This is a genomic window from Streptomyces sp. S063, assembly GCF_002832675.1.
Taxonomy (GTDB): domain Bacteria; phylum Actinomycetota; class Actinomycetes; order Streptomycetales; family Streptomycetaceae; genus Streptomyces; species Streptomyces sindenensis.
On sequence record NZ_CP021707.1, the window covers coordinates 3,356,250 to 3,411,671 of the forward strand.

Below are 55,422 nucleotides of genomic sequence, written 5' to 3' on the forward strand. Positions count from 1 at the left end.
CGCTGTTCGCAGGCCTTCACCGTGGCGGCCGTGGGGGCCGCCAGCGGGGTGGAGGTCTCGCTCTGGCTGACCGGCGAGTCCTCGTGGTTCGCGCTGCCGGGCCGGGCCGCCGAGTTCGAACTGCCGCACGCCGCCCCGCTGCCCGACCTTCTGGACTCGATCCTCGCGGGTGGCCGGATCACCCTGTGCACCCAGTGCGCGGCCCGACGCGACATCACGGAGAAGGACGTGCTGGAGGGCGTGCGCATCGCGGGTGCGCAGGTCTTCGTGCAGGAGGCCATGGCGGACGGCACACAGGCGCTCGTCTACTGATCCCCCGCTGCTCCCCCGCCCGGGCGCGGGCGGTCTCAGTGGCGCTTCTTGCCGTCCAGCTCGTCCCACCACGCGTCGGACTCGGGATCGCCGGAGGGGTCGTCCCACCAACGGTCCTCCGGGCCGCGCCGGTTGGCGATCATCGCGGCGATCGGCGGGATGACCATGGCGACGACGCACATGCCGATGGCGACGGGCATGGACCACAGGCGCACCACGGCCCAGGCGGACACGAAGAGCGCGATGCATCCGCCCATCATCAGGAAGTAGTTCCTCCTGCGTCGGGCGTACATGCTTCCAGCGTAGGACTCCGGCCGCCGGACGGCACGAAGGGCCGCACCCCGCGTCAGGTGGCGTCCAACCCCCTGGGGTGCGGCCCTCCGGCCGTTCGTTGTGCCGGGAAAAGCACGACCCGGCGTGCCGTGATCCCTGAGGATCAGACGGCGATGGCGACCTCGGAGAGCCCGCCGGTCTGCGCGACGACCGTGCGGTCGGCGCTGCCGCCCGGAACCAGGGCGCGGAGCGTCCAGGTGCCCTCGGCGGCGTAGAACCGGAACTGTCCAGTCGCCGAGGTCGGGACCTCGGCGGTGAACTCGCCGGTCGAGTCCAGGAGACGCACGTAGCCGGTGACGGGCTCGCCGTCGCGGGTCACGCTGCCCTGGATGGTGGTCTCACCGGGCTTGATCGTCGAAGCGTCGGGGCCACCGGCCTGTGCTCCACACATGGTTCTGTCCTTCGGGTCGTCGCGGTGCTGGTCGGTGGGGTTACTTGTTGGCGCCGAGCTCGATCGGCACGCCGACGAGGGAGCCGTACTCGGTCCAGGAACCGTCGTAGTTCTTGACGTTCTCCTGGCCGAGCAGCTCGTGGAGCACGAACCAGGTGAGCGCGGAGCGCTCGCCGATGCGGCAGTAGGCGATGGTGTCCTTCGACAGGTCGACCTGCTCGGCCTCGTAGAGGGCCTTCAGCTCGTCGTCCGACTTGAAGGTGCCGTCGTCGTTGGCGTTCTTCGACCACGGGATGTTGCGGGCGCTCGGTACGTGGCCGGGGCGCTGCGACTGCTCCTGCGGGAGGTGGGCCGGGGCGAGCAGCTTGCCGCTGAACTCGTCGGGCGAGCGCACGTCGACCAGGTTCTGGTTGCCGATGGCCTTGACGACGTCGTCGCGGTAGGCGCGGATCGACTCGTCCTGCGGCTTGGCCTTGTACTGGGTGGCCGGGCGCGTGGGAACGACGTCGGTCAGGTCGCGGGAGTCCAGTTCCCACTTCTTGCGGCCGCCGTCGAGGAGCTTGACGTTCTCGTGGCCGTACAGCTTGAAGTACCAGTAGGCGTAGGACGCGAACCAGTTGTTGTTGCCGCCGTAGAGGACGACCAGCGTGTCGTTGCCGATGCCCTTCTCGCTGAGCAGCTTCTCGAAGCCGGCCTGGTCGACGAAGTCACGGCGGACCGGGTCCTGGAGGTCCTTGGTCCAGTCGATCCGGATCGCGTTCTTGATGTGGTTCTTCTCGTACGCCGAGGTGTCCTCGTCCACCTCGACGATCGCGACCTGCGGGTCGTCGATGTGGGCCTCGACCCAGTCGGCGTCTACCAGGACGTCGCTGCGGCTCATGCTGTTCTCCTCCGGGGCAGTCTGCGGCGGGGTGGTGCGAGATGCGGAGTTGCTGGGTGCGGGTGTACGCGCGGAGGCACGGAAAGCGGCGCGTACGGGGCACGGGGTCGGCCCTGGTGACGGTCGGGGGTGACGGTCGGAGGGCCGGGGGAAACGGGGCGGCTGCGACGGTGCGAGCGGTCCCGCTCAGAAGGTGCGACAGAGCATGGCGGCGACGCGGCACAGGTCTACTGCCCGCCGCTTCGTGAGATCCGCCTGTCGCTTCATGCGTCCGATCGTAGGGAGGTACGGACGGAGATGTCACCGTCGTGTCGCATGGTGAGACACGATCATCCGTGATGCGAGACGGGAGAGCGGGGATCCGCCCCGGCATCCGCTGCCGTGCTCCCCCGGACCTTCCCCGCATCTGCGGACCGGACACGGTTGTCTCACCATCCGGATCCACGCGGATTCATCCGGAGCGAGCGGTCGGAGCGAGTGGTCGGATCAGGCCGTCAGCCGGTCGCCGGACGGCCGTCAGGCGACCGGCGTCAGCCGTCAGTTGTCAGCCGGTCAGGGAGACGTTCGAGCCGGTCACCGCGATCTCCAGGCCCTTCTCGGTCACCTTGACCTCCTGGAGCTCCAGCCCCCTCGGCAGCCCGTCGATGTCGCCCTCGAAGTCGGTCTTCTTGCGGACCAGCTCCTCCACGCCGGGGATCCCCTCGCCCGGCACCTTGTCGGCGCGCACCTTGATCGTGTGGCCGTCGACACGGGTCACGGTGGAGAGCACGCTGCGCGAGATCGGCCGCCCGAGGACCTCGACCGTGCCGGTGACCTTCGCCTTGCCCTTGCCGCCGTACTCCACGACGACGCCGTCGCTGGCCGCCGCCGTGAGGTCCTCGTAGCTGACGAGCGCGGTGCCGGTGGCGCGGGTGGCGGTCGCGGTCCGGTAACCGGAGCCGAGCTTCACGTCGTGGAGCCGGGCCCGGACCTCGCTGACCCGGATCGTGCGGCCCGCGGCGCTGGTCTTCATGCCGGTGAGGTTGACGTCGACCCGGTCGAGCTTCGATCCGGCGAGCTGGGTGAGAAAGGGAAAGCCCTTGATCGAGATGTCCGTCGTGGCGGGGCCGCCCCCACTGATCGTGACCCGGTCCTCGGCCTCGGACTCGGCGAACCAGACGGCCGCGCGGTCGACGGCGAGGAAGAGGCCGCCGAGCACCACCACCAGGACCAGCAGTATTCGCAGTGCGCGCATGTCTCGATTCCCCACCCTGAGCCGATCGGTCTCCCTGGCGCCCGCGAGCCTACTGCGGCAGGAATGGACACCCTGGATGATCGACGACCGACGGCCCCCCGGTGGTTCCCGAGGGGCCGTCAGCAGCCGTACGAAGCAGCGGTCAGCGGTCAGAGGAGGGCGCGGCCGACCACGTAGACGGCCGGGGCCGCCAGGGTCAGCGGCAGCGCCACCCCGGCGGTCATGTGCACGAACCGCGACGGGTAGTCGTAGCTCGCCACGCGCAGCCCGATGAGCGCGCAGCCGGCCGCCGCGAGACCGAGCAGCGTGCCCTGCGGCCCGAAGTCGGTCGAGTTGCCGAGGACGAGGCCCGTGCCCACCCCGGTGACCAGTGCCATCACGAGGGAGACCGTGCCGGGCAGCGGGAGGGCGCGGACGAGGGTGGCCGCCGCCACGGCCGCCCCGCCGACGACCACCGCGTCCGGGTCCGCCGCGAGGAATCCGCCCGCGAGCACCGCGAGGGCCGCGGAGACGACGGTGGCCATCAGGCCGTACATCCGCTCGTCCGCCCCCGCGTGGCTGCGGAGCTGGAGAACCACGGTGAGCAGCACCCAGACGCCCAGGGTGCCCAGCAGCGCGGCCGGACCGTGCTCCCGGCCCGCCACGAGCAGGGCGACATCGGCGGCCAGCCCCCCGGCGAAGGCGAGCGCGATGCCCTGGCGAGCGGGCCACATGCCGTTGAGCCGGAACCAGCCGGCGGCCGTCACCGCCTGGAGGAGCACCACCGGGACGAGCAGGGCGTACGTCCCGATCGCCGCGCCGCCCGCGAGCAGCAGGCCGAGCGCGGCGGTGAGCGCCGCGGGCTGGATCCCCGGCGCGATGATCGGCGAGCGCCCCTCGGCACGGGCCCGCTGGGCGTCGGTGATGCGGGCGTTGCCCAGCGTCGTGGGCGCGCTGTAGCCGGTGTCGCCGGGGCCCGACTGCGCGGTGGCGGGCGCGGGCGCGGCCACCGGCTCGGGTGCGGGAGCGGGCGCGGCCGGTGCCACGGGTGCGGCGGGCGTGGCCGGCACCTCGGGCGGCAGCGGGTAGGAGCCCGAGGCTCCCTGGGGCGGCAGATACGCGGTGTCGGCGGCCGAGGGCGGGTACGCCTGCTGCTGGTGCTGCCCCTGGTACTGCTGGTGCTGCTGGTACGGAGGGTGCGGCTGAGGCTGAGGCATCCCGTACGCATCGGGCGTCGGCTGCTGGTACCCGTACGGCTCCGAGTGCCGCGGCTGCTGCTGCCCGTACGGCTCCGGCTGCTGCTGCTGCCCGTACGGCTCCGGCTGCTGCTGCTGCCCGTACGGCTCCGGCTGCTGGCTGTACCCAGGGACCTGCCCGTGACCGTGCGCCCGCCCCGGCCCCTCGTCCGGGCGGATCGTCGGCTGGTACTGCGTGTCCCAGGTCGGCGCCTGCCACGTCTGCGTGCCGCCCTGGTCGAAGGCGGCCGGCTCCTGGGTCCCGGCGTGCTGCCCGGCCGTCCCGTCGGGCCAGTGCGGCGGCGCGGGCCGCTGCTGGTGCTCGGGGTCGTACGGATACGGGTACTGCTGATCGCTGCTGCTCATGGCCTGCGGTTCACCCTCCTGCGAACGGCGGGAGCACCTCGACCGTGCCGCCCTCGGCAAGGCGTACGGTCTCATGCTCGCGGGTCCCCACGGGGTCCCCGTCGACGAGGAACGAGCACCGCCGGAGCACCTGGCTCAGCTCGCCGGGGTGCCTCTCGCGCACCGCGTCGAGCGCCTCGGCGAGGGTCGCCGCCGCGTACGGCTCCTCCGCGGTGCCGGCGGCGGCCTTCGCCGCGGCCCAGTAGCGGATCGTCCCCGCTGCCATGGCGCCACTCCTTCGGTCGGTCGGTTCGTCGGACGCCTCGTGCGTCAGCTCTCCATGATGGGTCACGCGGGCGCCGGGCCCGTCGCCCAGTCGGCGATGCGGGCCAGGAGGGCGTCGTCCGCCGCGTTCTCCGCGTGCCCCATACCGCGCTCCAGCCACAGCTCCGCGCCGCCGGGACCGGCCGCCTCCGCCAGCATCCTCGGGTGGTCCAGCGGGAAGTACGGGTCCCGGTCGCCGTGCACGAGCAGCAGCGGGGCGGGGGCGATGAGCGGGACCGAGGCGACCGGGGAGAGCGGGACGGGGTCCCAGTCCTCGGTCGCGATTCGGGTACGGAATCCGTAGCGGCCGACGAGGCGGCCCGAGGGTCGGGTGACCACCCAGTGCAGCCGGCGCATCGGGGCCGTCCCCCGGTAGTACCAACGGGCAGGCGCACTGACGGAGACCACCGCGTCCGAGTGCGCCCCCGTGCGCTGCATGCGCCCCTCGCGCTCCGGCACGCGAACGGCTGTATCCCCCGCCTCGGAATCCGGACCTCCGGCGACGGGGTCCGCCGTATACAGAGCGCCGTGCCGGAGAACCACCGAGCCGCCCATCGAGAACCCGACCGTCACCACCCGGGTGTGCCCGAGCTGCCGCGCCCAGGCCACCGCCGCCGCCAGATCCAGCACCTCGCGGTCGCCCACCGTGGAGCGCCCGCCGGACCGCCCGTGCCCCCGGAACGAGAACGTGATCACGGCCGCACGCTGGGCGAACACCCGCGCGGCACGACGTACGGCGGGGCGGTCGGCCGACCCGGTGAACCCGTGCGCGACGACGATCGCGGAGGTCGTCGCGGGAGTCGTCGCCGGGGCCGCGGCGGGGGTCCCGGCGGCCCCGCCGCCCGGGGCCCGGAGGCCCGCCGTACACGGTTCGTACACCGCCTCGACCGGCACGCCGTCATCCGTCAGCAATGTGGCGAATCGTGGGGGTGGCGTGAGCAAGGGAACAGAGGAACCCCGGAATCGGCCCTCGGACACGGAACTCATGTGGGCTATTCTGCTGCGAAGAGGATCCGGGCAATGCAGCCCCCGGGTCCTTTTGTGCTTTACGGGCGTTGTTACGACGACGTTTCCACAAGCTCAGCGGTCCCCGGGGCGCGGGGCCGCACGCAGGACCCGCTTGACGTACGAAGCAGTGCCGCATACTCCCCCGGGTCCGGCCCGGGAGTGCCCCTCTCGCAGGGAACGAGGAGGACCGACGTAATGGGCGAGCGAACCGTGCAACACGATCGACCGAACCAGGCAGGTGGGCGGCGATGAGTTCACTGCTGCTTCTGACGAACGCACTCCAGCCGTCGACGGAGGTGCTCCCCGCACTCGGTCTTCTGCTCCACAGCGTGCGGGTGGCCCCCGCCGAGGGCCCGGCCCTCGTGGACACCCCGGGCGCCGACGTGATCCTCGTCGACGGCCGGCGCGACCTTCCGCAGGTCCGCTCGCTCTGCCAGCTGCTGCGGTCCACGGGACCCGGCTGCCCGCTGATCCTCGTCGTCACCGAGGGCGGTCTCGCGGCCGTCACCGCCGACTGGGGCGTGGACGACGTCCTGCTGGACACGGCGGGACCGGCGGAGGTCGAGGCGCGGCTGCGGCTCGCCATGGGCCGCCAGCAGATCACCTCGGACGATTCACCGATGGAGATCCGCAACGGTGATCTCTCCGTCGACGAGGCGACGTACAGCGCGAAACTCAAGGGCCGGGTCCTGGACCTGACCTTCAAGGAATTCGAACTGCTGAAGTACCTGGCCCAGCACCCGGGCCGGGTGTTCACCCGCGCCCAGCTCCTCCAGGAGGTCTGGGGGTACGACTACTTCGGCGGTACGCGGACGGTCGACGTCCACGTACGGCGGCTGCGCGCCAAGCTCGGCCCCGAGCACGAGTCGCTGATCGGGACCGTCCGCAACGTCGGCTACCGCTTCGTCGTGCCGGAGAAGGTGGAGCGCGCGGCGGAGGAGGCGAAGGACCGGTCCGCCGCCCGGCAGAAGCCGGACGGGCCCGTCGCCCGTTCGGAGCAGTCCTCTTCGGCCACGGCGGAGCAAGAAGCCCCGGTCCGGGCTGCCAAGGGATAGGTCCATCCGCGTAGACTGCCGCGCGTGGCCAAGGTGACGCGGGACGATGTGGCGAGACTGGCGGGGACGTCGACCGCGGTCGTCAGCTACGTCATCAACAACGGACCCCGGCCGGTCGCCCCGGCCACGCGCGAGCGGGTGCTCGCCGCGATCAAACAGCTGGGCTACCGGCCCGACCGGGTCGCCCAGGCCATGGCCTCGCGCCGCACGGACCTCATAGGCATGATCGTGCCGGACGCCCGGCAGCCGTTCTTCGCGGAGATGGCGCACGCGGTCGAACAGGCCGCCGCCGAGCGCGGGAAAATGGTGCTGGTCGGCAATTCCGACTACCGCGACGAGCGCGAGGTCCACTATCTGCGGGCCTTCCTCGGAATGCGGGTCTCCGGGCTGATCCTGGTCAGCCAGGGCCCCAGCGAGCGTGCCGCCGCCGAGATCGAGGCCTGGGACGCCCGGGTCGTCCTGCTGCACGAGCGCCCCGAGGCGATCGACGACGTCGCCGTGGTCACCGACGACGTGGGCGGCGCCCAGCTCGCCACCCGCCACCTGCTGGAGCACGGCCATCCGTACGTGGCCTGCCTCGGCGGTACGGAGGAGACCCCGGCGGTCGGCGACCCGGTCGCCGACCACGTCGAGGGCTGGCGGCGGGCGATGCACGAGTCGGGCCGCTCCACGGAGGGCCGGCTGTTCCAGGCCCCGTACAACCGTTACGACGCCTATCAGGTGGCCCTCGGTCTGCTGTCCGGGCCCGACCGGCCGCCGGCGATCTTCTGCGCCACGGACGACCAGGCCTTCGGCGTGCTGCGGGCCGCCCGCGAACTGCGCATCGACGTGCCGGGCGAGCTGGCGGTCGCGGGCTTCGACGACGTGAAGGAGGCGGGCCTCACCGATCCGCCGCTGACCACGGTCTACTCCGACCGTCCGGCGATGGCGCGGGCCGCCGTGGACCTGGTGCTGGACGACGCGCTGCGGGTCTCGGGATCGCGGCGGGAGCGGCTGAAGCAGTTCCCGTCGGCGCTGGTGGTCCGGCGCTCGTGCGGCTGCGGAGAGCCCACGCCGTCCGTCTGACCGTCGGTGCCCGCCGAGCCTTTACAGCGGGCATACGCGGTTCTTCCGGGCTTCTCAGGACGTACTCAGGCCGTTCTCATCTTCGCCGACCAGCCTGATGGACATGACGGAGAACCTTCGCCCGAGCGGCGCGCACTCGACGGGCCAGGACCCGGCCTCGTACCCGTACGCCTCCTCCTACGGAACGGCGTACGACAACGCTACGGGCGGATACCCGCCGCCGCCCGCGTACGCCCCGGCCACCGGCAGGCGCAAGGCGAAGCGGCCGGTCGCGCTGCTGGCGGCGGTGGCGATCGCGGCGGGCGTGATCGGCGGCGGCACCGCCACCCTCGTCGGCCGGCTGAACGGTCAGGACTCCGCCGCCACCGGTTCGGGCGGAGCGGTCAACGGCACCACCGTCTCGCAGAGCAGCAAGGGGACCGTGGCGGGCGTCGCGGAGGCCGTGTCGCCCGCGATCGTGGAGATCGGCGCGGCCTCGTCGGCGGGCAGGTCCACCGGTTCGGGCGTGGTGATCACCGAGGACGGCGAGATCGTCACCAACAACCACGTCATCTCGGGCGCGCAGCAGATCCAGGTCACCCTTTCCACCGGCAAGACGTACACCGCCGACGTCGTGGGCACCGACCCCGACAAGGACCTGGCGCTCATCAAGCTCCGGAACGCGAGCGGACTGAAGACGGCGGCGCTGGGCGACTCCTCCAAGGTCAAGGTCGGCGAGCAGGTCGTGGCGATCGGTTCGCCGGAGGGGCTGACCGGCACCGTCACCAGTGGGATCGTCTCCGCGCTCGACCGGGACGTCACGGTCGCCAGGGACGACTCCGGCAGCTCCGGACAGGGGCAGGGCCGGGGCCGGCAGGGCGGCGGTCAGGAGTGGCCGTTCGAGTTCGGCGGGCAGCAGTTCAACGGCGACACGGGCGAGGAGACCACCACGTACAAGGCGCTCCAGACCGACGCCTCGCTCAACCCCGGCAACTCCGGTGGCGCGCTGATCAACATGGACGGGGAGATCATCGGCATCAACTCCGCTATGTACGCACCGAGTTCTTCGGCCGCGGGCAGCGGCTCCTCGGCGGGCAGCGTGGGCCTCGGGTTCGCGATCCCGGTGAACACGCTCAAGGCCGATCTGGACACCCTGCGCGCCGGGAACGGCTCCTGACCGTGCAAGGCTGAGAGCACCCCCGCAGGGCGGACGGACCCAGGTCGACACGAGATGAGGACGAGACAGCGATGAGCCCCGCCGATGACGATCCCCAGCGCATCCTGATCGTCGACGACGAGCCGGCCGTGCGCGAGGCGCTGCGGCGCAGCCTCGCCTTCGAGGGGTACGGGACGCAGGTCGCGGCCGACGGGTACGACGCCCTGGCGATGGCCGAGGCGTACGCACCCGACCTCATCGTCCTGGACATCCAGATGCCCCGGATGGACGGCCTCACCGCCGCCCGGCGCATCCGGGCCACCGGTTCGACCACGCCCATCCTGATGCTCACCGCCCGCGACACCGTCGGGGACCGGGTCACCGGCCTCGACGCGGGGGCGGACGACTACCTGGTCAAGCCGTTCGAGCTGGACGAGCTGTTCGCCCGGATCCGGGCCCTGCTGCGCCGCAGCTCGTACGCGTCGGCAGCGGCGGCGGGCGCGGAGGTCCCCGACGACGACGTGCTGTCCTTCGCGGATCTGCGCATGGACCTGGCGACCCGCGAGGTCACCCGGGGCGAGCGGCGGGTGGAGCTGACCCGTACGGAGTTCACGCTGCTGGAGATGTTCCTCTCCCACCCGCGCCAGGTGCTGACCCGGGAGCAGATCCTCAAGGCCGTCTGGGGCTTCGACTTCGAGCCGAGCTCCAACTCCCTGGACGTGTACGTGATGTACCTGCGCCGCAAGACGGAGGCGGGCGGCGAGCCGCGGCTCGTCCACACGGTGCGCGGGGTGGGGTACGCGCTGCGGACGGGCGGGAGCGGGGAGGCGTGAGCGGGTCGACGCCCGGCGCGGACGGGCGGGGGCAGGACGGCACGGTCGGGTCGACGGCCGCCACGGCCGGGCGGGATCGGCGGGGCGGGGGTCCGCTGCGCCGGTTCCGGGCGCTGCCGTTGCGCTCGCGGCTGGCGCTGCTGGTGGCCACGGCGGTCGCGGTGGCGGTCGCGGCGGTCGCGGTGGCCTGCTGGTTCGTGACCCGGGAGCAGCTGGAGGACCAGCTCGACGACTCGCTGCGCAACGCGAAGATGGACAACGGGCCGATGCGCGATCTGCTGTCCTCGTGCCTGAGCGGCGGCCAGTTGCCCGCCCAGGAGTTCCCCGGCCAGTACACGGTGCAGATCGTCGCGGCGAACGGCGACTACTGCACGGCGCCGAACACGACACCCGTCCCGGCCCAGCCCAGCGACATCGCGGTGGCGGCGGGGCGGGAGGCCGACGCCCTGCACACGACGGAGAACGACGCCGGACAGGAGATGCGGGTCCACACCCGCAAGCTGCCGCCGGTGGTCAGCTCCGGCCAGGCCAACAACGAGCTGGCCGTCTCGGTGGCCCGGCCGCTCAGCGAGATCGACGCGCCCCTGTCCACGCTCGCCTGGGTGCTGGCCCTCGTCGGCGGCATCGGCGTCGTCGGCGCGGGCGCGGCCGGACTGTGGGTGGCGCGGGCGGGGCTGCGCCCGGTGGACGAACTCACCGACGCGGTCGAACACGTGGCACGCACCGAGGACTTGACCGTACGGATCCCGGTCGAGGGCGAGGACGAGATCGCCCGGCTGTCGAACTCCTTCAACTCCCTGGCCGCCCGGCTGGCCTCCTCGCGCGACCGCCAGTCGCAGCTGATCGCGGACGCGGGGCACGAGCTGCGCACCCCGCTGACCTCGCTGCGGACGAACGTGGAGCTGCTGGCCCGCAGCGACGAGACGGGCCGGGCGATCCCGGCGGAGGACCGCAAGGCGCTGATGGCCTCGGTGAAGGCCCAGATGACGGAGCTGGCCGCGCTGATCGGCGACCTCCAGGAGCTGGCCCGCCCGGACGCGGCCGAGCCGGGCCCGCTCCAGGTGGTGGCCCTGCACGAGATCGCCCGCACCGCCCTGCGCCGCGCCCGCCTGCGCGGCCCGGAGCTGACGATCACGGAGGACCTGGCCCCCTGGTACGTACGGGCGGAGCCGGCCGCGCTGGAGCGGGCGATCGTCAACGTCCTTGACAACGCGGTGAAGTTCAGCCCGCCGCGCGCCACGATCGACGTGCGCCTGCACCGGGGCGAGCTGACGGTACGGGACCGGGGCCCCGGCATCCCCGCCGAGGAGCTCCCCCACGTCTTCGAACGCTTCTGGCGCTCCCCGACCGCCCGCCGGCTCCCCGGCTCGGGCCTGGGCCTGTCCATCGTGGCCCGTACGGTGCACCAGGCGGGCGGCACGATCGCCCTGCGCCCGGCCCCGGACGGGGGCCCCGGCACGGTGGCGGCCCTGACGCTGCCGGGGGCGCCGACGCCGCCGCCGGAGATGTGAGGCCGAGCGGGCTCACCCCGCCGGGTTGTGCCGGATCAACGACTCGACGAGCCCGGACCGCTGGTTCGGGTAGTCCAGCGGGACGATGCCGAGCCCCGTCCAGCCGGCGGCCTCCGGGCGCTCCAGGAAGGAGTGCACCTGCGGGTTGAGCCGGTCGGCGTTCCAGCGGGGCGGCATGAGAGCTGCGGTGGAGACGTAGTTCATGTAGAACTTGCCCGGCTGTGAGGCCGCCTTGCGGAACTGGGCTTCGATCTTCGGGTACTTGGCGAACGGCTCCGCCATGTAGTCGTCCTGGATGTCGAAGAGCGCCGGGTCCGCGTACCGCACCCCGGGGAGCCCGCCGTTGTTCGCGAGCAGCACCACCTTGCCGCGGGCCCCGCCGAGGTCGGGAAGGGTGGAGTCGAGGCGGAACAGGGAGCGCCAGCCCCGCCGGTCCAGGTAGTCGTCGAAGACCGCCCGGAACGCGGCGTCGCTCGCGGAGGAGTGCTCCTGCTTGACCCGCATCAGCACGGTCTCGGTGGGGCGCGCGGCGAGGAAGTCCCGGCAGGCGATGAGGACATCGCCGAACATCATGTTCTGGAACGACGCCCCGTGGTGGATCGCGAACGAGCCGTCGATGAGCCGGCAGCGTACGTCGAGGAAGCGGATGCCGCTGGTCAACTGCTGCGCGATGGTGGTGTTCTGGCACTCCGACCAGGGCCCGCCGAACCGGGCCCCCGAGTCGTGCGTCCCCGGGATCGTCAGCCGCTGGAGCGCGATGCCGTCGGGCAGCGCGGCCATCCAGTCCTGCGTCCCCCGGACCGCCCGGGCCTTCTCCCGCGTGGCGGCGACGGCGGGCGCCGCACCCACGATCGCGGTGGCGGATACGGCGAGGGCGCCGGCCAGAAATCCTCTGCGGGAGGGCCGGGACAGGGACGCGGGCTCGGGCGTGCGCGCGGGACTGGACATGCGGGGTGCCTCCAAGGGCCGTGGGGGAGCCGGACCGGGCCGGGCCTGACCGGACGGACCTCTGGATTCTGTCGGGTGCATGCCACGCAGGAAAGAGGACGTACGCCCCCGCCCCGCAGAGCCGCGCCAGGGTGAACGGAATACCACGGAACAGAATATTCAATATGTCGCCGGACGGAATTGCCGAAGCCGCATAAAAGGATTGCCGGAAATAGTGAAACGCCTCTATTCTGAACCCACTTGACCGGCCTATTCGACCGGAACCACCGCGCGGAGAAAAGGCGATCTTCGGCAAGCTCACGAGCAATGGCCGGCGCCTTCGTTTCCCTCCGTCACGGAATCCATCGACCCCATGCGAGGAAGACCTGTGCGACGTATGACCTCCGCCGTCCTTTCCCTGAGCGCCCTGCTGGCCGCCTCCGTCCTCGCCGCCCCCGCGGCGAGCGCCGCACCGCGGACCGACAGGCCCGCCGCCGCGCCCGCCGGATGGGAGAAGGTGGACGGGACCGAGCTGGCGAGAATCGCCGCCGACGACGGGAGAACCGAGGCCCCGGCCGCCACGGGCCGCAGCGCCTCCGCCCAGGCGGACGACTCCGGAACGTTCGCCCTGAAGTCGGTCCGCAACGGGAAGTTCACGGCCGCCGAGAAGAACTACGCCGCCCCCAACACCGGTGTGCTGCGGGCGCGTTCCGCCGCGGTGACCGGCGCGTGGGAGGGCTTCGCCTTCGAATGGCACGAGGCCACCGAGACGTACGCGCTGAAGTCGTTGGCGAACAACCTCTATGTCGCGGTCGAGCGGAACTACACCGGCAACGCGCAGAACATCCTGCGCGCCCGCTCGACCGGCGTGGGCACCTGGGAGCGGTTCACGCTCTACTACAACGAGGACGCGGACCGCTGGGCGCTCCAGTCCGCGCTGAACGGCCGCTTCGTCGCCATGGAGAACAGCTACACGGGATCGCTCCAGTACGCGCTGCGCGCCCGGTCCCTTGAGGTCACCGGCGCCTGGGAGCAGTTCGAGCTCTTCCAGATCGGCGACTGACACCACGGGCCGGGCCGCAGCGCGGGAGTGCCCCCATCCCCCGACCCGTCCGCCCGGTCCCCTGTTCCGGGCGGACGGGTCGGCGTGTGTGCGGGGCGGCCGGCCCCGGGCTCAGGCAACCAGGCCCTCCCACGCGTCACGCCCTCAGGCGCTCAGGCGCTCAGGCGCTCAGGCGCTCATCAGCGAAATGCCCAGCATCCGCGCCCCCTTCTCCGTGCGCGGACGGTGTTCGCTGCCCGGCGCGAACACGATGTACGCCCCCGGCCCATGGCGCTCGCCGCCGTCGATGACCTCGCCGCTCAGGACGAAGTACCGTTCCTCTGTCGCGTGTTCGTCGACCTCGGGCCACTCCGTGCCCGCCGCGAAGTCGATCAGCCAGCCCCGGGCGTACGCCGTGGCGGGCAGCCTTCGGCGCCAGATGCCCGGAGCCACCTCGTGTGCCTCGACGTCGTCGACCTGGACGACGGTCTTCAGGTCGCCCGCTTCCGGGGTGCTCGCCGCGTTCGTTCGGGTGTCCTCGCTCATGACTCCACCGTCGCGCGGGACGATCACCCGGGGCGAGTGTCTGTCCTGACATCCTCGGGTACTTTCCTGCCATGCCCCCGCCCCTGCCCGCACCCCGGCCCCATCACGTGGTGGCGCTGCTCAACGATCCGCAGTCGCCCTTCGAACTCGCCTGTGCGGCCGAGGTGTTCGGGGGCGTCCACGCGGAAGTGCCCGCGCGCTACACCTTCGAGATCTGCGCGCGGCGGCCCGGCCCGCTGCCGACCACCACCGGATACCCGCTGCTCGTCGAGAGCGGCCTCGACGCCCTGCGGAGGGCGGACACCGTCGTCGTACCGGGCTGGCAGCCGCCCGGCGGACCCGTGCCCGGCGACGTCCTCGACGCACTGCGGGCGGCCCACCGGCGCGGGGCGCGCACCGTGTCGATCTGCTCCGGCGCCTTCGTCCTCGCCCGGGCCGGGCTGCTGGACGGCCGGCGCGCGACCACGCACTGGCGGCGGACCGGGCAACTGGCTGACGCCTTCCCCGAGGTGAGCGTCGTCGAGGACGTGCTGTACGTCGACCACGGCGATGTGGCGACCAGCGCGGGAAGCGGAGCGGGCATCGACCTCTGCCTCCACCTCGTACGGTCGGACCTGGGCTCCTTTTACGCCGCCCAGGTGGCCCGGAGCATGGTGTTGCCGCCGCACCGGGACGGCAGCCAGCTCCCGTACGCGCCCCCGCCCGCCCTCACGGACCCGGGCACCGGCCCGGGAACCGGCACCGGCACCGACGCGTCGCTGGCCCCCGTCCTGGAGTGGGCCCTGACCCGGCTGGCGGCGGACCTCTCCGTCGGCCGGCTGGCCGCGTACGCCGGACTCTCCCCGCGCACCTTCGCCCGCCGGTTCGTCCGCCAGGTCGGGGTCAGCCCCGGGCAGTGGCTGCTCCAGCGGCGCATCGACGCGGCCCGGTCCCTGCTGGAGCGGACCGATCTGCCCGTCGAGACGGTCGCGGCCCGGGTGGGACTGTCGTCGGCGGTCAACCTGCGGCGGCGGTTCCGTACCGCTGTCGGGACGACGCCCGGCGCGTACCGCCGCCTCTTCGGCGAAGCAGGGACAGCAGCGAGTGCGGTCGACCGCTGAGCCACCGGGACGCTCCCGCATGGCCTTCGTCACAGGGAAAACACAGAAATCGAGGGCAACTGCACGCTTTGGCGACGTCTGTCCGCTCCGCCTGCCCCCGCCCCGCCCCCGGGCCTCCGAATATTCACCCGGCACCGTCACAGAACCCCCATACGATCGGTGCAGGCAGCCCGCGTGATCCATTCCGCCGTGGCAGCCGCCTCTCCGTGCTCACGCACCCATGACCTCAACTCCACACCGCCGGAACGCCGCTCGCCGCACCATCGTTCGACCTCCTTCCGGAGCCGACCCAAGGGAACCTGTGAAGATTCGCCGCGTACTCGCCACCGCCGTCGCCCTCGCCGTGACCACCCCCGCTGCGCTGCTCGCGGTCAGCCCCGCGTACGCCGACGCCAAGCCGGCGGCGCAGACGCAGGACCAGCGGAAGAACAAGCCGAGTATCAAGGAGCTGGAGGAAGCGGCCGCCGAGGCCCAGAAGGCGTACGACAAGGCTGCCAAGGCGGAGGCCGCCGGGCGCGTCGAGCTGGAGAAGACGCTCGATGACCTCAGCGAGGTCAACGGCACCCACCCCCTCGCGGTGGCCTCGGCCGCCGCCAAGCAGGCCGCCACGGACGCCGCTGCCGCGAAGACCGCCGCCGACCAGGCCGTGACCGACGCGAAGGCGGCCCTGGACGCCCTGACCGAGACCGCCACGGAGGAGGAGAGGACCGCTGCCGAGACCGCGCTCTCCGAGGCCGAGGCGACCGCGACGGCGGCCGCCACCGCCAAGACGGCCGCCGACACCGCGGCCGCCGAGGCCCGGGAGAAGCTCGACGACGCACGCGTCGCGGCGGTCCGCGCCTACGGCGTGCTCCAGAATGCGGCGGAGGACGCGCTCGCCGCGAAGGTCGCGGCCGACGCCGCGCTGGCCAAGGCCATCAAGGAAGCCGAAGAGGCCGGGGAAGGCGAGGAAGGCGAGGAAGGCGGGGACTGCGAGCCCGAGCTCGACCTCACCGCCGAGGTGACCGGTCTGCCGAACAAGCTCGTCGCGGGGACGTCCACCGACTTCTCCATCCGGGTGACCAACGGCTCCGACCGGCACATGGACGAGGTCCTCACGTTCGTCTCGGTCCACGCGACCGACAAGAGCGGACTCAAGGACACGGAGAAGTTCTTCCGCCTCCAGTGGTCCTCCAAGTCCGCCCCGAAGTGGCAGAACGCCGACGCGGACGACTACATCGACGGTGTGGGCGCGCTGAAGCCCGGCGCGCACGCCGATCTGAAGCTGCGCCTCACCCTCGACAAGGCCACCCCGGCCGGCAACGGTGTCGCGTTCATCGCGGCCGACTTCTTCAACGAGGACGGCACCTGCGGCGGAGCGCCCGGCCTGGACATGTACGAGTTCGACGTCAAGGCCGCCGGCAGCAAGCCCGGCAAGACGGAGGACGCCAAGCCCTCCAAGACCACGAAGCCGGGCAACACCGGTACGACGCCCCAGGGTTCGTCGTCGGCCACCCCGGTGGCCACCGGCACGAACGGCAGCCTCGCCGCCACCGGTTCGTCCTCCGCCACCACGTCGATCGCCCTCGCGGGCGGTGCGGCCGTGCTGCTCGGCGCGGCGGCGGTGTTCGTGGTCCGACGCCGGAAGACGGGCTCGGACGCCTGACCGCGAGAGCCGTAGAAGGGTGCTGAGGGGGCGGGGTCCTGCGGTACGGACCCCGCCCCCCTGTCAGCGGGAGGCCCGGAACCGGCTCCGGTACTCCGTGGGCGTCGCGTTCAACCGTCGCCGGAACGCCCGTACCAGCGTGTCCACGGTTCCGAACCCGCAGACGGACGCGATGCGTTCGAGGGTGGCATCGGAGGACTCCAGCTCGTTACGGGCCTTCTCGACCCGGACGGACTCGATGTAGGCGTGCGGGGTCGTCCCGAGCTCGGTCTTGAAGATCCGGGTCAGGTGGCGGTCGCTGACGTGCGCGTACTCCGCGAGGTCCACGACGGTGAGCCGGCGGCCGATGTTGCGCAGGATGTGGTGCCGGAGATCTTCGATGCGTCGGGTCGCCGAGATCTGCTCCAGCGGAACGCTGAACTGGCTCTGTCCGCTCTGCCGCTTCAGGTACATCACGAGCTGCCGGGCGACGCGCAGTGCGACGGCCTCGCCGAGGTCGTCGGCGATCAGGGCGAGTGAGAGATCGAGGCAGGCGCTGATCCCGGCCCCCGTCCACACATCGCCCTCGCGGATGAAGATCGGGTCGGCGTCGACCTCGATCTCCGGGTGGTCGGCGGCCAGTTGCCGCGCGGTCGACCAGTGCGTGGTGGCGCGCTTGCCGTCGAGCAGCCCGGCGGCGGCCAGCAGATGGGCCCCGACGCAGACGGAGGTGGTCCGTCGCGTCCGCGCGGCGAGCGTCTTCACCCGTTCCACCAGCCCGGGATCGACGAGGGCGTGCACGCGCCGCTCGCTGTCGACCTCCACCGAACCGGGCACGATGAGGGTGTCGATGCTCCGACCTGCGGCCTCGTCGAAGGTGAGATCCGGCAGGATGCGCACCCCGGCCCCGGTGGTGACGGGCTTCAACGTCTCTGCGGCCAGGACGACTTCATACCCAGCGGCGTCGTCGGTCTCGCGGCGAGCGAGCGAGAAGACCTCCGGAGGCCCGGTGACGTCGAGCAGGTCGACGCCGTCGAAGAGCACGATGACGACGAGCCGTCGGACGGTATCCATGGGTGCCCTCCTGTCTCCGCTCCCCCGCCCCCATGTCGGTATCTGCATGCTAGACGTCATTGTGGACATGCGGGGCGGCTCCTAGCGTGGAGAACAGCTCGCCGCACGGAACGGGCGAGCACTTCCCCGACCTACGACTTCCGAGGCGGTACACCCATGTCCCGAACCACCCTGCGCGAACTCAACGGCTTCGACGCGGCCCCGGCCACGCTGACCGGCTCGACGCTGATCCTCGTGGACTTCCAGAACACCTACACCCGTGGCGTGATGGAACTCGACGGCTGGCAGCCCTCGTTGGAAGCGGCCGCAGACCTGCTGGCCCGGGCCCGCGAGGCGGGGACGAAGGTCGTGCACGTCATCAACGACGGGGGCGAGGGCAGCCCGTACGACATCCGGGCCGAGATCGGACAGATCCACCCGGCGGTCGCCCCGGCCGACGGAGAGCCCGTCGTCGTCAAGCAGGCCCCGAACGCCTTCCACGGCACGGACCTCGGCGAGCATGTGCCCGCCGGCCAGGACGTGATCGTGGCCGGCTGGATGACACACATGTGCGTGGCGTTCACCGCCCAGGGCGCATTCCTGCGCGGCAACCGCCCCACGGTCGTCGCCGACGCCTGCGCGACGAGATCCTTGCCGGTCCTCGGGTCCGACCTCGACGCCGCCCAGGTGCACGACGGCGCCCTGGCGACGATCGCCGACCTGTACGGGGTGGTCGTCGCGGGACACAAGTCCCTGAAGTAGCTCGGGCGTTCCCCACTCCACGCCGCAGACTGGCCCCCGAAAACACGGCGTCCCAGCATGTGATGACAGCGGCGGGCATGCGGCAGGTCGGCGAGGACGAACGCGTCAAGTACTACGCGGTCTCATGGAGTCGGTGAGACCCGGATCCCGTGGCACTACGTTCTTGGCGCGTGCGGCCCCGCAGGGGTGCACGCGATCTGCATCCGGGCGGGGCGGTCTCGTAGCTCGCGGCCATGACCGAATGCGTGCAGGTATCGACAGAGACCCGAGAGCAGGCGGTTGCTCTGGCCGGTGGCACCGTTCAGGAGCACTCGCGGCAGGCGCTCAGGTTGTGGGGCCCGCCCCAGCGCCTCTTCCGTGTGCGTGGTCGTCAGGCCGACAGCGACGCAGCCGGCAGCCACCGCAGCCTGAACACCTGCGGGCGCGTCCTCCACGACCAGGCACTCCGATGCGGGGGTTTCCTGGGCCAACAGGCGGTCGAGCGCACTCCGTTCGGCCTCCGGGTCCAGATGCGCGGCCACGTCCCTGACCGTGTCCTCAGGACGCCGCCCGAACGTCAGCTCCCACACCTTCGCAGGGTCCAGGCCTCGTGCCGCCGACCACGCGTCCCAGACCCTGCGGTGCGCGCCCGCCGAGTCCAGCAGGACCCCGTCCACGTCGAAGAGCACGGCAGAGATTCTCATTCGGGCATGCTCGCAGAGGTCTAATTGAGCTTGTACGAGCAGGGCTTGCCCGAGCCTTCCTCGCTCTCCACGACCTTCTTGCCGTCGACGGTGATCGAGCACTGTCCCGCGCCGAGCTTGCCGTCCGGCAGGGTCACATGACCGGGCGTGAGGATCACCAGGCGGCCCACCTCGCGCTCCGCACCTCGCGCGGCGATGGTGGCCGTCTTCTTCCAGGGCAGGGTGATCTGCTCGAAGTCGGAGTCGTCGAGGGTGTACATGACGGTGCTCGCGCCGGTGCCCTTGACCTCGATCGTCACCTCGTGCGGGGTGCCTTCACCGTTTCCGCCGGATTCCTCGGGCTTACCGGTGGCCTCCGCGGCCGGGCCTTTCGCCTTGCTGTCCTTCACGGGTTCTTCCGCGCCGCATCCCGTGAGCAGGACCGCGGCCATGGCGAGGCTCGCCCCGATATGTATCTTGCGCATCATTCCCCCGTACTGGGCATTTCCGGCGGTACTCGGCCCGCCAAGGTTTTCCGAACAACCCTATAAGGCCCATGGATCGCGCCTCGCCAGCCGCTCCATCCGCGAGGCTCCTACCGGGTCGCGCGCCGCCACGACCCGGTAACTCCCCGTAAAGCTCCCACCGGATCGTTCGCCACCGCGACGCGGTGAGGCGCGATGTTAACTACTAAAGAACCAAGAGAAATAACCAAACCCAACCCAACCCGGCCGGTGGGAACCTGACGCGTCCCAGAGCGCCTTGACCGGCTTCCGGGGGAATTCGCGGCTCCATCACTCACACGGGTGACATTTCCCAACTCAGCTCGCTTTCGGGCAGGTTGCCCGGCATATGCTCACGCCAGAACCACATCCCACACATACGTCGGCCCCCGACCGGGACTGCAATCCCAACCGGGGGCCTGACCACCAAGGAAGAAGCACCCTTCCCGATGGATACCCAGCAGAATACTGCCCTCACCCGCGCCCTGGCGGAGGTTCCCGGACCTCTCCCCACCTCCGGCGTCATCCACATCACCATCCCCCACACCGACCGCTTCACCGTCGTCGGCAACCACCTCGCCCAGCACCCCCACCTCAGCTGCACCGCCGTCGGCATCGCCGTACGCATCCAGTCCCTGCCCCAAGGGACCGAGATCAGCATCAAAGCCCTCGCCGCCCGCTGCAAAGAAGGCGAGAAGCGCATCGCCGCAGCCCTCCGCGAACTCGAAGCCCACGGCTACCTGCAACGCTTCCGCCACCGACTGCCCGGCCAGAAGGTCATCACCCGCACCGTCTTCTGCAACCAGCCCGCCGCGCTGTCGCACCCTCGCAGCCAGGCGCCCGTAGCGGCCCCGGCACAGGCACCGATCCCGGCGCGGTCCCTGACCCACGTGCCGGATCCGGACCCGGACCCGGCGCCTGTGCCGCCCGTTCCGCCGACGCCTCCCGAACCCCCCGGAACGTCCGCGCCGGAAACCCCCGCACCCCTTCCCGTACCGCCCCCGACGCCCCCACCGCCGCCCTTCGTACCGCTCGTACCGCCCCCGACCGCGCCCAAGCCGCCGCGTCCGCCCCTCCCCCAGCCCAGCCTCCTCACCCCTGAACTCGACCGCGCCGCCACCGCGCTCCTCAGCGACCTGCGCCGCCACGCACCTCAGTTCACCCTCTCCGAGGACGACATCCGTCACCTCGCGCCCGCGGTCGCCGCCTGGCTCGAACGCGACGCACACCCCGACGCCATCCGTCACACCCTCACCAACGACCCGCCCCAACCCCTCCGCCACCCCGTCAAACTCCTCAGGCACCGGCTGACCGCCCTGCTGCCCCCACCGCTCCCCGGAGCAGGCGACCTCGTCGCCCCGGCCCGGCCCCGCATCCTCGTCACGCCCTTCCAGACCTGCGACGACTGCGACCGGGCCTTCCGCTCCCCCACTCCAGGCCACTGCCGCGACTGCCGGACCGAGCACCCGAGGATCGCGGCCTGAACCGGGCACGTAACAGCTCCCGACAACACGACGGCTCGGATTCCATCGGCCTCGGAACGCCACGGTCGAATGACCAAGAGCATATCCATTAGGGCGCTTTGTCACCCTGGCTCGATGCGACTGGCAGAAGCGTGCTCCCGTGAACTCCTTGATTCGCTCCGAGCGTCGACAAGGATGAAAAGCGCTTACCCGAGCAGTGAATCTCCCGAATCAGCATGTGCGCTCAGGTAATTCAGCATCACTCCGAGGGATCTGAGTCATACATGGATTGGGACGTCGTCCTCGTGCTGCTCGCCGTGGCAGCCATGGCCGGATGGATCGACGCGGTGGTCGGCGGCGGCGGACTCCTGCAACTGCCGGCGCTGCTCATCGGCGCCAGTCATCTGCCGGTGGCCTCCGTGCTCGGCACCAACAAACTGGCCGCGACCTTCGGCACCTTCGCCGCCGCCCTGGCGTACGGCCGCAAGCACCCGATGTCGCGCAAAGTGGTGGCCGTGGGCGGCAGCGCGGCCGTGGCCGGTTCGGCGGGCGGCGCGCTGGTCGCCTCCGCCGTCTCCTCCGACTTCCTCCGTCCGGTCATCCTCGTCCTGCTGGTCGGAGTGGCCGGCTTCGTCCTGCTGCGCCCCAGCTTCGGGGCGGGTCAGCCCGGAGCGAGCGCGGAAGGCCCGGACGCCTCACGTCAGGCTCCCGAGCGGCGCAGGGCTGCCCTGCTGGTGCTCCTGGCAGGGGGCGGGATCGGCTTCTACGACGGACTGGTGGGCCCGGGAACCGGAACCTTCCTCATCGTCACCTTCACGACCGTCCTCAGCCTGGAGTTCATCCGGGCGCTGTCCACCGTGAAGATGATCAACGTCGGTACCAACCTGGGCGCGCTGCTGGTGTTCGCCTCGCAGGGGCACGTGCTGTGGCTGCTGGGGCTCGGCATGTCGGCCTTCAACGTGGCCGGAGCCCTGGTCGGAGCGCGGATGACGTTGGCGCGGGGCAGCGGCTTCGTCCGGGTCGTGCTGCTGGTCGTCGTCGCGGTGATGATCCTGCGCCTGGGGTACGACCAGTTCAGCTGAGGCCCACGGGGCCGGTTCCCCGGTGGCAGCGGAGCGGCGCCTGCCGGACCTTGCTCGGTCCCGGCAGGCGCCGCTCGTCGTCAGGCACCGTTCTACATCAGGCGCCGCTCGACGTCAGGTGCCATTCGAGATCAGGCGCTGATCGGCGCGGCGATCTGCACCCGCTTGAGGTGCCGGGACGGGTCGTCGAACGCGTTACGGGAGTGCAGCATCCGCCAGTTGCTCCAGACGATCATGTCGCGCTCCTCGTACTGGACGGCGACGTGACCCTCGTCGTAGATCTCCTTGCCGCGCTCCACCAGTCGCCGTGCGAGCTCGTCCCCCTCGGGCACGACCAGGTTGTTGTAGGAGAAGCGGAAGACCAGTTCACCGTCGACCTCCTCCAGCACCGGGTGCTCGGCGTGGTGCTGGACGCCGCGGCGCGCAAGGCCCTCCGTCGACTTCCACTCGTAGGTGGTGTCGAGGAAGTGCTGCTTCTCCTCCTCGGTGAACTCGCGGAGGATCCGATTGCCGTCGAGCATGGTGGTCTCACCACCGAGTCCGGATGCGGGCTTGACGCACCACAGGGCCATGTACCGAGGAGGGGTCCCCCGGAACTCGTAGCCCTCGGTGTGCGGAACCAGCGGCCGGCGGTTCTGCGCGTGGTAGACGTCGTCCATGTCGGACTCCGGCTTCAGGTCGCCGATCACGGTGCCGGTGGGGGTCGGCTGGAAGTCACCCAGCTCCTTGAGGAACGCCACATGGTCGAAGCTGTCCGGCACGTTGACGATCTGAACGTATCCGTTATTTCCCAGCAGCTGACGGAACGCGTACTTCAGAACGCTGTCGGGCAGCGGGTCGTTGTTGACATCAGAGCAGGAAAGGACGCTGTCAGGCATCTTCGCCACGGTGACTTCCTCTGGTTAATTCAAAGTTCACAGACCGGGGTTTCCCGCTCCGAGAACTCATCCTTGTCACCCATGGCCCCGCAGATCCAGGCTCTCAATCGTCGCTCATCGGACTGTCCACACGTCGCCACAGGGACGCTCTGCGTGTATGGCGTATTTCGGGCCAGTGGGGCCACTCGGGGCGCGATTTCGCGGCGGGTCGGCCGTCGGCGGCACCCCACACCGAGCCCGGAAAGCAGCACGGCCGCTCACGTCCGTCGAGAGGGTGACTCCCGACAGGAAGTGAGCGGCCGCAGTGTGCGGTTTACGAGTTCCGGCCTCCCCAACCGGTATCGCGCACCGCGGTGGCGAGCAGCGCGACCGAGGGACGTTCCGGGACGGATCCGGCCGGCACAAGAAGGGCGCACCGACGGGCGGAATGCACGGGACCAGGAATGACGGAAGGCTCCCAACGATGAGTCATATGCCAAGTATTCAGCAACCGGGCGAGCGCACAACCCTATTCATCGGGCGCGATCCCGATGCAAGGGAGCCCTGGTGCGCACGTCCGACAGACGCGATACGACAGGAGGCCAAACCCGTCGCTATGGGTTGACTGGGGCATGTTTGGCGCCGTCGGGCCTCTGGCCCTTCTCAAGGAGCCCGCTGCGATGGATCAGGTACCCGGCCTGAAGCCGGCTGTTCGCTCCGAGCTCCTTCGAGATCCTGACGAGACGCCGTTGCAGGGTGCGTATCGAGATGCCGAGCCGGCGGGCCACCGCGTGATCGCTCTCCCCGCTCACCAGCAGTCGGACCAGCGCGTGATCCATGTCCTCGGACACGGTCCGGATCTGACCGGAATCGTGACCGACCGGGAACAGGTCGCTCTTCAGCCAAATATGCTCGAACGCCTGCACCGCGAAGTCCACGACACTCCGGTCACGGATCACCATGGCGCCCCGGTCGTGACCGGCGAGGGACACCAGGGCCGCCTTCCGGTCGAAGATGATGACCCTCATCAGGTTCGCGCTCGTCGTGCGCACCTCACCGCCCAGGCCGGTCAGCCGCTCGGTGTACGCGACGGTCGCTTGGTGGTAGCGCGCGGGATGCTGATAGAGGGTGCGCATCCGTATGCCCCGGCGCAGCATCCCTTCATCCCTTTCGATGGCCTCCGTCAGCTCTTCGACGTTGCGGCGACCGCCCGGCTGAGCGGTCAGCACCTCCTCCTGGCACTCCGCCGCCAACTGCTCGATCGTGGCCAGTACGTCGCCGAGTTCGGGAAGGGCCTGCAAAGGCTGGGCTCCGCCCGTCTGGCAGTGCTCGAAAAGCGGAAGCAGCCCCAGCAGTTCGTGCCGGAACCGCTCCACCTCCTCCATCCTGCGCCGCAGCCCGTTCTCGATCGGGGTGGCGACCAGAGCCACCGCGGAGGACGGACTGACGGCGGAGACACGGTTCTTCGATCCGGGCTTCGCATTCAGCAGTCGCAGCGCCAGCAGACGGCGCACCGAACTCTCGGCCTCGTTGCGGGATATCCCGAGTCTGGTCGCCAGCTCCGACGCCTCCGCGTGGCCGCTCTCCAGTACGCACTCGTACAAACAGCGGTCCACTTCGGTCAGGTAGGCCTCGCTGGTCGGGGCTGTTTCGGGAATGCCTAGCACGTTCTCTCTCCCCCTGCCGGGAACGGACAGTCCGCCCGATGATCCCACGGCAAGATCACTCTTCCCCGAGTGAGAAAAAGCTCGGGTTCCGCATGATTACCGGGGCGTGAGTGGTTCGTGGGGGCGCGTGTGCCCGGAACTCGGTTGTATGCGACGGAAGCTGAGGCAGCGTCGGACGAGCCCGCCCGGTCGGGGGTGGACGGAAAAGTGACGCGTCCGACAATCGGCCCTCTGCTTTCGGAAACCGAAGGCCGAAAACCGAAGGCCGAAAACCGACGCCGGGAAGCCGGGTTCGGAAAACCGGGACCGAAAGTCCGGGAGAACGAGAAAGGGGCGGCGGGCCTTCTGGCCCGCCGCCCCTCCTTCACCGGGGAGTTACCGGATGACCGTGATCCGGTCCGTCGCCGGCGGGGCCAGCGGTGCGGTGGCCGAGGAGTGGGCCGCCAAGTAGGCGTTGAACAGGTCCAGGTCGGACGCGCCGACCAGCTTGTTCGTACCCTCGCCGAGGGCCGGGAAGCCGTCGCCGCCGCCCGCGAGGAACTCGTTCATCGCGACACGGTAGGTGCGCGCCGGGTCGATCGCCTCGCCGTTCAGCTTGATGGTGTCGGCGACCACGCGGTCCGCGCCGCTCTTCGTCAGGTCGAGCGTGTAGGTGAGGCCCCTGGAGACCTGGAGGATCTTCGGGCTGGCCTCGTTCGGGCCGCTGACCTGCTGCCGGAGCGCGGTGACCAGCTGGGCACCGGTCAGGTCGACGACGTTCATCATGTTGGTGAACGGCTGCACGGTGAACGCCTCGCCGTAGGTGACGACCCCGTCGCCCTCACTGCCGGACGCCTTGTGCACCAGGTCCGCGCGGATACCGCCCGGGTTCATGAACGCGACTTCCGCGCCGCCCTTGTCGGCCGGGGCGAGCCCTTCGAGCTGGGCGTCGGCGATGACGTTGCCGAGCGGCTTCTCGGGGGCCGTGGAGCCGCGGCCGTTGATGTCGGCGCTGATCCAGCCCTGCGGCCTGTTCGCGATCGGCGCCGCGAGCTTGTTCCAGCGGTCGATGAGACGGGTCATGTCGGGGGCCTTGGGCTGGTCCCGGGTCACGACGTGGTTCGCGGACTTCACCGACGTACGGACGATGTCCTTGGTGCGGCGGTCGTAGGTCAGCGTGGTGTCCGTGTACAGCTTGCCGAACGACGAGGCCGACGTGACCATGCGCGGCTTGCCGGACGGGTCCGGGACCGTGCACACGTACGCCTGGTGGGTGTGGCCCGTGACCAGGGCGTCCACCTTCGGCGTGATGCCCTTGGCGATGTCGACGATCGGGCCGGAGATGCCGTCGCCCGCGCCGGGGCTGTCGCAGTCGTAGTTGTACGAGGTCGAGGCCGGGGCCCCGCCCTCGTGGATCAGCGCCACGATGGACTTGACGCCCTTGCGGTCCAGCTCGCGGGCGTACTTGTTGATCGTCTCGACCTCGTCGTGGAACTTCAGGCCCTTGACGCCGTTGGCCGTGACGATGTCCGGGGTGCCTTCCAGGGTCACGCCGATGAAGCCGATCTTGACGCCGTTCTTCTTCCAGACGGTGTACGGCTTCAGCAGCGGCTTGCCGGTCTTCTCCTTGGTCACGTTGGCCGCGAGGTAGGGGAAGTCCGCTCCCTTGAACTTCTTGCCCTTCTCGTAGCACCCCTCGACCGGGTGGCAGCCACCGTTCTGGAGGCGGGCCAGCTCGGTGGCGCCCTCGTCGAACTCGTGGTTGCCGACCGCCGTGACGTCCAGGTCGAGCTTGTTCAGCGCCTCGATCGTCGGCTCGTCGTGGAAGAGGCCCGACAGCAGCGGACTCGCGCCGACCATGTCACCGCCGGCCGCCGTGACGGAGTACGGGTTGCCCTTGCGCGCGGTGCGCAGCGAGGTCGCCAGGTACTCGACGCCACCGGCCGGGATCGACTCGACCGTGCCGTCGGGGTGCGTCTTCGAGACGTTCCCCGCCGAACCGGCCGGCGGCTCCAGGTTGCCGTGCAGGTCGTTGAACGACAGCAACTGCACGTCGACGGTACGGGGCTTGTGGCCGTGGCCGTTGCCGTGCCCGTGGCCCCGGTCATGGGCCCCGGCCGGCATCGCGGCGACGAGCGCGCCCACGGTGGCCAGACCGGCCGCGGCGGCGAGCACCCGCCGGGAAGCGCGGTTCTTCTGTGGAGTCGCTGACATCGGTCCCCTTGTGGTGTCAGTGGTCATCAGTCAGTGGTGCCGGCGGCCAGCCAGTGGTGGCGCTGGTTCCACTTGTCTGCATCCTGCGTGCGCAGCCTAGAGTCAACGCGCGTAGCGCAACAGATGTTCGGGGTTACGGACTGGTTGCCATCCGGGGATTCATCTGTCCGTCGGCCTGTTGGAGACACGTGCGCACCAGGCTGCCGCGCACGTGCTCCTCCACCCGTAGGCCCCTCGGGGGCCCGGCCCGTCCCAGCCCGCCGCGCCGCCGCCCGGCGTGCCCGTCGCCGTACGCTCGGACGCATGACGACTGACGCACCCCTCCCCGCTCCCGGACGCGAGATTCAGGCCCTCGACGCACTCGACTCCGCACAGGCCGGGGCCGTCCTCGCCCTGCTCGCCGAGGCTGCCGCGTCCGACGGCCGACAGGCGGTCTCCGAGCAGGGCAGGCTTCGGATCCGGGGCGGACACCGCGACGGCGTACGGCACTTCCTGCTCACCGTCGACGGCACGCTCGCCGGATACGCCCAGCTGGAGGACACCGACCCGGTCGAGGCCCCGGCCGCCGAGCTGGTCGTCCACCCCGACCGGCGCGGCTGCGGACACGGCCGGGCGCTCGGGGCCGCCCTCCTCGCCGCGACCGGCAAGCGGCTGCGGGTCTGGGCGCACGGCGGCACCTCCGCGGCCCGCCACCTCGCCCAGGTGCTCGGCCTCTCCCTCTTCCGCGAACTGCGCCAGCTGCGGCGGAGCCTGATCCCGCTGGACCTCGCCGAGCCGGTCCTGCCCGAGGGCGTCACCGTGCGGACCTTCGAGCCGGGGCGGGACGACGCCGCCTGGCTCGCCGTGAACCGCGCCGCCTTTGCTCATCACCCGGAGCAGGGATCGCTGACCCAGCAGGACCTGGACGACCGCAAGGCGGAGCCCTGGTTCGACCCGAAGGGCTTCTTCCTGGCCGAGCGGGACGGCGAGATCATCGGCTTCCACTGGACGAAGGTGCACGCCGAGGAGCAGGTCGGCGAGGTGTACGTCGTCGGGGTCCTGCCCGAGGCCCAGGGCGGCGGCCTCGGAAAGGCGCTGACCTCGATCGGCCTGCACCACCTGGCCGCCGAGGCCCTGCCCACCGCGATGCTCTACGTGGACGCGGACAACACGGCGGCCGTGACGGTGTACGAGCGCATCGGCTTCACCACGCACGAGGTGGACCTGATGTACCGCACGGAGTCCTGAGGTCTCTCGCCACAACGGCTCCGGGACGTCGGCCCCATAGAAGTGCCTCGTCCGACTCGGCAGAAAATCTATCGTGGCGGGAGTAGACATCTACCCCTCGGCAGGGTTAGCGTTTCCTCGTAGCCGGAAGGAAAGAAGGCACGGCAGACACGAACTGCCGCGCATGCAGGTCAGAGCAGTATGCGGAACGGCAGTGGAGCGAGGGAGCCGGAAACGGTGGGTTCCCTCACTGACTGCCGGGCCGGGCGGCCCCAGGGGCCGCATGCGTTACCGCAACATCCGCAGTACCGAGCAGTACCCGCAGTGAAGCAGTACCCGCAGTATCGAAAGAGTGAAACCGAACGAGGTAAGGAGCAGACGCCATCAGGATCGCCTGAGCGAGGAGGATTCCGCTCGGGTACCGCAGAGACCCCGGAACGGAAGGTGGTCCCCGGTCACGCATTCGCGATCCCCGCTCACCCGCCCCCTCGGGCGGACCGGCGGAACAGATGAGCCGGCACAGTCGGCCGGCAGATGGTGTTGAAAGCTCGGGGCCCGAGCACCGTGAGGTGCTCGGGCCCCCCGACGTGTCCCCGAAAGAAGAGGTGCTATGCCCCCTCGCAGTACCCGCCCCACCGACAAGTTCGACGATGACGACTACCCCGCCTACACCATGGGCCGGGCCGCCGAGATGCTCGGCACGACCCCCGCCTTCCTCCGCGCGCTCGGCGAGAACCGCCTGATCACCCCGCTGCGCTCCGACGGAGGCCACCGCCGTTACTCCCGCTACCAGCTGCGCATCGCGTCCCGCGCCCGTGAACTGGTCGACCAGGGCACGAAGATCGAGGACGCCTGCCGCATCGTCGTCCTCGAGGACCAGCTGGAAGAAGCACAGCGCATCAACGAGGAGCTGCGGGCCGACCGCACCCCGGCCCCGCCGGCCGCGTAACCGCGGATCCGTGCACGCGCCCGGTCCTCGGGTCGCGTAACCGCACAAGCGCCGGGTCGCCGGGAGACGCCCTGCCGCCCGGCAAGCTCTTCTTCGAACACCTCTCGGGGCGGCGTCACTTGACGCCGCCCCTTCCTTGCACCACCCTTTCACTACTCAATTAGTGAAAGGGTGGTTCTGCGCATGGCAGCCGAGTCCGCAGCGGTCGAGTTCCGCATCGACCGGCGCAGCGGCGTCGCCACCTACCTCCAGATCGTCCAGCAGACGAAGCAGGCCCTGCGCCTGGGCGTACTCGAACCGGGCGACCGCCTGCCGACCGCCCGCGAGGTCGTGGAAGCCACCGCGATCAACCCGAACACCGTCCTCAAGGCCTACCGGGAGCTGGAGCGCGAAGGGCTCGTCGAGGCCCGCCGCGGGCTCGGCACCTTCGTCCGCCGGGCGCTGGGCGGCGCGCCCGACGCGACCGCCGCCGACGCGCCCCTGCGCACCGAACTCGCCGACTGGGCCCGCCGGGCCCGGGCGGCCGGGCTGGAGAGAGACGACGTCGGCGCGCTCTTCACCGCCGTACTGGACAGCACGTACAGCACGAACGGCACGGATGCCACAGACCGTTCACACGAGGGGGACCAGGAACGATGACCGGCGTCGCGATCGAGGCACACGGCCTCGGAAAGACCTACGGGCGCAGGGGAGGCGGCCACCGCGCCCTGCACGACTGCTCGTTCCGGCTGCCCGCGGGACGCGTCTGCGCCCTCGTCGGCCCCAACGGCGCGGGCAAGTCGACGCTGTTGAATGCGGCGGCGGGCCTGGACCGCCCCGGCGCCGGGTCCCTCGCCGTCCTCGGCTCCACCGATCCCGCCGCCGTACGCGACAAGATCGCTTACGTCGCCCAGGACAAGCCGCTGTACCCGCAGCTCACCGTCGAGGACACGCTGTGGGCCGGCGCCGAGCTGAACCCCGGGCGCTGGGACCCCGCCACCGCGGACCGGGTCGCCGGGGCGCTGCCGCGCGCCGCCCGCGTCCGTACGCTCTCCGGCGGGCAGCGCACCCGGCTCGCACTGGCCCTCGCGCTCGGCAAGCGGCCCGAGCTGATGCTGCTGGACGAGCCGATGGCCGACCTCGACCCCCTCGCCCGGCACGAGCTGATGGGCGTACTGATGGCGGAGGCCGCCGAGCACGGCACCACGATCGTGATGTCCTCGCACATCCTCACCGAGCTGGAGGGCGCCTGCGACTACCTCCTGTTCGTCGACGGCGGGCGCGTCCGGCTCGGCGGCGAGGCCGAGGACATCGTCGACGCGCACGCCCTGCTCACCGGCCAGGCCCGCGACCTGGCCCCGCACACCGTCGTCGAATCCCGTACGACGGGGCGTCAACTCACCGCGCTCGTCAGAAAGGAGGGCCCCGTGGACACCGCCGCCTGGGCCGTCACCCAGCCCTCCCTGGAGGAGCTGCTGCTCGCCCACCTGCGCTCCCCGGACGCACCGCCGCTGCTGACGCCGAGCGCTTCGGCGGCCGGGACGCTTGCGGAGGTGACGTCCGCATGAGCACGCTCACGAACGTCCGCACGCTGCGGGGGCCGTCCCGCGTGCTGCTGCGCGTCCACCGGCGGACCCTGTGGGCCTCCGGGGCGGTCGCCGCCGTTGCGGTCGTCGGCATGATCGTCGTGGTTCTCCTGGCGGACCGGCTCACCGGGGGCTTCGCCGACATCGGATGCACCCTGAACAGCTCCGCCGAAGCCTGTTTTCAGCCGGCCCGCGACTACTCCGACCGGATGCTCGACCTCGGCCGGATGCTGACCTACCTGGGGCTGGCCCTCATCGCGCTGCCCGCCGTCATCGGTGCATTCGTAGCGGGGCCGATGGTCGCCCGGGAGTGGGAGAACAACACCGTCAAGCTGTCCTGGACCCAGTCGTCCCCGCCCTCCGCGTGGCTGGCCGGGCGGCTCGCCGTGCCCGCCGCACTGGTGGTCTGCGGGATCACCGTGCTGTCCGCCGTCCTGTCCTGGTCCCGGGACAGGCTCGGAGGCCCGTACCCGATCTTCTGGCACGACGTGTCGGTCTTCGGGGCCTCGGGGACGGTTCCGGCCGCCGGCGCTCTGATGAGCATCGCGATCGGCACCTTCGTCGGCCTGGCACTGCGGCGCACGGTTCCCGCGATGGCGGTCAGCCTGTTCGTCTCCGGACTGGTGACGGTCGTCCTGGGCATGCTGCGCGACAGCTTGTGGCCGGCCGTGAGGGATACCTTCGCCCCGGGCGACGGCTACCTCTGGCCCGATGGGGCCGCCATCATCGAGTGGGGCTGGGCGACGAACGGGGGCGTGCTGCCCGCCGACATCTGCGCCGACGCCTCCGTCGACCACGAAGTCTGCCTGGCGGAGCGCGGCGTGACCCACGGCTACCTCGACCACCACCCCGCCTCCCACTACTGGCCCCTCCAGCTCGTCGAGACCGGCATCCTCCTCGCTCTCGCCGCCCTCGCCGTGTTCGCCGCCTTCCGGGTCCTGCGCCGCCTCCACGGCTGAGCGGACGGCCCCGGCCAAGACCGTCGTCCGGGCCCCACGAGGGGTGGGCCCGGACGACGAAGACGTACACCGGGCCGGCGGGCGGTCCGCGGCGACGAACACGTACAGTGACCGTGAGGGTCCGGCGCGGCCCACCCGCAGGCACACCGCTTCCTGTACGTCATGTCGTCGTTACCGGCCATTCAGACGCCCTTGCGACCCTCACGGGATGCAGCCAGCTGTGCCCGCCCCCCGCCGCAACGGGAGAGCCCGTGACCCAGGGTTTCCCGGGCCTTCCGCGATCTTTCCCGGCTCCGACGCGCCCGCGGGGCCCTCCACGCGGAACAATGGGCCCATGAGCCAGCAGCCCAGCTCCGAGGTCCCCGTCCAGCCCGCCGCCCAGCCGTCGGTCGGCTCGCTCGCCGCGCACCGGCCGCACGCCACCCCGGCGTCCAACGGGGTCGGCTTCTCCACCGCCGCCGACCTGGATCCCGATCTCGACGCCGACGCGGACGCCTACGAGCCCGACCGGGACGGCGACGAGCTGCCCCAGGGGCGTTTCCTGGACCGCGAACGCAGCTGGCTCGCGTTCAACGAACGGGTCCTGGAGCTGGCCGAGGACCCGGCCACGCCCATCCTGGAGCGGGCCAACTTCCTCGCCATCTTCGCCTCGAACCTCGACGAGTTCTTCATGGTCCGGGTGGCCGGCCTCAAGCGCCGCATCGCCACCGGCGTCGCCACCCGCTCCGCCTCCGGCCTCCAGCCCCGCGAGGTCCTGGACCTGATCTGGACCCGCTCGCGCGAGCTCATGGCCCGGCACGCCGCCTGCTTCCAGCAGGACATCGCCCCGGACCTGTCCGACGAGGGCATCCAGCTGATCCGCTGGCCGGACCTGACCGAGAAGGAGCAGGCCCGCCTGTTCACCTTCTTCCGGCAGCGTGTCTTCCCCGTCCTGACCCCGCTGGCCGTCGACCCCGCGCACCCCTTCCCGTACATCTCCGGGCTCTCCCTCAACCTCGCCGTCGTCGTCCGCAACCCGGTCAGCGGCCACCGCCACTTCGCCCGGGTCAAGGTCCCGCCGCTGCTGACCCGCTTCCTGGAGGCGTCGCCCCAGCGGTACGTCCCGATCGAGGACGTCATCGCGGCGCACCTGGAGGAGCTGTTCCCGGGGATGGAGGTGCTGGCGCACCACATGTTCCGGGTCACCAGGAACGAGGACCTGGAGGTCGAGGAGGACGACGCGGAGAACCTGCTCCAGGCACTGGAGAAGGAGCTCATGCGCCGCCGCTTCGGCCCGCCGGTCCGGCTGGAGGTCGAGGAGTCCATCGACCCGTACGTGCTGGACCTGCTGGTCCGCGAGCTGAAGGTGTCCGAGGCGGAGGTCTACCCGCTGCCCGGGCCGCTCGACCTGACCGGGCTGTTCGCGATCGCGTCGCTGGACCGGCCGGAGCTGAAGTTCCCGAAGTTCATCGCGGGCACCCACCGGGACCTGGCCGAGGTGGAGTCCGCGTCCGCGCCCGACATCTTCGCCGCCCTGCGCGAACGGGATGTGCTGCTCCACCACCCGTACGACTCGTTCTCCACCTCCGTCCAGGCGTTCCTGGAGCAGGCGGCGGGCGACCCGGACGTGCTGGCCATCAAGCAGACGCTGTACCGGACCTCCGGCGACTCCCCGATAGTCGACGCCCTCATCGACGCGGCCGAGTCCGGCAAACAGGTCCTCGTCCTCGTCGAGATCAAGGCCCGCTTCGACGAGCAGGCCAACATCAAGTGGGCCCGCAAGCTGGAGGAGGCGGGCTGCCACGTCGTCTACGGGCTCGTCGGGCTGAAGACCCACTGCAAGCTCTCGCTCGTCGTCCGCCAGGAGGGCGACACCCTGCGCCGGTACTCCCACGTCGGCACCGGCAACTACCACCCCAAGACGGCCCGGCTGTACGAGGACCTCGGTCTGCTCACGGCGGACCCACAGGTCGGGGCGGACCTCTCCGACCTGTTCAACCGGCTCTCCGGCTACTCCCGCCGCGAGACCTACCGCCGCCTCCTGGTCGCCCCGAAGTCGCTGCGGGACGGGCTGATCGCCCGCATCAACAAGGAGATCGCCCACCACCGGTCGGGCCGCCCCGCCTACGTCCGGTTCAAGGTCAACTCGATGGTCGACGAAGCGATCATCGACGCCTGCTACCGGGCCGCCCAGGCGGGCGTCCCCGTCGACATCTGGGTGCGTGGGATCTGCGCGATCCGCCCCGGGGTCGCCGGGCTCTCCGAGAACATCCGGGTCCGCTCCGTACTCGGCCGCTTCCTCGAACACTCCCGGATCTTCGCCTTCGGCAACGGCGGCGAGCCCGAGGTGTGGTTCGGCAGCGCCGACATGATGCACCGCAACCTCGACCGCCGGATCGAAGCTCTGGTCCGGGTCACCGACCCCGCCCACCGCGCCGCACTCAGCCGACTCCTGGAGACCGGTATGGCCGACACCACCTCCTCCTGGCACCTGGGCCCCGACGGGGACTGGACCCGGCACGCCACGGACGCGGACGGCCAGCCGTTGCGGCACGTCCAGGAAATGCTCATCGACGCCCGGAGGCGCAGGCGTGCGACGCCCTGACCAGCAGACGACGACCCGGTCCACGACGGATCCCGCCCCGGGGGCAGGCGCCGAGACACCGGCGGCCGGGACCGGCGCCGACGCGTCGCCGGGCACTCCGCCGGACAAGGCCGACGAGCGGGGCCGCCTCACCGCGGCCCGCGCCGCGGAGGGCCACTGCGCCGGGGACCTGACCACGGAGGCGGTCCTCGCGCCCTACCTCCGGGGGCAGGCCGCCGACTTCCTGCGCAGCCTGCGTCTGCACCACGAGCACAGCGCCCCCGCCGAATCCGGCGGCCACGACGCCGCGGCCGCCACCCGCGCCCTGCGCCGCGCGGCCCGCCGGATCAGCGGCTCCCTGCACACCTTCCGGGCCGCCCTCGACCCGCACTGGGCCGACCAGCTCCGCGCCGAGCTGGCCTGGCTCTCCGGCGTACTCGCCCGCGAACACGCCTACGCCAACCGGCTCACCCGGCTCGTCGAGGCCCTGCACCAGCTCTCCGGCCCCGCCCTGCCCGCCGCCCGGGGGGCCAGATCCGCCGGCGGGCAAGCCGCCGCGTCCGACGCCCAGGGCCGCGCCGCCCTCGGGGTCGGGGCCGCGCGGGCCGGGGCGCTGCTGGAACGCCGCCTCACCCTCGCCCGGACCCGGTCGCACTCCGCGGCCCTCCAGGCGCTCGGCTCCTCCCGGTTCCACGCGGTCGCCGACGCCGTCGCGCTCCTGGCCTCCGACGTACCGCTGGCCCCCGGCGCCACGGGCCGGACCGCCGAGGCCCTGCTGGAGCCCGCCGAGCGCGCCGAGCAACGCCTCCTCGCCGCCGTGGCCGCCCTCCCGCCCGCCGACTCCGAGCCGTACAACGAGGCGCAGGACGCCGCCTGGCACCAGGCCCGTCTGCTGCTGCGGCTCCACCGGTACGCCCACGAGGTCGTCCTCGGCGCCGCCGCGCCGGCCCTCGCCTCCTGCGGGCACGCCCTCGATCTGCACCGGGACGCGGTGGAGGCGGCCGCGGCGGCGGCCGCGGCTGCCCGCACCCCTCGGATCGCCCCGGCCACGGCGTACGCGCTGGGCGTGCTCCACGCGGACCAGCGCCACGAGGTGGAGGCGGCGCGGGCGGTGTTCCGCGAGGCCTGGCCGTACGCCACGGCGCTGACGGCGTCATGAGCGGCGGCTCGCGCGACCTCGTGATCCGCGCCGCGGGATGCGTGCTGTGGCGGCGCGTCCCGGGCGGCGGCGTGGAGGTCTGCCTCGTCCACCGCCCCCGCTATGACGACTGGTCCTTCCCCAAGGGCAAGCTGAAGCGCGGCGAGGACCCGCGCGCCGCCGCCGTACGGGAAGTGCTGGAAGAGACCGGCCACCACTGTGCCCTCGGCGAGCCGCTGCCGGCCTCCCGCTATCCGGTGGACGGCCGGCCCAAGGAGGTCGCGTACTGGGCGGCCGAGGCGACCGGCGGCTCGTTCACCGCCAACGACGAGGTGGACCGTGTCCTGTGGCTGGCCCCCGACCCCGCCCGCGCCCTGCTCACCCAGCCCCGTGACGTCCGGCAGCTGACCGCGTTCCTGGACGTCCTCTCCACGTCCTGACCACCGCTTCGGACCGGCCCCGCACCCGCCTGCCCGACACGGTTCACCTGCCGTTCACTCTCCCCCGTCGACGGCTTCACCTGTTCTGCCTAATTTCGGACGTACAAGGTGCGCGGCGGCAAGCCACAGCACCCCTCCTCATCGCACGCCGTCGTAGAACGAAACGACCACGGCGGCTCCTGGAAGGAACACCCGAAAGTGAAGCTTCAGCGCAAGAACCGGCTTCGTGCCACCGCGCTCGGTGCCCTCGCCGTCTCCGGCGCCCTGGTCCTCACGGCGTGCGGTTCGGACGACAACACGGGCGGCGGCACGGCCGGCGCCGGCGAGAAGACGACCGCCGCGTCGAACGTCGACTGCGGCAAGGCCAAGGGTCAGCTGCGCGCTTCCGGCTCCAGCGCTCAGAAGAACGCCATGGACCTCTGGGTCAAGAACTACATGGCCGCCTGCTCCGGTGTGGAGATCAACTACAACTCGTCCTCCTCCGGCGAGGGCATCGTCGCCTTCAACCAGGGCACCGTCGGCTTCGCCGGCTCCGACTCGGCGCTGAAGCCCGAAGAGGTCGCCGACTCCAAGAAGATGTGCAAGACCGGCCAGGGCATCAACCTGCCGATGGTCGGCGGCCCGGTCGCGATCGGCTTCAAGCTGGAGGGTGTCGACAAGCTCACGCTGGACGCCCCGACCCTCGCCAAGATCTTCGACAGCAAGATCAAGAAGTGGAACGACCCGGCGATCGCCAAGCTGAACGACGGCGTCGACCTGCCGGACAAGGCCATCCAGGCCTTCCACCGCTCCGAGGACTCCGGCACCACGCAGAACCTCGGCAAGTACCTCGGTGCCGCCGCTCCGGACGACTGGAAGTACGAGGCCGAGAAGAAGTGGCCGGCCCCCGGTGGCCAGGCCGCGTCCGGCTCCTCCGGCGTCGCCGCCCAGGTGAAGCAGGTCGACGGCGCGATCGGCTACTTCGAGCTCTCCTACGCCAAGTCCCAGTCCATCCCGACCGTGGACATCAACACCGGCGGCTCCACCCCGGTCCAGGCCACCTCGGAGAACGCCTCCAAGGCCATCGCCGCCGCCAAGATCAAGGGCACCGGCAAGGACCTGGCGCTCGACCTCGACTACACCACCAAGGCCGAGGGCGCCTACCCGCTGGTCCTCGTGACGTACGAGGTCGTCTGCGACAGCGGCAACAAGCCCGAGACGCTCGACACCGTCAAGTCCTTCCTCTCCTACGCCGCCTCCGACGACGGCCAGAAGATCCTGACCGACGCCGGCTACGCCCCGATCCCGGCCGAGATCAACGCCAAGGTCCGCGAGACCATCGGCTCCCTCTCGTAACACCCCGAGGCGGCCGGGCCCCTCGCGGACCCGGCCGCTCCGACCATCCGGTGCACCGCCGCCAGGGGAGCCACGGCTCCCCCACACAGACCGGAAAGACCATGGCTTCCACCACTCGCATAGACATGCCGCCGGCCCCGCCGGCCCCGCCGGAACGGCCGGGCCTCCCCAAGTCCACCGGGCGCGCGGGCGACAAGATCTTCCTGGGCCTCTCCCGCGGCTCGGGCATCCTGCTGCTCGTGATCATGGCGTCGATCGCCGTGTTCCTCACGTACCGCTCCGTGATCGCCATCTCGAAGAACGAGGGCAACTTCCTCACCACCTTCGACTGGAACCCGGCCGGCGACCCCCCGGTCTTCGGCATCGCGGTCCTGCTCTTCGGCACGGTCGTCAGCTCGATCATCGCGATGCTCATCGCGGTTCCGATCGCTGTCGGCATCGCCCTGTTCATCTCGCACTACGCGCCGCGCAAGCTGGCCGCCCCGATCGCGTACGTGGTCGACCTGCTCGCCGCCGTGCCCAGCATCGTCTACGGCATCTGGGGCGCCCTCGTCCTCGTGCCGTACCTGGAGGGCCTGAACCTCTGGCTCGACCAGTTCTTCGGCTGGACGTACATCTTCGAGAAGACCGAGGTCGGCGTCGCCCGCTCGCTCTTCACCGTCGGCATCCTCCTCGCGATCATGATCCTGCCGATCGTGACCAGCGTCAGCCGCGAGGTCTTCCTCCAGGTCCCGAAGATGAACGAGGAGGCCGCGCTCGCGCTCGGCGCCACCCGCTGGGAGGTCATCCGCCTCTCCGTGCTGCCCTTCGGCCGCTCCGGCATCATCTCCGCCTCGATGCTGGGCCTCGGCCGCGCGCTCGGTGAGACGATGGCCGTCGCCACGGTCCTCTCCCCGAGCTTCCTCATCTCGCTGCACCTGCTCAACCCGGGCGGCGGCACGTTCGCCCAGAACATCGCGGCCAAGTTCGGCGAGGCCGACGCGTTCGGGCGGGACGCCCTGATCGCCTCCGGCCTCGTCCTCTTCGTCCTCACCCTGCTGGTCAACGGCGCGGCCCGGCTCATCATCGCCCGCCGCAAGGAGTACTCGGGGGCCAACGCATGAGCCACGCACCCACCGGCGTCATGGAACGCCCGTCGCCCGCCTCGCCCTCCCCCAGCAGCAGCCTCGGCAGCCGCTCCCTGCCCCGCCTCGCGCCGCTCGGCTTCGCCGTCGTCTCCGTCGCGCTCGGCGTCGGCCTCTCGCTGGCCGCCGGCTGGGAGAGCCGCATCCAGTGGGGCCTGATCTCGGCCCTGTTCTTCCTGGCCGTCTCCTACGTCGCCACGACGGTCGTCGAGAACCAGCGCCAGGCCAGGGACCGCCTCGCCACCAGCGTGATGTGGGTCTGCTTCCTGGTCGCCGTCGTCCCGCTCGCCTCGCTGCTCTGGACCACGATCGTCCGCGGCGCCGAACGCCTCGACGGCTACTTCCTCACCCACTCGATGGCCGGCGTGCTCGGCTCCGAGGCCAGCGGCGGCGTCTACCACGCGCTGATCGGCACCCTGGAGCAGGTCGGCATCGCCACGGTGATCTCCGCCCCGCTCGGCCTGCTGACCGCCGTGTACCTCGTCGAGTACGGCAAGGGCTCGCTGGCCAAGGCCGTCACCTTCTTCGTCGACGTGATGACGGGCATCCCGTCCATCGTGGCCGGTCTCTTCATCCTGTCGATCATGCTGATCGCCAACCTGGAGCCCTCCGGCCTGATGGGCGCGCTCGCCCTGACGATCCTGATGATCCCCGTCGTGGTCCGCTCCACCGAGGAGATGCTCAAGCTCGTCCCCAACGAGCTGCGCGAGGCCTCCCTCGCCCTCGGCATCCCGAAGTGGCGCACCATCCTCAAGGTGGTCCTGCCGACCGCGATCGGCGGCATCACCACGGGCGTCATGCTCGCCATCGCCCGTATCGCCGGTGAGACGGCCCCGATCATCCTGCTGGTCTTCGGCAGCCAGCTGATCAACGCGAACCCCTTCGAAGGCGCCCAGTCCTCGCTGCCGTTCTACATCTACGAGCAGTACAAGATCGGCGAGGCCGCGTCCTACGACCGCGCCTGGGCGGCGGCCCTGGTGCTGATCGCCTTCGTCATGATCCTCAACCTCGTGGCCCGCGGCATCGCCCGCTGGAAGGCCCCGAAGACCGGTCGCTGACGCGGCCATCAGCGACCTCCGAAAGAAGCAGTGATTCCCATGGCCAAGCGCATCGACATCAGCGGCCTCACCGCCTACTACGGCAGCCACAAGGCCATCGAGGACATCTCGATGACCGTGGAGCCCCGCTCCGTGACGGCCTTCATCGGCCCGTCCGGCTGCGGCAAGTCCACCTTCCTGCGCACCCTGAACCGGATGCACGAGGTCACCCCCGGCGGCCGCGTCGAGGGCAAGGTGCTGCTGGACGACGAGAACCTCTACGCCTCCAACGTCGACCCGGTCACCGTGCGCCGCACGGTCGGCATGGTCTTCCAGCGCCCCAACCCCTTCCCCACCATGTCGATCTTCGACAACGTGGCGGCGGGCCTGCGGCTGAACGGCAGCTACCGCAAGAGCGAGCTGAACGACGTCGTCGAGAAGTCCCTGCGCGGCGCGAACCTCTGGAACGAGGTCAAGGACCGGCTCAACAAGCCCGGCTCCGGGCTCTCCGGCGGCCAGCAGCAGCGTCTGTGCATCGCCCGCGCCATCGCGGTCGAGCCGCAGGTCCTGCTGATGGACGAGCCGTGCTCGGCGCTCGACCCGATCTCCACCCTCGCCATCGAGGACCTGATCGGCGAGCTGAAGGAACAATTCACGATCGTCATCGTGACGCACAACATGCAGCAGGCGGCCCGCGTCTCGGACCGCACCGCGTTCTTCAATCTCGCGGCGGTCGGCAAGCCCGGCCGGCTCATCGAGATCGACGAGACCGAGCGGATCTTCTCCAACCCGTCGGTCCAGGCCACGGAGGACTACATCTCCGGCCGCTTCGGCTGAGCCGTACGCCGTCGCCCCGATACGGCCTTGCGGTGCTGCATGGCGGTGCCACCACAAGGCGAAAGGGTCCGCCCCCGTACTCGTACGAGTACGGGGGCGGACCCACACGTGTCAACGGCGGGGGTTCCACTCCCTCAGCCGAAGAGCAGCAGGACGGCCCCGTAGCTCAGCGCCGCGACCAGGGCCGCGGCGGGCATGGTGATGAACCAGCCCAGGATGATGTTCTTCGCGACGCCCCAGCGCACGGCGTTGACCCGCTTGGTGGCGCCGACGCCCATGATCGCGGAGGTGATGACGTGAGTGGTCGAGATCGGCGCGTGGAAGAGGAACGCCGAACCGAACATGATCGAGGCGCCGGTGGTCTCCGCCGCGAAGCCCTGCGGCGGGTCCAGCTCAATGATCTTGCGGCCGAGGGTACGCATGATGCGCCAGCCGCCCGCGTACGTACCCAGCGAGAGCATCACGGCACAGGCGATCTTGACCCAGATGGGGATCTCGTCGTTCGGGCCCTCGATGTCGGCGATGACCAGGGCCATCACCACGATGCCCATCGTCTTCTGCGCGTCCTGGAGGCCGTGGCCGAGCGCCATGCCCGCCGCCGAGACCGTCTGCGCGATCCGGAAGCCGCGCTTGGCCTTGTGCGGGTTGGCGTTGCGGAAGATCCACATGATGCCGACCATCACCAGATAGCCGACGATCAGGCCGACGAACGGCGAGATGAACATCGGGATGACGATCTTCTCCAGCACACCGGACCAGATGACGTCCGTGCCACCGGCCAGCGCCGCCCCGACCATGCCGCCGAACAGGGCATGCGAGGACGAGGAGGGGAGGCCGTAGTACCAGGTGATCAGGTTCCAGATGATCGCGCCGACGAGCGCCGCGAACAGGATCCCCATCCCCTTCTGCCCGACGGGCGTGGCGATCAGGCCCTCGCTGACGGTCTTGGCGACCCCCTGGCCCAGGAAGGCGCCGGCCAGGTTCATCACCGCCGCCATCGCCAGAGCCGCACGCGGGGTCAGCGCCCGGGTGGAGACCGAGGTGGCGATGGCGTTCGCGGAGTCGTGGAAGCCGTTCGTATACGTGAAGCCGAGCGCGACACCGATGGTCACGATCAGCGCAAAGGTGTCCACGAGGTTCAGGACTCCTTGACCGCGATGGTCTCCACGGTGTTCGCGACGTGCTCGAACGCGTCAGCCGCCTCTTCCAGCACATCCACGATCTGCTTGAGCTTCAGCACCTCCATGGCGTCGTACTTGCCGTTGAAGAGGTGGGCCAGCAGCTTGCGGTGGATCTGGTCGGCCTGGTTCTCCAGCCGGTTGACCTCGATCCAGTACTCCGTGAGGTTGTCCATCGTCCGCAGCCCCGGCATGGCCTCGGCGGTCAGCTCCGCCGCCCGGGCCAGCACCTCGATCTGCTGCTCGACACCCTTGGGGAGCTCCTGGACCTGGTAGAGGACGACCAGGTCGACGGCCTCCTCCATGAAGTCCATGATGTCGTCGAGCGAGGACGCCAGTTTGTAGATGTCCTCACGGTCGAACGGCGTGATGAAGGAGGAGTTCAGCTGGTGGAAGATCGCGTGGGTCGCGTCGTCCCCCGCGTGCTCCGCTGCCCGCATACGCTCCGCGATCTCGACTCGGGAGGCAGAATCCGCCCCGAGCAGTTCCATCAGGAGTTTCGAGCCCGTGACAATGTTGTCCGCGGAGGCGGAGAACATGTCGTAGAAGCTCGTCTCCCTGGGGGTCAGACGAAAGCGCACGTGGGGTCCTCGGGATGCTCTGGATTCGGTCAGGCTGATGCTAGGCGCATCATCCGGCCACGGCTAACCGGCGTTCTTCAGTGTCGCCCATCGGACAGGGCGATCAACACGGACCCCCGGTCACGTTTGGGCAGGATTCGTTACGATATACCCGGCAGGGGTATATCAGGACAACGGGAGGACGCAGATGACCACGACCGGGACCGGGGCCGAGGCCGGAACCACGGGGACGGAAGCGGCCGGCACGGCTGACGTGGCGGCTCCGGACACGGGGGCGACCGCACCTGTGGACATCGTCACGGACCACGACCGCGGCATCCACGGCTACCACCACCAGAAGGACGAGCACCTCAAACGCCTGCGCCGGATCGAGGGCCAGATCCGCGGCCTGCAGCGCATGGTCGACGAGGACGTCTACTGCATCGACATACTCACGCAGGTGTCGGCCTCCACCAAGGCGCTGCAGTCCTTCGCCCTCCAGCTGCTGGAGGAGCACCTGCGCCACTGCGTGGCCGACGCGGCGGTCAAGGGCGGCGAGGAGATCGACGCGAAGGTCGAGGAGGCCACGAAGGCGATCGCCCGGCTGCTCCGTACATGACGCGCGACCGCGCGGGAGGTTCCGGCGGCGGGACGGGTACGGGCCTCCCCCTCGGCGGGCGTCACCGTCGACGGGCGGCCTGCCGGGGGACCGTCGCCCAGGACTCCGCGCCCCGGACGTCGAGCACTTCGTCGATACGGTCGGGACTGAGGCGCTCCTCGCCCGCGGCCGACGCGGCGATCATCAGCTCGCCGCACAGCTCGATCTCGGCGAGGGCCACACAGTCCTGAGCGTTCGGAGCGCTGAGCGTCACCACGTGCGTCACCTCTCTCTGCCGTCCTCCCGGCCGTACCCGGCCTCTGGCAACACCGACATCCCAGCCTAGGGAGCGCGATACGTGCCGCGCATGGCACGGACGGACCATTTTGAGCCCCCTCCCAACCGGCCCCACCCCCGGCCCGTCCCGGTACCCGAGCCTCCCCGCCCCGCCCGGCGCCCCCGCCTCGCCCGGCACCCCCGCCTGGCCTGGCACCCCCGCCTCGCCCGGCACCTTCGTCCCCTTCGGCCGGCACCCCCTCAGCCCTGCCGGATCTCGCCGGTGTAGATCGCGTCCTCGTCCGGCAGCGTCACCGTGACCGGCAGCCCGAACCCGTACAGCAGCAGCGTCGAGACCACCGACACCTCCGGGCCCCGGGCGTCGGAGGAAAAGGTGAAGCGGTGCCGGACCTTCCGCAGCCGGCCGTCCTCGTCGAGGTAGGCGTCGAAGGGCACGGCGTCCTTGCGGAACCCTTTCGCCGCCGCACTCAGCGCCCCGCGCGACTGCGGCGAAGCGGCCCGCGCGGCCCGGCCCAGGTCGGCGACGCCCCGGTAGTGATGCACCGTCACCCCGGCCAGCTCCGTCTTCCCCGCGTACGTCACATCGGCCGCGCCGCGCAGCAGTTCGGCCGCCGCCATCGGGTCGGTGACCCCGCCGGAGACGAGGTTGCCGTCCTTCAGCCCGGTGGTGTCGATCCTGACCCACTTGCCGTCGGGCACCCCGGCGCCGCGATTCTTCATGTACAGCGCCCCGGGGGCCAGCAGCTCGGTGATCGGCCGGTGGTCGCCCGCACCGGCGGCGTCCTTGCCCGCGGCGTCCTTGGGGAGCACCACCCGCAGCCGTCCCATCTGTCTGCGGAAGTCGTACGTCCCCTGTCCCCGGATCGTCACCCGCGTACCGCCGGCTGCCGTCTCCATCGACGTACGGGTCTCCGCACCGCCTGCCTCGACGAGGACGTCCGCCGCCTGCCCGAGCCGGTCGAGCGGCCGGTCGGCGGCCACGGAGCGCTGCCCGGAGCCGTCGGCGGCACCGCCGCCGTCCCCGCCGAAACACCCGGCGGTGACCGCGAGCACCCCGACCGCGGTGAGGGCGCGGACAGCACGGGCCCGGCCTCCGTCCCTGTACTGCTGCACCACCATCGCCTGCCAACCCCCAACGACTGCCGCCCGGCCGAGCCCTGACCCGCTCCGCATAACGACCGCCGCCGTCCCCCGTCACGCCACGGGGGCTCCGGGGCCAGTACCGTGGACGGGTGCATGAGGATTCCCCCGCCGCGGCCAGCACCACCGCCGCGCCGCGCACCCCCGTCCGGACCGCCCCCGCCCTCTCGGAACCGCTGTCCGCGTCGCTGCCGGAGCCTCCCCCTCCGGGCTCGCCCGCCGGGCACAGCGCCACGACGATCGAACGAGGCTCGTTCTGCCTGGCCCGCTGCAGCTGCGGCTGGTCGGGCCCGGCACGCAGATCCCGGGACCGGGCCCGCACGGACGCCGCCGAACACCTCGCCGCCCCCTGATCCACCGCGCGGGTCCGCCGTAAGGCTGCGCCGCACCCGGGCCCGTACAGCACGAACCCCCAGGCGCGGAAAGCACCTGGGGGAACGAGGGGAGCGGGAGGCGGAGGCAGGGACCCCGGAAGGGTCAGGCGGCCAGGTCCTTCTCGCCCGGGTCGCCCCGCCGGGACCCGGGCCGCGGCTCGGGGATGCCGACCGCCTCGCCGCGCTCGTCCGCGTACGCGACGGCCGCGCTCTTCGACCGGACGAACCAGCCGACCCGCGGCGAGCGGGCGACCGCCGCCATCAGCGGGGTCAGCAGCGCCATGGCGAGCGGGGCCAGCAGCAGAGTGACGGCCGTACCGAGGGCGAAGCCGCCGATCACGTCGGTCGGATAGTGGACGCCCATGTAGACCCGGCTGAACCCGGCGAAGAGCGCGAGGCCGATCGCGTAGAAGCCGAACTTCCGGTTCGCCACGAAGATGCCGACGGCGATGCCCATGGCCAGGGTGGAGTGGTCGCTGACGAACGAGAAGTCCGTCTTGCCGTGGATCAGGACCTCAAGGCCGTCGTGGTCGTTGAAGGGGCGCGGCCGTTCGACGAAGCCGCGGATGGGGATGTTGATGAGGATCGCGATGGCGGCGGCGAGCGGCGCCCAGACGATGGCGGCGGCGGACGTCACGGCGTCCTCGGCCGTCCCGCGCCCCCGCATGCTCCACCAGCACCACAGGCCCACCAGGACGAGACCGAACATGATCCCGTACTCGCCGACGTACTCCATGACCCGGTCGAACCAGGTCGGAGCGGCCTTCGCGAGGCCGTTGATGTCGTAGAGCAGACTGACGTCCGGGTTCGACCCGTCGAGTTCGAGTCCAGCCATCTGCTGCGGCCCCTTGCCTTGTCTGCTTCTCTGCTGCGACGCGCGTCCTTGCGCGCCGCCCTGGTCGAACCCCCGTATCCGGTGCGATCCGTCACCGCACTGCACCGCACAGCGTCACTGCGACGCATGGTCAGGGCGCGTGGCGTTCCGTTCCCTGTCCAGGGAACGGCCCGGGCGTCGCGTGCGTTCCGTTCTCCACCGAATGATCACTATGACGTTATCGAAGAGTGACTCGTCGTCGCAGCTCAGGGCCCAGGCTTCACGGAGAGTTCCCGCCGGGGCCGACTGCCCGTCAGCACCCTTCGCCGCTCCGGAAGCCCGCGCGAGACGTACGTCACCCCGTGGGCAGGTCGGTCGGAAGGGCGGCGGCACCGTCCTTGGTGACCCGGGTCGCACCGAAGTAGTCCGGTGTGTCGATCTTGTCGAACCGGATGACCGCCCCGGTGAACGGCGCATTGATCATATAGCCGCCCCCGACGTACAGCCCGACGTGCCGGATGGCCCGCGAATTGGTGAGGTCGTCGGAGAAGAACACCAGATCCCCCGGGAGCAGCTCGTCCCGCGAGGGATGCGGCCCGGCGTTGTACTGGTCGTTGGCAACGCGCGGCAGCTCGATCCCGACAGTCCGGTACGCGGCCTGGGTCAGCCCGGAACAGTCGAACCGCCCCTGCTGCTCGGGCGTCCCGTTGCCGCCCCACAGATAGGGCGTGCCGAGCTTCTTCTGCGCGAAGTAGATGGCCCCGGCGGCCTGCCGGGAGGGCGCGACCCGGCCGACGGGACGGGCGAAGCTCTTCTCCAGGGACCGAATGATCTTGACGTAGTTCTGCGTCTCTTTATAAGGAGGCACACCGCCGTACTTGATCACCGCGTAGGCACCGGCGTTGTACGCGGCGAGCATGTTGCTCGTCGGATCGCCCGGCACCTTCTTCACGTACCCGGCGAGCTCGCAGTCGTAGGAAGCGGCCGAGGGGATCGCGTCGGCGGGGTCCCACACGTCCCGCTTGCCGTCGCCGTTGCCGTCGATCCCGTGCGTGGCCCAGGTGCCGGGGATGAACTGGGCGATGCCCTGCGCGGCGGCGTGGCTCTGCGCCCTCGGGTTCCAGCCGCTCTCCTGGTACAACTGCGCGGCCAGCAGGGCGGGGTTGATGGCGGGACAGAGGTTGCCCCACTTCTGCACGAGGGGCTGGAAGCGCGCGGGCACCGCCCCCTTGGCCAGCGCGACGGCCCCGCCGCCCCCCGACCCGGCGAGCCCGGCGGCGGCGGAGTACGTACCGACGACGAGCAGCGCCAGGAAGCACAGGACCATGCCGACGCCGATGCCACCGAACACCCAGAATTTCCGCACCCCTCAACCATCCCCCATCGGGACGTGCTTCAGAGGTGTTTTCGACGGTGTGTACGAGTCATCCGCGGCACACCACCGGCGCACCCGAAGCACACGGGGGCGCCGCCGGCTCACCGGCCACAGAGCTGACGATGCCTCATCCCCCCTCTCCCGACCAGAAGTCGGAACGGACGTTGGGCCGGGGCAGCGGGTAGACGTCCTCGTAGGCCGGACCGTTCGGCGCGGAGGTGGGGGCGGCGACCTTCGACTCCTTCACACAGGGACTGTCGGCCTCCAGGAAGGCCTGCCCCTTCCCCCGGAAGGAGACGCTGACACCGAATCCGCTCCGGGTGACCGCGTAGACCGCCGGGAACTTCTCGTCCTTGTTGACCGCCTTGATCCGGTAGTCGTTCTTCCGCCAGAACGTCTCGGCGCGGTCGAGGAAGGTCTGCCGGCGTTCCGGAGAGACGACGGTCATGACCGTACGCCGACGGGTCACCCCGCAGGCCCGGGTGGTGGTCGGCCCATGGGCCCACTGCACATCGGGATCGATGCCTTCCAGAACGGCATCGAGCATGGCGTCGGACCGCTCGGCGGCTTCCTGCATATCCATGCCCTCCTCCTTCCCGCTCTCCTCCCCGGCGCTCACACCGTCCCCCGCGAACCGCTCTCGCTCCCGCACCCGGCCAGCGGAACCCCGAGGGCCAGGACCAGGACCACCGCGACGGGGGGCAGGGCCCGCTTCGCTCGCCTCACTTCGGTTCCTCCATCTTGAGCCGGTCGGCGTTGCCCGACACGATCAGGGCGATGCTGTCCGCGGACACGGCGTCGCGTTCCGGGCTGAAGTAGTTCGAGTGCGAGTCCAGGCTGATGCCGCTCCCGCTGACGAGGGGCGGACCGTCGGCCACCGGGAAGCGCCGCGCCCCGAACGCCTTGCTCGCGGGATCCTTCCCGAACCAGAGGTCGTCGTCACCCGGATCGGCCAGATCTCCGGCGATGTACGCCCCGCCGGGACCGCCCAGGGCCAGCCCGAGCCCGCCCACCACGACCTGGGTCTTCGAGGGCAGCTTGGTCACCGGGTCGTTGGCGGCAGCCCCGACGAAGACGTGCTCGCTGCCGACGCCGAGGTCCACGGCGTGATCGACGCCGACCCCCGGGCTGCCGACGAGGATGATGTCGTCGACCCCGGGAATCCCCCCGGGCCGGGCCGCGGCCGCGCCGACGGTCCGGGACCCGTAGGAGTGCCCGATGGCGGTCAGATGCGGGTCCTTGTTCTGGTTGGTGACGGAGATCCCGCCCATGAAGTCGCGGTACGCCACCCCGCCCTTCTCGGCACGCCCGGTGCCCATGACGGCGAAGTAGCCGGCCACCCCGTCCTGGTCCGGCAGCTGCGGGGCGTCGTACCCGAGCCAGACGATGGACGCCGTGGACTCGTCGTACCCCTGCGCCCCGATCGCAGTGTCCCGGGCCCGCCCAAGGTCGTTCTTGGCGAACTCCTCGTCGAGGGAGGTGTTGAGCCCCGGCACATAGGCGGACACATGCTGCGAGGCATCAGGATTCCCGAAGGACACGATGGCTCGCCCATTCCCTTCGTCCCCGATCCCGATGAGATACATGGGCGGCTTCCCGTTCTCGTTCAACTGCCGCTCGATCTCGCGCAGCCCGGCCAGCTGGTCGCGGGCCTTGTCGGTGTCGACCTTCTCCAGCTTGTCGATGAGCGCCGGAAGGTTACGGCGGTTGGCGGCGTCCCGGGCGAGGACGGGGATGCCGTCGAGGTTGCCGATCCGCTCCGGGACGAGCTCGATGTACCGCTCCCGCTCCTCCGGCGAGAGCCCGTCCCACCAGGCCTTGCGCTGGGCGGGCGTGGCGTTCTGCGGGATCCGCTCGCCGAGGTGCGCGCGCTCGGCGTCCCGCACCTCGGCATCGACCCGCGCCCCGGACCCGGGCATCGCCAGCCCGGCGCCGGCACCGCCGACGGCCTTGTTCCAGTCCCAGGCCGCGCCGATGTAGTCACCGCGCGCCCACTTCTGCTCCGCGCCGCGGGTGTCACGCCCCCACTGCTCGACGATGCCCCGCCCGGTCTCCCCCGGCCGCAGCACGGCATCGACGACCCCGCGGACATCACCCCCCAGCCCGTCCCCGAGAAACCCGCCGACGAACCCGCCGCCGTTGGCACCTGCGGGTCTACCCGCGTCAACCGGCACGATGAAGTCGCTGTGGGGGAAGGGGGTGCTGCCTTGGGGGGTGCCGAGGGGGGCGGTGGGGTGTCGCCGGCGGTGGCGTGGGAGTCACCAGGGGTGCCGGGGCGGCCGGTGCTACCGGTGGTGCCTGTAGTGCCTGTAGTAGTGCCTGTAGTGCCAGTGCTACCGCTGGTGCCAGGGGAGCCAGCGCTACCACTGGTGCCAGTGGCGCCATTGCTACCGCTGGTGCTTGTGTCACCTGAGTCACCTGTGTCGCCGCTCTCACCCCTGGTACCGGTGCTGCCGGTACCACCGGTGAGGCTGGACTCGCCGACTGCACCAGGGCCCTCGGCGTCGGCCCCGGGGGCGTCTTGAGGGCCGCTGCCCCCGGTGCTCCCGCCAGTGCTGCCACCACCGGCCACGACGTCGCGCCCCGGCGCCGGGCACGAACTGCCGGTCAGTTCACAGATCGCGCTGCGGATCTCCGCGGTGAGCTGCTGCCCGGTCCCCGTGGCCATGAGCCCGCCGACGAGAGCGACGACGACCAGGACGAGGCCGAGGTACTCCAGCGCGGTCTGCCCGCCGTCGCGGCGAAGCTTCATCATCCCGGCGAAGCTGAACAGCCGTTGCTCGGCGCGTTGCTCCACGCCGCTGCGGAACCACCGGCGGCTACCCGGTCGGCACAGCAGGACGACGGCGGCCACCGGTATGGCCAGCCGCGCGAGGCCCAGGCCCTCGGCCCCGCCGCTGAGCTCGGCAAGGGCACCGAGGACGATCCAGGCCAGCACGGCGAGGAGCCCGTACCAGACGCGAACCCCGCCGTGACGGACGCACAGCGACAGCACGAAGACGGCGACCCCGGGTAACGACGCGTAGAGCAGCAGCCCGAGGAGGTACGCGTCGACCGCGTCCACCGAGGAGGCCGTCGACAGGGCCCGGACGGCGCCCACCAGGGTCGCCACGAAGAGAACGTGAAGCAGAATCAGGGCCGCCTGCAACGGCCGGGGCATCAACCGCCCGCCGGAACCCGCTACGGCAGCGCTTACATCGACGCCAACAGGGACCACGCTTCTTCGTATGCCGGACAAGAGCAGTCCCCTACCTCGTGAGTGGGCGAAACGGGCGACAGATCAGTCACTCCGCGTATGCGACCACAGGAGCAGGGGACCCGACATGGGCCCCAGGACCCAATGCGGGGCTCAAAGCCCTTGTGAGCCAGCCCAGTTGAGCCAGGGTGGCCTGATCACGACCCACCTGCCGACCAGAAGTCGGAGTGGATGTTGGGGCGGGGGATGAGCTCCGCGTCGGGGTCGAGGAACGCGGTGGCCGGGCTGGTGGAACGGGCCACTTCGGAGTGGCGGACGCAGGGGCTGTCGACGTCGAAGTGCACTTGACCCTCGTCGGCGACAGTTAGGCTCACTTGAAATCCATCGTGAGTCCGCACGAAAATCGCGGGGGCGTCGGCATGGCTGTTGATGGCGGTCACTCGGTAGCCACTCTTGCGCCAGAACCTGTCCACCACGCCCAGCAAGCTACCTCTCCGCTGGGGTGATACGACCGTCATGACCGTCCGCCTCCGAGTGACGGTGCAACTCCCCGTCGTGGTCGGGCCATGCACCCACCGCACACTGGGTTCGATTTCGGCCAGAACGCTGTCGAGCATCTCATCCGCACGTTCGGCGGCATCCTGCATATTCATGCCTTCACCCCGACCTCCGGCGCACCCCGCCAGTAGAACACTTACCAAAACGGCCACCACTACCGAACGAAATCGAGCCATCAACGCGGCTCTTCTCCCTTAATTCTGCCCGCATGACCCGCAATGATTAATGCCATGTTTTCGACTGAAGCTCTGTCGATTTCAGGATCGAAGTACTCCGAATGCGCGTCGACGTTGAGCTTGCCCTTCTCGATCACAAATGGGCCATCACCCACCTCGAACCGCCTCGCCCCGAACGATTCGCTGGCCGGGTCCCTGCCGAACCAGACGTCATCGTCGCCTCCGTCGGCGAGGCCGCCAAGGATGTATGCAGCAGCAGGACCGCGATACAACATCTCGACCAGCCCGGTAGCCGATTCCTCCTTGGAGGGAACTTTCGTGACGATGTCGTTGGCAGCCGCTCCGACGAACACGTGCTCCCTGCCTACGCCCAAGTCGTCGGCGCTATCCACGCCCACCCCGGGGCTTCCGACGAAAACAATCTCGTCCACACCTGGAATGCCACCCGACTCCTGAGCAGCAGCACCCACTGTCCTAGACCCATAAGAATGGCCAATAGCCGTCATATGCGGATCCGCATTCTCATTTGCCACTTCCATGCCATTCATGAATTCACGGAAGGTCGAGCCACCCTCGTTCGCCCTGCCTCCTACAGCCACGGCTAGGCTCGCAAGCCCATCCGGCGATTGCGGTGCGTCGTATCCGAGCCAGGTGATCGCAGCGGCTGGCGCTCCGTGCCGATTCGCCACGATGGCAAGATCACGCGCCCGCTTCAGATCCCCCTCCGCAAACTCCTTGTCCAACGACGTATTCAACCCCGGCACATAAGCCGCCACATTCCGCGACGTATCCGGATTCCCGTACGACACGATGGCCCGGCCGTTCCCCTGATCCCCGATCCCGAGCAGGTACATCGGCGGCTCCCCCACCTCCGGTACCGCCCGCAGCTGCCGGTCGATCTCCCGCAGCGCCGCAAGCTTGGTCGCCGAATCGGCGTCGTCCCGCCCCTCCAGCTTCCCCATCAGCAACTGGAGGTTGTCCCGGTTCGCCGCGTCCCGCACCAGGGCCGGAATCCCGTCCAGGTTCCCGATCTGGTCCGGGTACACCGCGAGGTACTCCTCTCGCTGTTCGTCCGTCAGGCCCGCCCACCACGCCTTCCGCTCCGCCGGACTCGCATCGTGCGGGATCGCGCCCTTCAAATATCCACGCGCCGCGTCCCGTACCGTCACCGCATCGGCCGCCGCGTCCGTCCAGGTCGCCACCGGAACGCCCAGCCCCTCGTGCGCCTTCAGCGACCGCAGGATCCTGGCGTACCGCCAGTCCGCATCGGCTGCCGCCCGCACCGCCTGCGCCACCCGGTCCGCGATGTCCTGGGCCTTGCCCGCGTTCGGGTTGGGAGCGACGAGCCCCGTAGGCGGGACCATGCCAGGGTTCGGCACCCCCGACGCCGTCCCGCCCGCCAACGGCTTCCCGTCGATCAGACCTTCCCCCGCCGCCGGATACGTCACCGAACCGTCCGCCTGCACCGTGAACCTCAGCGCCGCCGCATCGTCCAGCGCCCCCTGCAACACCCGCTGCTGGGTCTTGATCTCGTGGGCCAGGCTGTTCAGGGTGGTCCGCAGCAGCCCGCATTCGGTGTAGATGTACTGGAAGTTCTTCCCCAGCCGCCGCAACCCCCTCACGGCCGCGTCCGGCGCCTCCCCCTTCTGCGTATCGCGCAGGCCCGGCAGAAGCTCTCCCTCGATACGGTCCCGGACCGCGTCCGCCCGGTTGCTGACCCGCCCCCAGCCATCCGCCGCCTGCTCCAGTTCGGCACACTTCACCGCACGTAACGCCGACCAGGTCAGGGCGGAACCCGCCCGACCGATCCGCCCGCTCACCCCGCGCCACCGACGCTCGGCGTCTTCACCCCGTCGAAGCCGCTCCTCACCGTCTCGTTGGCCTGCGTCTGGCCCTGGACGACCGCACGCATCTTCCCGCCGAGGCTCCCGCACTCCTTACGGGCCTCCTCGATCCGGCGCTCCCACGAGGTCCGCACGGTGCCCAGTTCCGCCAGCGCGGACAGCGCTCCGGCCCCGGCGGTCAAGCCCTGGTGCGCCACCTCCAGTTCGCTCTTCACCGGGCCGAGGAGCGTGACCAGCTGGTCGGCCCCGGCGGCGGCCCGCAGCCACGGGCCACGGCTGTGACGGAGATCCCCTCCCCCAGCCGCCCCCGCCGATTCGGCAGCACCCGCCGGCCCGACCGGCGCCCCCGCCCACTCCCGGCCGTCGTTCGGCTGCCCCACCACGGTCACTCCACCCACACCGCTCACCCCGTTCTCCTGATCGTGGAGCGGCACTGTGCCAAATCCGCCGTACGCGACATGCCGTACGTCAACACGCGGGGCCGCAGCTCCCTGCACGCCCCGGACACACCCCGGTCCCAGGATTCCCGGCCGGGGCGAAGCAGAGGCCCCGTTCCCGTTGAGCCCACCCGGTTCACCCGAACGAAGGGGCGGCGGACATCGGCGCACACACCGGCGCACTGTGGCGGTCGCTCGCACGGCCCCGGGCCGAGGCCCTCTCCGCCGCTCGGCGGACCTCCGCCCCCGGGCCTCGTACCGCAGGACCGGAGACTCTGGAACAGAAGCTGACGCCCCACCACGCCCCGCGAACCACGATGGAACGCATGCGAACCCGAGAGGAACAGCCCGCCGGCCCCACCCCGACCCCCACCTCAACCCCGACCCCCGCAGCACCTCTCCCCCCGCCCCGGTGGGCGGTTCGCGCCGCGCAACTGATCACGCTGCTCGCGCTGCCGACCGGGCTCTGGCGGCTGGCGATGGTGTGCGGGTTCCCGTCCGGATACACCGCGGTCGGGTTCGTACCGTTCGACACCCCGGGCGCCAAACTGTGGATGCTGACGCTGACCGTCGCGAGCGAGCTGCTCGCCCTGCTCTCCCTCGGTCTGGTACGGCCGTGGGGCGAAACGGTGCCCCGCCGGATACCCGTCATCGGTGGCCGCCCCGTTCGCCCGCTGGCCGCCGTCGTACCGGCCGCCGCCGGGGCCCTCGCACTGACGGCGCTCTGGGCGGCCATGCCGCTGTGGTGGACGTACCCCCACCCGGACATGACCCCCCTCGGCCGTCTGCTGGTCGGTGTCATCTACCAGCCGCTCGTTCTCTGGGGACCGCTCCTCGGGGCCGTCACGCTCTCCTACTACCGGCGCACCAACGGCTCTCGAACGGCGCATACGAACACGCCGTGCCCCGCGAACGCTGCAACCGCATCAGAACCCATGGCCACCGTCGTTGCTCCTGGTCACGGCCCGTGATACACAGAGTGACCGATCATATGCACGAGGAGCGGACGAGCCGCAGGTCAGGGTCGCCACCCCGGTCACACGTGCGAGATTCCGGGTAAAGAGACCCCGGAAGGCGTCGTGCGAGCGCGGTTTCATCAGCGAAGATAGAAGGCGACCCATGCCGGACGGCACGGGCAGCGAACTACCCAACAGGGGCGGTGACTTACATGATCCTGGCAGCAGAGAAGGGCGACATCACCACCATCATCGGCGGAATCGCTCCGGACTGGGGGCCGTTCGGGACGCTGGGCAACGAGGCGCGCATCATGATCGAGGTGGTGATGGCCATCGCCATCCTGCTCTGCCTCGGCATCGCGATCTGGGGTGCTGCGAAGCAGCGCATCGGAGCGACGGCACTGCGCGACACGTTCAGCGCGGAGCAGGGCAAGGGCCTGATCGTGGCGGGGCTGACAGGGGTCTTCATCATCGGCTCCCTGGGGACCCTGTTCACCATCGTGTACGGAATGGCCGTCTGATACGGAATGGCCGTCTGACCCACCGCCGACCAGTTCCCGCCGGGCCGTCCCAGCCCGCTCCCCACCATCCGCCCGTCGCGCCCACCGGCTGAGGTTGCGTTTCCCTGATGTCGAGTCACCACACCGCGTTCAAGCGGCAACCAGCACGGCTACCGTCGTCCTGCGCGGATCTGCACACGACCGAGGGAGCGAACGCGGCATGAATCCCGGTGACGAGCACGACTACCGCGGCAAGGACCAGGGGGGCCGGGCGGACGACCCGTACAGCACGCTCGGCGGCACCCGTCAGACCCGTACCCGTCTCCCCGACGGCGACCCGGGCAACCCCGGCGCGCGCCGCCCCGTCCGCAACTCCCGCTCCCTCGTGACGATCACCGGCATCGTCGTCCTCCTCGTCGCCGCCATCGCCTTCGCCAACCGGGGCGGTGGCAGCGACGACGACGCGGCCCCGGGCGCCAAGAGCCCCGGGACCGCGGGAAGCGCCCCCACCGCGGCCACCGGCACCAAGCCCGTCGAGGGCAAGAACGGCACGATCCCCTCCGGCTTCGCCCACGACGAGCAGGGGGCGCAGAGCGCGGCGGCGAACTACTCCGTGGCGTTGGTTTCCGACGGCATGTTCTCTCAGGAACAGCGCCGAGAAATTTCCAGAGTGGTATATGCGCCGGACGTAGCAAGCGCACGACAAGATGACCTGGACAAGGTCTACTCCGACCAATCTTTCCTGGAAAGTATCGGATTGAATCCGGATGGCAGCGCTCCAGAAGGCCTGACATTCATCTCTCGTGCCAACCCTGTGGGCACCAAGGTGGAAAAGTACGCAGGCGATACGGCGAGCGTGGCTGTCTGGTACTCCGCCCTGTTCGGCCTGGCCGGCGAAGGCTCCAAGAACCCGGTCTCCGAGAGCTGGTACACCACGACGTACGAGCTGCGGTGGGTCGATGGGGACTGGAAGATCTCCGACTTTCAGCAGAAGGACGGTCCCGTGCCCGTTGGTCGCGACCAAGCCGCCTCTTCCGCGGAGGAGATGGCTGACGCCGTGCAGCAGTTCGGAGGGTTCACGTATGCCAGGTAAGCGATCCCTTCGCGGGCTTTCAGTTACTACTGCCTTCGTCAGTGTTCAAGCG

General features: G+C 70.5%; 56 protein-coding genes and 3 pseudogenes (2 of these 59 running past the window's edge). 32 read left to right on the plus strand and 27 right to left on the minus strand.

The annotated features are described in order from the left end of the window. Positions 1–312, plus strand: the 3' portion of a protein-coding gene (locus CCZ36_RS15270) for a DsrE family protein (protein WP_069738095.1). Its footprint begins 51 nt before the window's first position; only the last 312 of its 363 coding nucleotides appear in the window; its start codon lies beyond the left edge, outside the window; the stop codon is at positions 310–312. Between the two features lie 35 nt (positions 313–347). On the opposite strand, the gene CCZ36_RS15275 is transcribed toward CCZ36_RS15270, so the two are convergent. From CCZ36_RS15275 to CCZ36_RS15305, 8 genes are all read right to left on the minus strand, one after another. Next, positions 348–605 (minus strand): DUF3099 domain-containing protein, encoded by a 258-nt coding sequence (locus tag CCZ36_RS15275; protein WP_128817872.1) that lies wholly within the window; start codon positions 603–605, stop codon positions 348–350. 143 nt (positions 606–748) lie between these two features. After that, the gene (locus CCZ36_RS15280) at positions 749–1,036 is read right to left on the minus strand and encodes a DUF1416 domain-containing protein (RefSeq protein ID WP_003968135.1); all 288 of its coding nucleotides are present in this window, start codon (positions 1,034–1,036) and stop codon (positions 749–751) included. Between the two features lie 40 nt (positions 1,037–1,076). Continuing rightward, entirely contained in the window at positions 1,077–1,916 is an 840-nt protein-coding gene (locus CCZ36_RS15285) for a sulfurtransferase (protein ID WP_069738093.1), read from the minus strand. A 186-nt stretch (positions 1,917–2,102) separates the two neighbouring features. Next, complete coding sequence (locus tag CCZ36_RS36960; RefSeq protein ID WP_350310325.1) at positions 2,103–2,183, minus strand: putative leader peptide; 81 nt, start codon at positions 2,181–2,183, stop codon at positions 2,103–2,105. Positions 2,184–2,460: 277 nt separating this feature from the next. After that, complete coding sequence (locus tag CCZ36_RS15290; RefSeq protein WP_128817873.1) at positions 2,461–3,150, minus strand: LmeA family phospholipid-binding protein; 690 nt, start codon at positions 3,148–3,150, stop codon at positions 2,461–2,463. Between the two features lie 149 nt (positions 3,151–3,299). Continuing rightward, positions 3,300–4,730, minus strand: a complete 1,431-nt coding sequence (locus CCZ36_RS15295) for a hypothetical protein (protein WP_128817874.1) — start codon at positions 4,728–4,730, stop codon at positions 3,300–3,302. Positions 4,731–4,740: 10 nt separating this feature from the next. Further along, positions 4,741–4,995 (minus strand): MoaD/ThiS family protein, encoded by a 255-nt coding sequence (locus tag CCZ36_RS15300; protein ID WP_006125697.1) that lies wholly within the window; start codon positions 4,993–4,995, stop codon positions 4,741–4,743. A gap of 62 nt (positions 4,996–5,057) precedes the next feature. Further along, positions 5,058–5,945, minus strand: a complete 888-nt coding sequence (locus tag CCZ36_RS15305) for an alpha/beta hydrolase (protein WP_128817875.1) — start codon at positions 5,943–5,945, stop codon at positions 5,058–5,060. Positions 5,946–6,289: 344 nt separating this feature from the next. Between CCZ36_RS15305 and CCZ36_RS15310 the strand changes: the two genes are divergently transcribed. The 5 genes from CCZ36_RS15310 (at position 6,290) to CCZ36_RS15330 (ending at position 11,640) form a co-directional block, all read left to right on the plus strand. Further along, the gene (locus CCZ36_RS15310) at positions 6,290–7,096 is read left to right on the plus strand and encodes a response regulator transcription factor (RefSeq protein WP_069738089.1); all 807 of its coding nucleotides are present in this window, start codon (positions 6,290–6,292) and stop codon (positions 7,094–7,096) included. 24 nt (positions 7,097–7,120) lie between these two features. After that, complete coding sequence (locus tag CCZ36_RS15315; RefSeq protein ID WP_069742387.1) at positions 7,121–8,161, plus strand: LacI family DNA-binding transcriptional regulator; 1,041 nt, start codon at positions 7,121–7,123, stop codon at positions 8,159–8,161. A 97-nt stretch (positions 8,162–8,258) separates the two neighbouring features. Continuing rightward, the gene (locus tag CCZ36_RS15320) at positions 8,259–9,317 is read left to right on the plus strand and encodes a S1C family serine protease (RefSeq protein ID WP_206515733.1); all 1,059 of its coding nucleotides are present in this window, start codon (positions 8,259–8,261) and stop codon (positions 9,315–9,317) included. Positions 9,318–9,388: 71 nt separating this feature from the next. Further along, positions 9,389–10,129 carry a response regulator transcription factor gene (locus tag CCZ36_RS15325; protein ID WP_069742385.1) on the plus strand — a complete coding sequence of 247 codons (741 nt, stop codon included), beginning with the start codon at positions 9,389–9,391 and terminating at the stop codon, positions 10,127–10,129. A gap of 95 nt (positions 10,130–10,224) precedes the next feature. Further along, positions 10,225–11,640, plus strand: a complete 1,416-nt coding sequence (locus CCZ36_RS15330) for a HAMP domain-containing sensor histidine kinase (RefSeq protein ID WP_128819517.1) — start codon at positions 10,225–10,227, stop codon at positions 11,638–11,640. A gap of 12 nt (positions 11,641–11,652) precedes the next feature. Here the strand turns inward: CCZ36_RS15330 and CCZ36_RS15335 are convergent, their stop codons facing one another. Then, complete coding sequence (locus tag CCZ36_RS15335) at positions 11,653–12,588, minus strand: phosphatidylinositol-specific phospholipase C (protein WP_128817877.1); 936 nt, start codon at positions 12,586–12,588, stop codon at positions 11,653–11,655. 376 nt (positions 12,589–12,964) lie between these two features. Here CCZ36_RS15335 and CCZ36_RS15340 point away from each other — a divergent pair, with 376 nt between their 5' ends. Further along, complete coding sequence (locus CCZ36_RS15340; protein ID WP_069738084.1) at positions 12,965–13,630, plus strand: fascin domain-containing protein; 666 nt, start codon at positions 12,965–12,967, stop codon at positions 13,628–13,630. Positions 13,631–13,798: 168 nt separating this feature from the next. On the opposite strand, the gene CCZ36_RS15345 is transcribed toward CCZ36_RS15340, so the two are convergent. Continuing rightward, a complete protein-coding gene (locus CCZ36_RS15345) occupies positions 13,799–14,155 on the minus strand; it encodes a cupin domain-containing protein (protein ID WP_069738138.1) in 357 nt (118 codons plus the stop codon). 71 nt (positions 14,156–14,226) lie between these two features. Between CCZ36_RS15345 and CCZ36_RS15350 the strand changes: the two genes are divergently transcribed. Both CCZ36_RS15350 and CCZ36_RS15355 read left to right on the plus strand, forming a co-directional pair. Beyond that, the gene (locus CCZ36_RS15350) at positions 14,227–15,255 is read left to right on the plus strand and encodes a GlxA family transcriptional regulator (protein ID WP_206515734.1); all 1,029 of its coding nucleotides are present in this window, start codon (positions 14,227–14,229) and stop codon (positions 15,253–15,255) included. Between the two features lie 301 nt (positions 15,256–15,556). Then, positions 15,557–16,900 (plus strand): LAETG motif-containing sortase-dependent surface protein, encoded by a 1,344-nt coding sequence (locus CCZ36_RS15355; protein ID WP_069742383.1) that lies wholly within the window; start codon positions 15,557–15,559, stop codon positions 16,898–16,900. Positions 16,901–16,963: 63 nt separating this feature from the next. Here the strand turns inward: CCZ36_RS15355 and CCZ36_RS15360 are convergent, their stop codons facing one another. Continuing rightward, positions 16,964–17,953 carry a GlxA family transcriptional regulator gene (locus tag CCZ36_RS15360; protein WP_128817878.1) on the minus strand — a complete coding sequence of 330 codons (990 nt, stop codon included), beginning with the start codon at positions 17,951–17,953 and terminating at the stop codon, positions 16,964–16,966. Between the two features lie 156 nt (positions 17,954–18,109). Here CCZ36_RS15360 and CCZ36_RS15365 point away from each other — a divergent pair, with 156 nt between their 5' ends. Next, positions 18,110–18,694 (plus strand): isochorismatase family protein, encoded by a 585-nt coding sequence (locus CCZ36_RS15365; RefSeq protein ID WP_128817879.1) that lies wholly within the window; start codon positions 18,110–18,112, stop codon positions 18,692–18,694. Positions 18,695–18,732: 38 nt separating this feature from the next. After that, a pseudogene (locus tag CCZ36_RS35715) lies at positions 18,733–18,831 on the plus strand (GNAT family N-acetyltransferase); the annotation flags it as partial. Positions 18,832–18,849: 18 nt separating this feature from the next. Here CCZ36_RS35715 and CCZ36_RS15375 read toward each other — a convergent pair. Together CCZ36_RS15375 and CCZ36_RS15380 are read right to left on the minus strand one after the other, a co-directional pair. Next, positions 18,850–19,377: a hypothetical protein gene (locus CCZ36_RS15375; RefSeq protein WP_237302670.1), complete on the minus strand. Its 528-nt coding sequence runs from the start codon at positions 19,375–19,377 to the stop codon at positions 18,850–18,852. 20 nt (positions 19,378–19,397) lie between these two features. Continuing rightward, positions 19,398–19,844: a hypothetical protein gene (locus CCZ36_RS15380; protein WP_237302671.1), complete on the minus strand. Its 447-nt coding sequence runs from the start codon at positions 19,842–19,844 to the stop codon at positions 19,398–19,400. A gap of 464 nt (positions 19,845–20,308) precedes the next feature. Between CCZ36_RS15380 and CCZ36_RS15385 the strand changes: the two genes are divergently transcribed. Both CCZ36_RS15385 and CCZ36_RS15390 read left to right on the plus strand, forming a co-directional pair. Continuing rightward, positions 20,309–21,343, plus strand: a complete 1,035-nt coding sequence (locus CCZ36_RS15385) for a hypothetical protein (protein WP_128817880.1) — start codon at positions 20,309–20,311, stop codon at positions 21,341–21,343. Between the two features lie 263 nt (positions 21,344–21,606). Next, positions 21,607–22,404 (plus strand): TSUP family transporter, encoded by a 798-nt coding sequence (locus CCZ36_RS15390; protein WP_069738079.1) that lies wholly within the window; start codon positions 21,607–21,609, stop codon positions 22,402–22,404. A 131-nt stretch (positions 22,405–22,535) separates the two neighbouring features. On the opposite strand, the gene CCZ36_RS15395 is transcribed toward CCZ36_RS15390, so the two are convergent. From CCZ36_RS15395 to CCZ36_RS15405, 3 genes are all read right to left on the minus strand, one after another. Further along, positions 22,536–23,282 carry a TauD/TfdA family dioxygenase gene (locus CCZ36_RS15395; RefSeq protein WP_234428189.1) on the minus strand — a complete coding sequence of 249 codons (747 nt, stop codon included), beginning with the start codon at positions 23,280–23,282 and terminating at the stop codon, positions 22,536–22,538. A 593-nt stretch (positions 23,283–23,875) separates the two neighbouring features. Beyond that, the gene (locus CCZ36_RS15400) at positions 23,876–24,976 is read right to left on the minus strand and encodes a response regulator transcription factor (RefSeq protein ID WP_128817881.1); all 1,101 of its coding nucleotides are present in this window, start codon (positions 24,974–24,976) and stop codon (positions 23,876–23,878) included. A 327-nt stretch (positions 24,977–25,303) separates the two neighbouring features. Beyond that, positions 25,304–27,121: a bifunctional metallophosphatase/5'-nucleotidase gene (locus CCZ36_RS15405; RefSeq protein ID WP_069738076.1), complete on the minus strand. Its 1,818-nt coding sequence runs from the start codon at positions 27,119–27,121 to the stop codon at positions 25,304–25,306. Between the two features lie 303 nt (positions 27,122–27,424). On the opposite strand from CCZ36_RS15405, the gene mshD reads away from it, so the two are divergent. From mshD to pstB, 12 genes are all read left to right on the plus strand, one after another. Next, positions 27,425–28,348, plus strand: coding sequence for a mycothiol synthase (mshD, locus tag CCZ36_RS15410; RefSeq protein ID WP_069744256.1), 924 nt, complete (start codon positions 27,425–27,427; stop codon positions 28,346–28,348). A gap of 589 nt (positions 28,349–28,937) precedes the next feature. After that, on the plus strand, positions 28,938–29,276 hold the full coding sequence (locus tag CCZ36_RS15415; RefSeq protein ID WP_069738074.1) for a MerR family transcriptional regulator: 339 nt from the start codon (positions 28,938–28,940) through the stop codon (positions 29,274–29,276). 183 nt (positions 29,277–29,459) lie between these two features. After that, positions 29,460–29,915: a GntR family transcriptional regulator gene (locus CCZ36_RS15420; protein ID WP_128817882.1), complete on the plus strand. Its 456-nt coding sequence runs from the start codon at positions 29,460–29,462 to the stop codon at positions 29,913–29,915. Further along, positions 29,912–30,823, plus strand: coding sequence for an ABC transporter ATP-binding protein (locus CCZ36_RS15425; protein WP_128817883.1), 912 nt, complete (start codon positions 29,912–29,914; stop codon positions 30,821–30,823). Before CCZ36_RS15420 ends, CCZ36_RS15425 begins: the two co-directional genes overlap by 4 nt. Then, positions 30,820–31,800, plus strand: a complete 981-nt coding sequence (locus CCZ36_RS15430) for an ABC transporter permease (protein ID WP_237302672.1) — start codon at positions 30,820–30,822, stop codon at positions 31,798–31,800. The genes CCZ36_RS15425 and CCZ36_RS15430 overlap by 4 nt, the downstream gene beginning before the upstream one ends. Before the next feature lie 334 nt (positions 31,801–32,134). Then, positions 32,135–34,384 (plus strand): RNA degradosome polyphosphate kinase, encoded by a 2,250-nt coding sequence (locus tag CCZ36_RS15435; RefSeq protein ID WP_069738070.1) that lies wholly within the window; start codon positions 32,135–32,137, stop codon positions 34,382–34,384. Further along, complete coding sequence (locus CCZ36_RS15440; RefSeq protein ID WP_128817884.1) at positions 34,371–35,522, plus strand: CHAD domain-containing protein; 1,152 nt, start codon at positions 34,371–34,373, stop codon at positions 35,520–35,522. The genes CCZ36_RS15435 and CCZ36_RS15440 overlap by 14 nt, the downstream gene beginning before the upstream one ends. Then, positions 35,519–35,941, plus strand: coding sequence for an NUDIX hydrolase (locus CCZ36_RS15445; protein WP_128817885.1), 423 nt, complete (start codon positions 35,519–35,521; stop codon positions 35,939–35,941). The genes CCZ36_RS15440 and CCZ36_RS15445 overlap by 4 nt, the downstream gene beginning before the upstream one ends. Before the next feature lie 198 nt (positions 35,942–36,139). Then, entirely contained in the window at positions 36,140–37,276 is a 1,137-nt protein-coding gene (pstS, locus tag CCZ36_RS15450) for a phosphate ABC transporter substrate-binding protein PstS (RefSeq protein WP_069740149.1), read from the plus strand. Positions 37,277–37,377: 101 nt separating this feature from the next. Further along, positions 37,378–38,379 (plus strand): phosphate ABC transporter permease subunit PstC, encoded by a 1,002-nt coding sequence (gene pstC, locus CCZ36_RS15455; protein ID WP_128817886.1) that lies wholly within the window; start codon positions 37,378–37,380, stop codon positions 38,377–38,379. Continuing rightward, positions 38,376–39,458 carry a phosphate ABC transporter permease PstA gene (gene pstA / locus CCZ36_RS15460; protein WP_128817887.1) on the plus strand — a complete coding sequence of 361 codons (1,083 nt, stop codon included), beginning with the start codon at positions 38,376–38,378 and terminating at the stop codon, positions 39,456–39,458. The genes pstC and pstA overlap by 4 nt, the downstream gene beginning before the upstream one ends. 39 nt (positions 39,459–39,497) lie before the next feature. Then, positions 39,498–40,274 (plus strand): phosphate ABC transporter ATP-binding protein PstB, encoded by a 777-nt coding sequence (pstB, locus tag CCZ36_RS15465; RefSeq protein ID WP_069740152.1) that lies wholly within the window; start codon positions 39,498–39,500, stop codon positions 40,272–40,274. 134 nt (positions 40,275–40,408) lie between these two features. Here the strand turns inward: pstB and CCZ36_RS15470 are convergent, their stop codons facing one another. Beyond that, positions 40,409–41,407: an inorganic phosphate transporter gene (locus CCZ36_RS15470; protein WP_069740153.1), complete on the minus strand. Its 999-nt coding sequence runs from the start codon at positions 41,405–41,407 to the stop codon at positions 40,409–40,411. Between the two features lie 5 nt (positions 41,408–41,412). Continuing rightward, the gene (locus tag CCZ36_RS15475; protein ID WP_069740154.1) at positions 41,413–42,033 is read right to left on the minus strand and encodes a DUF47 domain-containing protein; all 621 of its coding nucleotides are present in this window, start codon (positions 42,031–42,033) and stop codon (positions 41,413–41,415) included. A 187-nt stretch (positions 42,034–42,220) separates the two neighbouring features. Between CCZ36_RS15475 and CCZ36_RS15480 the strand changes: the two genes are divergently transcribed. Then, positions 42,221–42,631, plus strand: a complete 411-nt coding sequence (locus CCZ36_RS15480; RefSeq protein WP_069740155.1) for a metal-sensitive transcriptional regulator — start codon at positions 42,221–42,223, stop codon at positions 42,629–42,631. Positions 42,632–42,692: 61 nt separating this feature from the next. On the opposite strand, the gene CCZ36_RS15485 is transcribed toward CCZ36_RS15480, so the two are convergent. After that, positions 42,693–42,896: a hypothetical protein gene (locus tag CCZ36_RS15485; RefSeq protein WP_069740156.1), complete on the minus strand. Its 204-nt coding sequence runs from the start codon at positions 42,894–42,896 to the stop codon at positions 42,693–42,695. 251 nt (positions 42,897–43,147) lie between these two features. Further along, positions 43,148–44,026 (minus strand): hypothetical protein, encoded by an 879-nt coding sequence (locus tag CCZ36_RS15495; RefSeq protein WP_069740157.1) that lies wholly within the window; start codon positions 44,024–44,026, stop codon positions 43,148–43,150. 113 nt (positions 44,027–44,139) lie between these two features. On the opposite strand from CCZ36_RS15495, the gene CCZ36_RS15500 reads away from it, so the two are divergent. After that, positions 44,140–44,400: a hypothetical protein gene (locus tag CCZ36_RS15500; protein WP_069740158.1), complete on the plus strand. Its 261-nt coding sequence runs from the start codon at positions 44,140–44,142 to the stop codon at positions 44,398–44,400. Positions 44,401–44,524: 124 nt separating this feature from the next. Here CCZ36_RS15500 and CCZ36_RS15505 read toward each other — a convergent pair whose 3' ends face one another. The 4 genes and pseudogenes from CCZ36_RS15505 to CCZ36_RS15520 all read right to left on the minus strand — a co-directional run bounded on the left by CCZ36_RS15505 (position 44,525) and on the right by CCZ36_RS15520 (position 49,182). Continuing rightward, entirely contained in the window at positions 44,525–45,256 is a 732-nt protein-coding gene (locus tag CCZ36_RS15505) for a phosphatase PAP2 family protein (protein WP_069740159.1), read from the minus strand. A gap of 334 nt (positions 45,257–45,590) precedes the next feature. After that, entirely contained in the window at positions 45,591–46,586 is a 996-nt protein-coding gene (locus CCZ36_RS15510; RefSeq protein ID WP_069740160.1) for a C40 family peptidase, read from the minus strand. Between the two features lie 151 nt (positions 46,587–46,737). Beyond that, a pseudogene (locus tag CCZ36_RS15515) lies at positions 46,738–47,336 on the minus strand (hypothetical protein). Beyond that, positions 47,333–49,182: pseudogene (locus tag CCZ36_RS15520) on the minus strand (alpha/beta hydrolase). Before CCZ36_RS15520 ends, CCZ36_RS15515 begins: the two co-directional pseudogenes overlap by 4 nt. On the opposite strand from CCZ36_RS15520, the gene CCZ36_RS35720 reads away from it, so the two are divergent. After that, on the plus strand, positions 49,132–49,626 hold the full coding sequence (locus tag CCZ36_RS35720; RefSeq protein WP_237302876.1) for a hypothetical protein: 495 nt from the start codon (positions 49,132–49,134) through the stop codon (positions 49,624–49,626). The pseudogene CCZ36_RS15520 and the gene CCZ36_RS35720 overlap by 51 nt on opposite strands. A 377-nt stretch (positions 49,627–50,003) precedes the next feature. Here the strand turns inward: CCZ36_RS35720 and CCZ36_RS36695 are convergent, their stop codons facing one another. The 3 genes from CCZ36_RS36695 to CCZ36_RS15535 all read right to left on the minus strand — a co-directional run bounded on the left by CCZ36_RS36695 (position 50,004) and on the right by CCZ36_RS15535 (position 52,791). Next, positions 50,004–50,180 carry a hypothetical protein gene (locus CCZ36_RS36695; protein ID WP_335755803.1) on the minus strand — a complete coding sequence of 59 codons (177 nt, stop codon included), beginning with the start codon at positions 50,178–50,180 and terminating at the stop codon, positions 50,004–50,006. A 359-nt stretch (positions 50,181–50,539) separates the two neighbouring features. Beyond that, complete coding sequence (locus CCZ36_RS15530; RefSeq protein WP_128817888.1) at positions 50,540–52,360, minus strand: alpha/beta hydrolase; 1,821 nt, start codon at positions 52,358–52,360, stop codon at positions 50,540–50,542. Further along, on the minus strand, positions 52,357–52,791 hold the full coding sequence (locus tag CCZ36_RS15535; protein ID WP_237302673.1) for a hypothetical protein: 435 nt from the start codon (positions 52,789–52,791) through the stop codon (positions 52,357–52,359). Before CCZ36_RS15535 ends, CCZ36_RS15530 begins: the two co-directional genes overlap by 4 nt. Before the next feature lie 347 nt (positions 52,792–53,138). On the opposite strand from CCZ36_RS15535, the gene CCZ36_RS15540 reads away from it, so the two are divergent. The 4 genes from CCZ36_RS15540 to CCZ36_RS15555 form a co-directional block, all read left to right on the plus strand. Then, entirely contained in the window at positions 53,139–53,792 is a 654-nt protein-coding gene (locus CCZ36_RS15540; RefSeq protein ID WP_128817889.1) for a hypothetical protein, read from the plus strand. A 197-nt stretch (positions 53,793–53,989) separates the two neighbouring features. Beyond that, on the plus strand, positions 53,990–54,298 hold the full coding sequence (locus CCZ36_RS15545) for a hypothetical protein (protein WP_003968086.1): 309 nt from the start codon (positions 53,990–53,992) through the stop codon (positions 54,296–54,298). A 199-nt stretch (positions 54,299–54,497) separates the two neighbouring features. Continuing rightward, on the plus strand, positions 54,498–55,370 hold the full coding sequence (locus tag CCZ36_RS15550; RefSeq protein WP_128817890.1) for a hypothetical protein: 873 nt from the start codon (positions 54,498–54,500) through the stop codon (positions 55,368–55,370). After that, positions 55,360–55,422, plus strand: the 5' end (the start) of a protein-coding gene (locus CCZ36_RS15555; protein WP_128817891.1) for a hypothetical protein. The gene runs 1,308 nt beyond the window's last position; 63 of the gene's 1,371 nt are visible here — the first part of the coding sequence; it begins with the start codon at positions 55,360–55,362; its stop codon lies off the right edge, out of view. The genes CCZ36_RS15550 and CCZ36_RS15555 overlap by 11 nt, the downstream gene beginning before the upstream one ends.

What these genes read in the sequence shown, in the direction of transcription:
- CCZ36_RS15380 (WP_237302671.1), bottom strand. Translation starts at nt 19,844, where the DNA reads ATGATGCGCAAGATACATATCGGGGCGAGCCTCGCCATGGCCGCGGTC.
- CCZ36_RS15275 (WP_128817872.1), bottom strand. Translation starts at nt 605, where the DNA reads ATGTACGCCCGACGCAGGAGGAACTACTTCCTGATGATGGGCGGATGC.
- CCZ36_RS15300 (WP_006125697.1), bottom strand. Translation starts at nt 4,995, where the DNA reads ATGGCAGCGGGGACGATCCGCTACTGGGCCGCGGCGAAGGCCGCCGCC.
- CCZ36_RS15405 (WP_069738076.1), bottom strand. Translation starts at nt 27,121, where the DNA reads ATGTCAGCGACTCCACAGAAGAACCGCGCTTCCCGGCGGGTGCTCGCC.
- CCZ36_RS15295 (WP_128817874.1), bottom strand. Translation starts at nt 4,730, where the DNA reads ATGAGCAGCAGCGATCAGCAGTACCCGTATCCGTACGACCCCGAGCAC.
- CCZ36_RS15480 (WP_069740155.1), top strand. Translation starts at nt 42,221, where the DNA reads ATGACCACGACCGGGACCGGGGCCGAGGCCGGAACCACGGGGACGGAA.
- CCZ36_RS15365 (WP_128817879.1), top strand. Translation starts at nt 18,110, where the DNA reads ATGTCCCGAACCACCCTGCGCGAACTCAACGGCTTCGACGCGGCCCCG.
- CCZ36_RS15545 (WP_003968086.1), top strand. Translation starts at nt 53,990, where the DNA reads ATGATCCTGGCAGCAGAGAAGGGCGACATCACCACCATCATCGGCGGA.
- CCZ36_RS15320 (WP_206515733.1), top strand. Translation starts at nt 8,259, where the DNA reads ATGGACATGACGGAGAACCTTCGCCCGAGCGGCGCGCACTCGACGGGC.
- CCZ36_RS15420 (WP_128817882.1), top strand. Translation starts at nt 29,460, where the DNA reads ATGGCAGCCGAGTCCGCAGCGGTCGAGTTCCGCATCGACCGGCGCAGC.
- CCZ36_RS15430 (WP_237302672.1), top strand. Translation starts at nt 30,820, where the DNA reads ATGAGCACGCTCACGAACGTCCGCACGCTGCGGGGGCCGTCCCGCGTG.
- CCZ36_RS15360 (WP_128817878.1), bottom strand. Translation starts at nt 17,953, where the DNA reads ATGGATACCGTCCGACGGCTCGTCGTCATCGTGCTCTTCGACGGCGTC.
- CCZ36_RS15385 (WP_128817880.1), top strand. Translation starts at nt 20,309, where the DNA reads ATGGATACCCAGCAGAATACTGCCCTCACCCGCGCCCTGGCGGAGGTT.
- CCZ36_RS15325 (WP_069742385.1), top strand. Translation starts at nt 9,389, where the DNA reads ATGAGCCCCGCCGATGACGATCCCCAGCGCATCCTGATCGTCGACGAC.
- CCZ36_RS15345 (WP_069738138.1), bottom strand. Translation starts at nt 14,155, where the DNA reads ATGAGCGAGGACACCCGAACGAACGCGGCGAGCACCCCGGAAGCGGGC.
- CCZ36_RS15540 (WP_128817889.1), top strand. Translation starts at nt 53,139, where the DNA reads ATGGAACGCATGCGAACCCGAGAGGAACAGCCCGCCGGCCCCACCCCG.
- CCZ36_RS15340 (WP_069738084.1), top strand. Translation starts at nt 12,965, where the DNA reads ATGACCTCCGCCGTCCTTTCCCTGAGCGCCCTGCTGGCCGCCTCCGTC.
- CCZ36_RS15390 (WP_069738079.1), top strand. Translation starts at nt 21,607, where the DNA reads ATGGATTGGGACGTCGTCCTCGTGCTGCTCGCCGTGGCAGCCATGGCC.
- CCZ36_RS15505 (WP_069740159.1), bottom strand. Translation starts at nt 45,256, where the DNA reads ATGGCTGGACTCGAACTCGACGGGTCGAACCCGGACGTCAGTCTGCTC.
- CCZ36_RS15495 (WP_069740157.1), bottom strand. Translation starts at nt 44,026, where the DNA reads ATGGTGGTGCAGCAGTACAGGGACGGAGGCCGGGCCCGTGCTGTCCGC.
- CCZ36_RS15335 (WP_128817877.1), bottom strand. Translation starts at nt 12,588, where the DNA reads ATGTCCAGTCCCGCGCGCACGCCCGAGCCCGCGTCCCTGTCCCGGCCC.
- CCZ36_RS36960 (WP_350310325.1), bottom strand. Translation starts at nt 2,183, where the DNA reads ATGAAGCGACAGGCGGATCTCACGAAGCGGCGGGCAGTAGACCTGTGC.
- CCZ36_RS15280 (WP_003968135.1), bottom strand. Translation starts at nt 1,036, where the DNA reads ATGTGTGGAGCACAGGCCGGTGGCCCCGACGCTTCGACGATCAAGCCC.
- CCZ36_RS15290 (WP_128817873.1), bottom strand. Translation starts at nt 3,150, where the DNA reads ATGCGCGCACTGCGAATACTGCTGGTCCTGGTGGTGGTGCTCGGCGGC.
- pstA (WP_128817887.1), top strand. Translation starts at nt 38,376, where the DNA reads ATGAGCCACGCACCCACCGGCGTCATGGAACGCCCGTCGCCCGCCTCG.
- mshD (WP_069744256.1), top strand. Translation starts at nt 27,425, where the DNA reads ATGACGACTGACGCACCCCTCCCCGCTCCCGGACGCGAGATTCAGGCC.
- CCZ36_RS15350 (WP_206515734.1), top strand. Translation starts at nt 14,227, where the DNA reads ATGCCCCCGCCCCTGCCCGCACCCCGGCCCCATCACGTGGTGGCGCTG.
- CCZ36_RS15375 (WP_237302670.1), bottom strand. Translation starts at nt 19,377, where the DNA reads ATGAGAATCTCTGCCGTGCTCTTCGACGTGGACGGGGTCCTGCTGGAC.
- CCZ36_RS15415 (WP_069738074.1), top strand. Translation starts at nt 28,938, where the DNA reads ATGCCCCCTCGCAGTACCCGCCCCACCGACAAGTTCGACGATGACGAC.
- pstB (WP_069740152.1), top strand. Translation starts at nt 39,498, where the DNA reads ATGGCCAAGCGCATCGACATCAGCGGCCTCACCGCCTACTACGGCAGC.
- CCZ36_RS15310 (WP_069738089.1), top strand. Translation starts at nt 6,290, where the DNA reads ATGAGTTCACTGCTGCTTCTGACGAACGCACTCCAGCCGTCGACGGAG.
- CCZ36_RS15425 (WP_128817883.1), top strand. Translation starts at nt 29,912, where the DNA reads ATGACCGGCGTCGCGATCGAGGCACACGGCCTCGGAAAGACCTACGGG.
- CCZ36_RS15395 (WP_234428189.1), bottom strand. Translation starts at nt 23,282, where the DNA reads ATGCCTGACAGCGTCCTTTCCTGCTCTGATGTCAACAACGACCCGCTG.
- CCZ36_RS15445 (WP_128817885.1), top strand. Translation starts at nt 35,519, where the DNA reads ATGAGCGGCGGCTCGCGCGACCTCGTGATCCGCGCCGCGGGATGCGTG.
- CCZ36_RS15435 (WP_069738070.1), top strand. Translation starts at nt 32,135, where the DNA reads ATGAGCCAGCAGCCCAGCTCCGAGGTCCCCGTCCAGCCCGCCGCCCAG.
- CCZ36_RS15550 (WP_128817890.1), top strand. Translation starts at nt 54,498, where the DNA reads ATGAATCCCGGTGACGAGCACGACTACCGCGGCAAGGACCAGGGGGGC.
- CCZ36_RS15285 (WP_069738093.1), bottom strand. Translation starts at nt 1,916, where the DNA reads ATGAGCCGCAGCGACGTCCTGGTAGACGCCGACTGGGTCGAGGCCCAC.
- pstC (WP_128817886.1), top strand. Translation starts at nt 37,378, where the DNA reads ATGGCTTCCACCACTCGCATAGACATGCCGCCGGCCCCGCCGGCCCCG.